The following is a 56293-nucleotide window of genomic DNA, read 5'->3' on the forward strand; positions in this document are numbered from 1 at the left end:
GATACTCAGCGCATCGCGCGCAGCGATGCGGTGGCGGTCCTGCAGCCGGAAGCGGCGCAGGCAAGCCTTTCCAGCCTCGGCTTCCCTTCTGAACAGATAAGGCAAGTGCTCAGCAACATGGTTGAGCTGGAGGCGACAACGCTGGCGCTTATTCATACCTTCTGGGCGACCACAGCCGTTCTGCTTTTTGCCGCCGCCCTGATCTGGCTTGCCCCACGACCGTCGAAATCAGGCGGCATTACGATGGGCCACTAAAGAAGACTGACCGGCAACCAGGAGGCAGATCTGGCTCTGTCGGCTCCAGAACTTCATTGGCCTTATGTCTTGACCCGACGCGACAACAGGATTGATGCAACCACCAACAGCGAACCGATCAGGTGGTATTTTGCGAACCGTTCTCCAAGCAGTGGTACGGCCATCAGGACCCCGAACACTGATGGCAGGTTCATGTAGACCCCCGCACGGCCCGAGCCGACCAAGGCGACCGCGCGATTGAACAGCGCGTAGGACAGCAGCGAAGGAAATATCCCGACATAGAGCAGGGATGCGAGCGCCGCGGGTGAAGCCACGGTCAGGCCAGCCCACCAGAGGTGCCAGGCATAGGGCACACTCAAAGCCGCGATCCCTACCCCGAACAGGACAACCAGCAAACTGAGGTGGTGCATCGCCGGTGCGCGGCGCAGGAAGGTAGCATAGGCGGAATAGAGAAAAACCGCAATGATGGCGAGCAGATCGCCTCGGTTCAGCGCATCCCAGCGCAGATAGTCGGGATGCCCCTTGGTCATGATCCACGCGATTCCGGTGATCGAAAGGAGTGCGCAAACGAGAAGGATCGGGTGCACCCTCTCCCGAAACAGCACAACTGGCATGAGCAGGGTCATCACCGGCATGGTCGATTGCAATAGAAGATTGTTGGTCGCGGTGGTGAACTGCAAGCTTTGATAGACGAGAAAGGAAAACAGCCCCACTCCTAAGGCCCCGAGGAGCCCAAGGAACCGCCAGCCGCCGACAATGGCGGACAGGTCGTCGCGGAGGTGTCGCCAAGCGAACGGGAGCACGAAGACCAGCGCCACCACCCACCGCCAGAACGCCAGCGTCACGGGTGAGAGCAAGTCCTTGGCCGCCCGCCCGACGATCGGATTCAGGGCCCAAAAGAACGAGGCCAGACACAGCAACAGGGCTGGTGATTGCCAGAGCCTGGACACAAGACCCAGGATGCTGGACGTGTTGCGGTCGGCATCTTGCAACCTAAAATTCTCCCCAGAAACGCGGCTTGAGAATCGTCCTTGCGCCAACGGTAGGTTTTGCATATGGTGCATCGCGTTGCATGTATAGCACGAATCGACTATGCAGCACTCGGAACAAAAAGCATGGGAGCGATGCGATGAATGGATCGGCGGCACTCGTCGATAATGCCAACGCGAGCCAGTCTCGCCGGGTGTTCTGGGATCAGGACGTCTATCAGCTGGAGCTGGAGCGGATATTCTCGCGATGCTGGCTCATGCTCGGACATGATTCGCTAGTTCCCAAACCGGGCGACTTCATTACGACGTACATGGCAGAAGACCGTGTCATCTTGTCGCGGCAGCCGGACGGTTCGCTGAAGGCGTTCATCAATTCCTGCACTCACCGCGGCAACCAGATCTGTCATGCCGACAGCGGCAGCGCCAAGGCGTTCGTGTGCAATTATCATGGTTGGGTTTTCGGTCAGGATGGTTCGCTCGTCGATGTTCCGATGGAAGAGCGGTGCTATCACAGCGATCTCGACAAATCCAAGCTGGGGCTCGCGCCGATCCGGGTCGAAACTTACAAGGGCTTCATCTTCGGCTGCCATGATCCCGAAGCGCCCTCGCTTGAGGACTATTTGGGGGACTTCTGCTGGTACCTCGATACGATCTGGGACGGTCCGGACGGTGGTCTGGAACTGCTCGGGCCGCCGTTGAAGAGCACCCTCGCCTGCAATTGGAAAGTCCCGACCGAGAACTTCGTCGGCGATGGGTATCACGTGGGCTGGACGCATGCCGCCGCTCTCCAGATGATCGGGGGCGAGCTGGCTGGCCTGTCGGGCAATCGCGCCGACATGCCGTTTGACGACCTTGGTCTGCAATTCACCATGCGGCATGGCCACGGGTTTGGCCTGATCGATAACGCGGCGACTGCGATCCACGTCAAGCGCGACGGGTACGTCAAATATCTCGAGGAGACGCGGGGCGGAATTCGCGAAAAATTCGGGCCGGAGCGCGAACGGCTCTATGTCGGTCACTGGAATACGTCGATCTTCCCAAACTGTTCGTTCCTCTACGGAACCAACACCTTCAAGATCTGGCATCCGCGCGGGCCGCATGAAATCGAGGTCTGGACCTATACCATGGTACCGAAGAATGCCGACACCGAAACTAAGCGGTCGATCCAGCGCGAAGCGATCCGTTCATTTGGTACGGCGGGAACGCTCGAAAGCGACGATGGCGAAAACATGTCGTCGGCCACCTACAACAACAACGGTATCATCACCCGCAAGGGGCGGATGAATTCGAGCATGGGCAAGGACCGCGAAGGGCCGCACCCCGTCTATCCAGGAATTGTCGGGGTCAGCTTCATCGGCGAAACCTCGTATCGAGGCTTTTATCGTTTCTGGCAAGAAATGCTCGATGCGCCAGATTGGGCCGCCATCCGGGCCAATGACGATACCTGGGATGCAATGTGGACCAACCGTAATTTCTGGCCTGAACGTCTGTCGGCGAAGCAAGCCGAGCCGCAAGACTGATCCCGACAGCAATCTGGACCGCAAGATGACCGAAACACGCAAGCCCGTAGGCATGGAACTGCATCATGCCATCGTCAGTCACTATTCCGCCGAGGTGCGGATGTTGCAAAACCAGCAATATCGCGAATGGTTCGATACTGTAATCGCCGAAGATATCCATTACTGGATGCCAGTTTACGAACAGCGGTTCGCACGTGACCGCCGCCCGGATCCAACCCCGGGGGATGCCGCAATCTACAACGATGACTATGCCGAGCTGCAGCAGCGGGTCGACCGGTTGCTGACGGGTCAGGTATGGATGGAAGATCCGCCATCACGTATCCGCTATTTCGTCACCAATGTCGAAGCATTCGAAATTGCACCGTTTGAATTCGAGGTCTTCTCTAATGTTCTGGTGCACCGCAATCGCCGACAGAGCGAAGTTTACGTGCACACGCTGGGACGCGAAGACAAGCTGCGGAAAACAGGCAGCGGCTTCAAGGTATTCAGCAGGAAGCTGAATATCGACGCGCGCGTCGTGCAGGACAAGAATCTCTATTTCTTTGTATAAGCAAATTCAATCAACTGGAAATCAGGAAAGGGGAGAGCAAAAATGGACGCATACGCGGCAATTATCGAGCGTCAAGGCGGCGAATTCGTTCTGGATAACGTCTCTATCGAGGATCCGCGCGACGGCGAAGTGCTGGTCAAGGTTGCCGCAGCTGGCATGTGTCATACCGACCTGACGGTTCGCGATCAATATTACCCGACGCCGCTGCCGGCGGTGCTGGGCCATGAAGGTTCGGGCGTTGTCGAAAAGGTCGGACGTGGCGTCACCACTGTCAAGCCAGGCGACAAGGTCGTGCTCTCCTTCAGCTATTGCGGCACCTGTCCATCGTGCCTCAAGGGGCATCAGGCCTATTGTCCGAGCCTGTTCCCGCTCAATTTCATGGGCCGCCGCCTGGATGGTTCGACGCCGATTACCCGCAACGGCCAAGAGGTCAACGCCTGCTTCTTCGGGCAATCCTCGTTCGCGACCTATTCGATCGCGTCGGAAAACAACTGCGTCAAGGTTGCCGACGACGCACAGATCGAACTTTTGGGCCCACTGGGCTGCGGCATCCAGACCGGGGCGGGCAGCATCCTCAATGCGCTTTGTCCCGAACCTGGCTCCTCGATCGCGATCTTCGGGGTCGGGTCGGTCGGCCTCAGCGCCGTGATGGCCGCCAAGGCCTCGGGCTGCCTCAAGATCATCGCGGTTGACCGCAACGCAGGCCGCTTGGAACTGGCGCGTGAACTGGGCGCCACCGATGTGATCGACGCCAACACGGTCAACGCTCAGGAAGCGATCGTCGCGATGACCGGTGGCGGCGCCGACTATGCCATGGATACCACCGCCATTCCAGCGGTGCTGCGCTCGGCGGTGGACAGCACGCACAACATGGGTGAAACCGCAGTGGTCGGCGGGGCGAAGCTGGGCACCGAGTTTTCGCTAGACATGAACAACATGCTGTTTGGCCGCAAGTTGCGCGGCGTAGTCGAAGGATCGAGCACCCCGCAGGTCTTCATCCCGCAACTGATTGCGATGCAGAAGGCCGGGCTGTTCCCGTTCGAGAAGCTCTGCACCTTCTATGATCTCGACCAGATCAACCAGGCCGTCGAGGATACCGAAAAGACCGGCAAGGCGATCAAGGCCATTCTCAAAATGTAGATCGCTTCTGGGGCGGCGCACCAATCGAATTGCGCCGCCTTGGACCTGCACTTGGACCTCAGGAATTTAACAATGTCGAGTGTGTTTTCCTTCGGTTCCGGCGTTCTGGTCGCAGGTCAGATTGGTCTCGACAAGCGCGTCTTGGGCGGGAAAGGGGCCAACCTCGCCGAGATGGCGCGGATCGGGCTGCCCGTCCCGCCTGGATTCACGATTTCCGCCGGCGAATGCCTCGCTTATCTTGACCACGGCAGAGCTTCACTTGATCGCATCCGCGATGAGGTTTCGGCTGCTTTGGGGCTGGTCGAACGGGCGACGGGCAAGACGTTCGGCAATCCTCGCGATCCCCTGCTGGTCTCGGTGCGTTCGGGCGCGCGGGTATCCATGCCGGGGATGATGGACACGATCCTCAACCTTGGCATCAATGATGCTACCGTCACCGGCCTGGGCCAGTCCTCCGGGGATGAGCGGTTCGCGCTCGACAGTTATCGCCGCTTCATCCAGATGTATTCCAGTGTCGTGCTCGAAATCGAGCATGGCGTATTCGAGGCAGCCCTTGACCGCATCAAGGAAGATCGCGGCGTCGATGAGGATATCGATCTTCGAGTGGAGGATCTGCGCGGCGTGATCGCGACCTTCAAGGATCTCGTGCTTGCCCATCACGGCGCGGCCTTTCCTCAGGATGTACAGGAACAACTCTGGACGGCAATCGAGGCGGTGTTCCGCTCATGGGACTCACCGCGAGCCAAGGTCTACCGGCGCCTGAACGATATCCCCGGAGATTGGGGCACGGCGGTTAACGTCCAAGCCATGGTGTTCGGAAATCTTGGCGAGACCAGCGCTACCGGCGTCGCCTTTACCCGCAACCCTGCAACCGGCGAGAAGGCCTACTACGGCGAATGGCTGGCCAACGCCCAGGGTGAGGATGTTGTCGCCGGCATCCGCACGCCCCAGTATCTGACCAGGGCTGCCCGCGAAGCCGCAGGTGCGCGGCTTCCCTCAATGCAGGAAGCGATGCCGAAGGCCTATGCCCAACTTGCTGAGGTGTTCGAACTGCTGGAGCGCCACTATCGCGACATGCAGGACATCGAATTCACAGTCGAACGCGGCAGGCTCTACCTCCTTCAGACCCGTTCGGGCAAGCGCACCGCCAAGGCCGCGCTCAAGATTGCCGTCGACATGGTCGAAGAGAGCCTGGTCGACGAAGTGACCGCGCTGCTCCGCCTCGACCCGGCCTCGCTCGACCAGTTGCTTCACCCCTCGCTCGATCCGAATGCCCCACGGGTGCTGCTCGGAAAGGGTTTGCCTGCCTCGCCCGGGGCAGCCTCGGGAGGTGTGGTATTCGATGCGGAAACAGCGGCACGGTGGGCCGAATTGGGAGAGAAGGTCATCCTCGTCAGGCATGAGACGTCGCCTGACGACATCCATGGCATGCACGTCGCAACCGGCATCCTGACGGCGCGCGGCGGCATGACCAGCCACGCGGCCGTGGTCGCGCGGGGTATGGGCCGGCCATGCGTGGCGGGCACCGCGAGTCTCAAGATCGACCCGGTCGCGCGGGTCGCCGAGATCGGCGGCCAGCGGCTCGAAGAGGGCGCATTCATCACGATCGACGGTTCGACCGGCGAAGTGTTCCTGGGCGAACTGCCGACGATCCTGCCCAAACTTTCGGGCGATTTCGCAACGGTGATGGCATGGGCTGACAAGCATCGCCGCCTGAAGATTCGGACCAACGCGGAAACCCCGCTCGATTGCGAAATGGCCCGCCGGTTCGGGGCCGAAGGGGTCGGGCTTTGCCGAACCGAGCACATGTTCTTCGATGAAAGCCGGATCCTCGCCATGCGGCAGATGATCCTGGCCGACAGCGAAAAGGAACGACGCTCCGCGCTCGACCAGCTATTGCCCGAACAGCGCACCGACTTCCGCCGGATCTTCGAAATCATGGAAGGCTTGCCAGTCACCATCCGCCTCCTCGATCCGCCGCTGCACGAGTTTCTGCCGCATACGGATAGCGAGTTCACCGAGCTTTCGCGGGCGATGGGTATTGACGTGGAGCAGGTTCGGCATCGCGCAATCGAATTGGCGGAAACCAACCCCATGCTGGGGCATCGAGGCTGCCGACTGGGCGTGGTCTATCCCGAAATATACGAAATGCAGGCTCGCGCGATTTTCGAGGCGGCGCTCGAAGTCGCGGGCGAGGCGGGCATGGCGGTCTGTCCCGAAATCATGATTCCGCTGGTCGGATTGCCGCGTGAACTGGAATCACTGAAGGATACCCTGTACAGGGTCGCTGAAGTCGTGTTCGCCGAAAAAGGCGAGCGGATCGCCTTTAGCGTTGGCACCATGATCGAGCTGCCGCGGGCAGCCCTGGTTGCCGACGAAATCGCTGCAAGCGGGGAATTCTTCTCGTTCGGAACCAATGATCTGACCCAGACTACGCTGGGGATCAGCCGCGACGATGCGGCGCGTTTCCTGGGTGCTTATGTGGAAAAAGGCATTATCGCCAAGGACCCGTTCGTCACCCTCGATATCGAAGGGGTCGGCAAGCTGATCGAAATGGCATCGCGCAAAGGGCGCGAAACCCGGCCCGACCTAAAACTGGGGATCTGCGGCGAGCACGGCGGCGATCCGGCCACGATCGCCTTCTGTGAGGAGATCGGGTTGGACTATGTCAGCGCATCGCCTTTCCGGGTGCCGATTGCCCGACTGGCTGCGGCCCAGGCGGCGCTGGCGCCTTCATGAACGGACGATGCAAGCTGAAATTCTGAACCAAATCGAGATGAGGTGCACCTCAAATGGAATATGATCGTAAGGACGCCAAGGCCTGGGCAACGAAGACCGTCAGGGGCTTCTATCAGTGTCCGATCACCCCGATGACCGCCGATTACAAGTTCGATGTGGACGGTATCCGCTACAACATCGATAAATATGTCGAAATGGGCGTAGATGGCTTGGCCGTCGGCGGGTTCATCGCCGAATGCTGGAACGTCTCAGCGTCAGACTGGTTTCGCTATCACGAGATCGTTGCCGAGGCGAATGCCGGGCGGCTCGATCTGTGGACCATCGTGCTCGATCCCAGCGTCTATACCGCGATCGAGAAGATGCAGTTCGTCGAGAAGCTCGGGTATAACGGGGCTGAGGTGATCAACCCGGTTGTGCAGCTCAAGCGCGACGACGAAATCTATTCCTGGTTCAAGTTCCTGACCGACCACACCGATCTGGCCGTCTGCCTCTACCGGACCCCGGTTTCGGGCACCGTGCTGAGCTGGGACCTGATGCGCCGCCTGGCCGATATCGATACCGTGATCGGCGTCAAACAAGGTGCCATGAGCCGTGCCGAGACAATCAAGATCCGCCAGCTAATGCCCGAAGGCTTCAACACGATGGAGCCATTTGAATACTTCTTCCTCGACGATCTGCGTCTTGGCGGCACCGTTTGCTGGGGTGAATTGTCCTACATGCTGTACGGCAAGAAGCGCCATTTCGCCAAGGAATACATCCGCCTGGCGCATGAAGGAAAATGGGAGGAAGCGCGGGCCGCTTCCGATCAGCTCAGCGAAGTCCGCGAATTCTATCACGACAACTTCCTGTGGGATATCGCCCGCACCGCGACCTATGCCAGCGCACTTGCCAATGTGAAGGCCTGGTACGAAGCGATTGGCCTCAAGGCTGGCCCGATCCTGCCGCCGGTGGCTGATGTGACGCCGGAAAAGAAAGAGCAGATCAGGGCCAAGCTGGTCGAACTGGGCATTGCCTGAGCCGAACCAACGGGAATCCCAAAGCATGTCCAAGCAATTGCATTTCTGTTTCCACGGCGCCGGCGGGCTAGGCTCGGTCATCGGCGGATTCCTGGCGCGCGGCGGCCACAAGGTCACGCTGATTGCGCGCAAGCCCCATGTCGAGGCGATCCGCCGGGATGGCCTGAGTATTTCTGGTGTGCGGGCGCAATTCGTCCAGCGCGAAAACCTCTTCGCGGTCGAAACGCCCGAGGAGGTTGAAGGCGACATCGACTATTACATCCTGCTGACCAAGGCCAAGGGTACCGATCAGGCGCTGGCCGATGCGCAGGTGTTGGTCGATCGCACCGCTTGCGCGCTGACTTTGCAGAACGGCGTGGGCAAGGAAGGCAAACTCCAGGCCGCGTTTGGCAAGGACAAGGTGATCGGCGGCTCGATCATGGACGGGGCGACCCTGCTCGAACCGGGCAAGGCGCTCAATCACATGGCGGTTCCCGTCACCGCCTATTTCGGCGAGCTGGAAGGCGGGGAGAGCGAGCGCACGCGGATCATGGCCGAAGCGCTCGACGCTGCGGGCATGGGTTCGCGCTCAACTCCCGATATCGTCCATGTCCATTGGGAAAAAGTGGTTCAGGTCGGTGGAGCATCGTCGTGGAGCGCCAGTACGCTGGGCGCGCTTCCAAAGCTCGATTTTGTGGATGGTGTGGCGGTTCGCGAAGGCGCCGAACACTATGTCCACGTCGTCAAGGATCTGCTGGCGATCTACAAGGCGCTTGGCTACGAACCACAGAACTATTTCGCGCCGGTATCCAGATTGGTCGAGATTGACCGTGAAGGCTTTGAAGAGGCAGTGTCCGGTGTCATGGCGATGGGCACCAGGTTCAAGCCGGAAAACCGTCCTGTCCGCACCTCGATGCATGACGATCTCGTGGCGGGCCGGCGGATGGAAGTTGACGAGGTCCTGGGGCCGCTCGCGGCGGCAGCGGAGCAACTGCAGGTTCCTGCGCCAGCCTTTCTCAGCGCCTATCGGGTGCTCAAGACTTTGAACAGCTATCTGTAGTGAAAGATTGACCATGAGGCGTTATTCCATCGCCAGCATTCCGGGAGATGGAATAGGCCGCGAGGTGGTGCCTGCCGCAATCGAGGTGCTGACGGCGGCAGCGGCCAAGTGCGGTTTCGTGCTCGAATTCCGGCACTTCGACTGGAGCTGCCAGACCTACCTCGAAACCGGCAAGATGATGCCCGATGATGGGCTAGACCGGTTGCGCGATCATGATGCGGTGTTCCTCGGCGCGGTCGGCTTTCCCGGGGTACCCGATCATATCTCGCTGTGGGGGCTGCTGCTGCCGATCCGGCGCGAGTTCGAGCAGTACGTCAATCTGCGTCCGGTGCGGCTGCTGCCGGGCATCGCTTCGCCCCTGCGCGACAAGGCTCCCGGCGACATCGATTTCTGGGTGGTGCGCGAAAACTCGGAAGGCGAATATTCCCAGATCGGCGGTCGGACCGGGACCGGCGAGAACGAAATCGTCGTCCAGCAGGCGATCTTCAGCCGCCGGGGCACCGACCGCATCTTGCGCTATGCCTTCGACTTCGCTCGGCGGAGCGGGCGCAGGCATGTGACCAGCGCGACGAAGTCCAATGGACTCTATCATTCGATGCCGTTCTGGGACGAGCGCTTTGCCGCGATCGGCGCCGAATACCCCGATGTTGCCGCCGATCAGTATCATGTCGATATTCTCGCCGCACGCTTTGTGATGTCGCCCGAACGGTTCAATGTTGTGGTTGGTTCGAACCTGTTTGGTGATATCCTTTCCGATCTGGGGCCGGGAATCACTGGCACCATCGCTGTGGCGCCTTCTGCTAACCTCAACCCCGAACGGCGGTTCCCTTCGATGTTCGAGCCGGTCCACGGGTCTGCCCCGGACATCGCCGGGCAGGGCATCGCCAATCCGATCGGCCAGATTTGGTCGGGTGCAATGATGCTGGAACATCTCGGCGAAGCCGAGCCCGCCGCGCTGGTGATGCGCGCACTCGAAACGGCGCTCATTGCGCCCGATATTGCGAGGACCCCCGATCTTGGCGGAAACGGGACAACCGCGGGATTTGCGCAAGCTGTTCGCAGCACCTTGCTGGGGCTCTAGCCGGAAAGCTGGCGGTCCCGGCGCTGACCAAAGGAAACGGAGTGATGGCTGCCTATTTCATCGGATCGATCAAATCGCACGACGAAACCTGGGTGGCAGGCTATATGGCCGCAGTTCCGGCGCTGGTCGGACGCCACGGCGGGGAAATGGTCTGCCGTTCGCACGAGTTCGTCCGTTATGAGGGCGAGGGAGCCGCACCTGACTATGTCGTGGTGATCCGGTTTCCTTCGATGGAGGCGATCGACGCCTTCATGAACGATCCGGACTATGCGCCGCACAAGGATGCGCGCATCGCCTGCGCCACATCGGATATCTTCGCGATCGCCTGAGGAGGCCGCCATGAAGGTTCTGCGCACTTACCTGATCGCCGTGGGGATCTGGTATCTCTGCAATCTCGTGCTGCTCTGGCCGCCGGTCTATGCGGGGGCCCTGCGGCTGATCTACCCCGGTATTGCGCTGGGGCAGGGGACGCCGTCTTTCGGCCTGCTGCTTGATGCCTGGTTGATCGTTGGCATCCAACTGGCGGCAATCGGCCTTGTGGCGTTGTGGGGCGCGCGCGATCCGTTGCGCTACTGGGCGCTGGTTCCGGTGATCGTGCTGACCGAACTCGTCGGCTCCGCCTGGGACATCTATAGCGTCGTTTGGAGCGGAGAAGCCTTGTGGGTCGGCTTGACGACCTTGGCCGCGCATGCTGTGATCATGGCGGGTGCATGGTTTGCCAGGCGCGCGATGGAGCGGGATATCGTCTGATCAATCAGGTTGAAGCCCGCGGGCGCGCAGCCGCGCGAGGATTTCGTCTGTCGCCGGGCAGGGCAGGTCGGCCTGTCGCGCGAAGCGGGGTATGGCCCCACTGAGGTGGACGAATTCCGACGGTCTGCCCGCTTCGAGATTGCGCTGCAGCGAACTGGTGACGTCGGGTGGAAAGCGGCCGATGAAGTCCAGCTTCTCGTCTATGCAATCGGGCGGCAATTCGATGCCCAACGCCGTTGCGATCCGTTCGACCTCGGCCATGGCCTCGCGCAAAAGCGCGCTGGCCTGGGGATGGCTCAGCACCTGACCGACCTTCAGGCCGAACGCCGGGGCCACCGCGCCGATCGTCGCGGCCATCAGGAACTTGTCCCACAATGCTGGGCGCATGTCGCCTGTCAGAGTGGTGGGGACCCCAGCGGCAATAAGGTCGCCCGCAAGGTTTGCCGAGGCCTGTCCGGCAGCCGGGTCGGTTGCGTGATCGGCGACCGGGCCGGCCAGCAGCGTGGCGGGGACGCCGGTGTGGCGCACGATCCCGTCTTCCAGCTCGAAGAAGCCGTGCATGCGTGCGCCAAGCACGACAGCGCGGGGCAGGGCGGCCTGGGCGATGCCGGGTGCTTCGACCCCATTCTGCACCGTCAGCAGCGTGAAGCGGCTTCCGCGCAGTGGTTCGAGCAGGGCGAGCGCGGATTCGATCTGAAACGTCTTGGTTGCCAGGATGGCATGATCCGGAGGCGTTGCGGGATCGCATGCTGCGGACACCGGCACACGCACTTGCCGCTCGGCCCCGCCTTCGGACAGCAGCACGCCCATGTTTCGCAAGGCCTCGAGACGCGCTCCTCTGGCGATCAGCAGAACTTCATGCCCGGCGTCGTGCAACCGCGTGCTCAGGAAACTGCCGATTGCCCCGGCGCCGATGATGACAAACCGGCTCACCGCATCAGGCGAAGAAGCGGTTGTCCGGGCGCGGCAGGCCAAGATGGTCGCGCAGCGTTTCGCCTTCGTATTCGGTGCGGAACAGGCCGCGCGCCTGCAGTTCGGGTACAACCTTGCCGGTAAAGTCTTCCAGGCCTTCGGGCAGGTAAGGGAACATGGTGGTAAAACCGTCGCAAGCGCCTTGCTCAAGCCAATGCTGCATCTCGTCGGCGATGGTCTTGGCGGTGCCGACAAAGGCCAAACCGCCATAGCTGCCAGCCTTCGCGGCGAGCTGGCGGATCGTCAGGTTCTCAGCTCTGGCCAATTCGATCATGAACCGCCGCGAACTTTTGCTGGCGTTGGATTCGGGGATGTCGGGCAGGGGGCCGTCGGGATCGAAGCCCGATACGTCGTGACCCAGCATGCCAGACAGTGAATGGATGCCGCTGTCGTAGTGGACCAGGCTGTCCAGTTTCGCGCGCTTCGCGTGGGCTTCCTCGACGGTGTCTCCAACAACCAGGAATACGGCCGGCATGATCTTGATGTGATCGGGATTGCGTCCGACCGTCGCCGCCCGCCCTTTGACGTCGTCGTAATAGGCTTTGCTGCCTTCCAGCGTCGATTCCGCAGCAAATACGGCTTCGGCAGTTTCGGCAGCGAGCTGGCGGCCCGGGTCAGAGGCACCGGCCTGGAAGATGACCGGCCAGCCCTGAACCGGACGCGCGATGTTAAGCGGCCCGGTGACCGAGAAATGCTCGCCCTTGTGGTTCAGCGCATGCATTCGGTCGGGGTCGAAATAGATGCCCTTTGCTGCGTCCATAACGAAGGCATCGTCAGCGAAACTGTCCCACAGCCCGGTCACAACGTCATGAAACTCGCGGGCGCGGTGATAGCGCGCGGCGTGATCTGGCTGGGTCTCCAGGCCGAAGTTGCGGCTGCTGTCCGGATTCGAAGTGGTCACCACGTTCCAGCCGGTCCGCCCGCCGCTGATGTGATCGAGAGAGGCAAAGCGGCGCGCGACATGGAACGGCTCGTCGTAAGTGGTCGAGGCCGTTGCGACGAGGCCGATTCGCTCAGTCACCCCGGCCAGTGCGGAAAGCAACGTGAATGGCTCGAACGAGGTCACCGTGTGGCTGCGCATCAGCGCCTGGCGTGGCAGGTTGAGCACGCCGAGGTGATCGGCCATGAAGAAATAATCGAACTTGGCAGCTTCAAGGCTGCGGATGAAGCGCTGGATCGCTGCCAGGCTGAAGTTCGCGTCGGGTAAGGCACCTGGATACCGCCAAGCTCCGGTGTGGATGCTGACCGGGCGCATGAACGCGCCAAGGTGAAGTTGCTTGGCCATCAGTGCGTTTTCCGATCTGGAGGTACGGCCGGACCATACCGAACGGTCCGGCCGTTATTTCGTTAGGCAGGCATGGCCTTGCCTTGCGCCTGGTCGAGTTCCCGGCGAACCGCAAAGTGGTCGTCATAGTTCTCGGGCTTCAGGGCGAAGGCTTTCTGGCGCGGGATGCGGTTGGCGTTGATTTCATCGTACTTGAGGTAATAGGCCTTGTGCATCCGGTAGAACGGGATTTCCGGCCAGAGGTGGTGGATCAGGTGGTAGTTCTGATAAACCAGTAGCGGGTTGAGCAACCATTCCCAGCCGAACCGCATGGTTGTCGCCATGTAAGGGTCTTCGTCTTGCGCGATGATCGCGGGATGATGTGGCAGGATGACGAAGACGATGGCGATGATGAACAGCGTGATCCGTGACGGCACGAACCACAGCATAAACAGTTCCCAGCCGAAGCCGAAGTAAATTGCCGCAACGAACAGCAGCACGAGGAGCGAATAGAAGACAAGCAGTTCGGTGCCATGTTTCTTGCGCACGTTCTGACCATATTTGACGAAATACCAGATGTAGGCACCATCGAAGAAGGTCCAGCGGAATGGAACCTGCCACCAGGGCGATTCATGCTCGAACCGGTCGGGATCTTTGGGTCCATTGGTATGCGTGTGGTGCTTGTTGTGGACCCAGCGGAGCAGGACCATCGGGGCATAGGGAAAGAGGAAGAACAAGCCGATCGCGCCGATCGATTCGTTGATCCAGCCAACGCTCGACAACGACTTGTGCGAGGCGTCGTGGATCACGCTGAAAAGGAGATATGTCACGAGGCCGTTTGAGATTGCACCGACCCAAAGCGGAAGCATTGAGTTCAGCGCCAAGTACCAGGTCGTTGCGATCCCTGCCATGGAAACGACAAACAAGAGAGCTGTCGGCAGGGCGAGAACGGGCGCCTTTCGCAACTGTTCGAAATGCTCTTCGGACGATCTGGGAAACGCAATTGCAGCCATTACCCGACTTCCTTTCCTCTCACTGGTTTCTAAGCGCCTAGTTGGGTTGACGCTCGGCCTCTTTGTCGCAATTGACTCAGATCATGCTCTTGCACGCGTTTGGGCCTTACACTATTCGTTGGACAATATGCAATGCTTTCCCATCATGCAAGGGGCTTTTGGGCCGGGGAGTGGCTGGTGAAGGGGAATACCGATGAACGCACGCAAGGCTAGCCAGCTGGCAGCTAAAGGTGATGAAATGGAACATCAGGCTACCGAGCGCTTGCCTCCCGAAGATTTGAGCGCGAATGATTCGCCGCGCAAGGCTATCCAGTCCGTGGAAATTGGTGTTCGCGTCCTCAGGGCCTTGATGGATTGCCCAAGGGATGGCGCACATCTGCGTGAAGTTGCCGAGAAATCGGGTCTGTCACGCAGCCAGGCACACCGTTACCTGCTGGCTTTTGTCAATACAGGCGTGGTCGAGCAGAATGTCCAGAATGGCCGCTATGCACTAGGTGAGTTTTCAGTTCGTATTGGCATGGCCGCGCTGGCGCGGGTGGAGCCGGTACGGATCGCTGGCGATAATCTGGCGAGCGTGCTGGAAGAACTGCAAACGACAGGGTTGCTGTCGGTCTGGGGCGATTATGGGCCAACGGTGATTCGCTGGATCGATGGCGGTCTGCCCCTGTTTACCAGTTTGCACGTCGGCTCTGTTTTGCCCTTGCAGGCTTCGTCCACCGGCATCCTGTATTTGACCCATTGTTCACGAGCTTTGACTCGGCCCGTCATCGCTCAGGAGCGCGCCAGCGGGCTGGTGGTTTCCGACGACGAACTGGAAAGGCAGATAGTCCAAGCGCGCGAGATGGGATACGCGACCACACAGGGTACGGTTGTGCCTGGTCTCTCTGCCTTGAGTGTACCTGTGCTTGATTCCGGGAACAGGCTTGTTGCAACGATGAGCGTTCTCTCGCGAGTTCAGGACAAGCATTTTTATTCGAAGCCGAAGATCGAAAAGATCCGTTCGGCGGCCATGGCAGCGAGTCGTGCGATCGGCTGGCAAGGATAGCTCCTGCGGTTTTCCATCAGAAGTGGACTGGCCTCCATATTGGTGGACCGGCTTCATGGCGGGGGCGCTGCCAGGCCCGACCATCCGGAAGGTATGAACGTTGTCGCTGACCCATAAAGAGCCAATCGGCAAACGGGAGTTCATCGCCATGATGGCGATGATCCAGGCATTGCAGTCACTTGGGTTTACAACTTTGCTTCCGGCCTTGGGTGTCATGGCAAACGATCTGGGGGCAAGCGGTTCAAACCAGCGGCAATGGGTCATCGGCACCTTCCTGATCTGCTCCGGCCTGTTTTCGCTCGTCCCGGGGACGATCTCCGACCGGCTTGGGAGGAAGCCGGTCCTGCTGGTTTGCATGGGCCTGTTCGCCCTGATCAATCTGCTTTGTGCTTTCGTGGCTGACTTTTCCGTCCTGCTGGCGGCCCGCGCGCTGCTTGGCTGTGCCTCGTCCGCCCTGACCGTCCTTCCTCTGGCGATCATTCGCGACCGCTATCAAGGCGAAGACATGGCCAAGCTGCAAGCCTTTGTCGCGATGCTGTTTATGGCAGTCCCGACCCTTGCCCCAAGTTTGGGTTATGTGATCTTTACTACGCTCGGCTGGCGTGCCGTCTTCATTGTCATCGGGGTGCTGTCGATGGGAGTGTCAGCATGGTATTTCTACCGCATGGAAGAAACGCTGCCGCTTTCCCGGCGGCAGTCCCATGGTGCCAGTGAATTGTTCGGCAACATCCGCCTCGTTCTGACAAACCGCCGGTCGATCGGTTACGTCATTGGCATGGCCCTGATTTTCGGCGCTCACTTCGGCTTTATCAACAGCTCGCAGCAATTGATCGGCGAACATTTCGGGGCCGGCGGGGCCTATTCGGTAATCTTTGGCTTGATGGCGGGCTCGATGATGCTGGCCAGCATTGCCAATTCTGCGATCGTACACCGTTTCGGCATCCGGGGGATCGGCCATGCCGCCATCCTGTGCCATTTCCTTGTGTCGATCGGCCAGATCTATTTGGCATCCCGACCGGGCGAAACCCTGCTTCAGTTTGTGCTTCTGACATCCGCGAACATGTGCTTGCTGATCACGGTCTTCATCAATTTCACCGCGATTTCCCTGCAGCCATTCGGCAAGGTGGCCGGGGCCGCGGCCTCTGTTCAGACGTTCTTCCGTTTGGTGCTTGGCGCGGGGCTGGGCGCACTGATCGGGCAGGCCTACAATGGTTCCCCGCTGCCTCTGGCCTATTCGTTCTTCGGGGTGGCGAGCGTGACCATCGTGCTTGTACTGTTCAGCGAAGGCTGGCGATTGTTCGGGGGACCTATACCGGTTCAGGCTGCGAACTGACTGTGCCGCCTATTCATCTTCGACCGGCTCGGGACTTCCCGGCGCGGCCAGATTCGAAACCATTCGCACCCCGTCGATCACGATCGGGCTCGCGACGCCTTTGCGCCCTCCGGCCATTGCGGCGAGGCCTCTGGCGACGACCTGCGGATCGGCGAACACTTCGTCGAGTTCGTTGATCGGTCCGGCTGGCACGCCAACCTCTTCAAGCGCGTCGAACAGCGCTTGTCGGTTCCACTGGGCCGTGCGCCCCTCGACCGTTGTGACCAGTTCCGCCCGGTTCGAGAGACGGGCAGGATTTGTGGCGAAGCGTGGGTCTTCATGCAGTGAACACCGCAAAACGCGGCACAAGCTGGCGAACTGGCCGTCGTTGCCGGCCGCAATCACCAAGGGTCCGTCAAGCGTGGGGAAGGCTTGATAGGGTGCCAGATTGGCATGACCGTTGCCGAACCGGCGCGGGACTTTGCCCGAAGTCATCCAGTTCATCGCCTGATTGGCCATGACCGCCACCTGGGTATCGAGCAGCGCCATGTCGATATGGGCGCCGCTGCCGGTGCGGTCCCGGCGGTTGAGCGCGGCGAGAATCGCCACAGTGCTGTACATGCCCGTGAACAGGTCGGCCACCGCGATGCCCGCCTTCTGCGGCTCGCGATCGGGTTCGCCGGTCATCGACATCATGCCGCCCATGGCCTGGGCGATGAAATCGTAGCCCGCGCGGTGGGCATAAGGCCCGGTCTGCCCGAACCCGGTGATCGAGCAAGTAATCAGGCGCGGGTTCAGTTCGGACAGCGCGGCATGGTCAAGCCCGTATTTCGCCAGCCCGCCGACCTTGTAGTTTTCGATCACGATGTCGGCCCCGTTCGCCAGCTCGCGGATGATGGCCTGGCCTTCCGCGCTGGCGATGTCGATCGCGAAGGAGCGCTTGCCGCGATTGGTCGAATGGAAATAGGCCGCGCCCAGACTCGTACCGTCTTCTGCGGTCACGAACGGCGGCCCCCAATGCCGCGTGTCGTCGCCCGCACCGGGCCGCTCGATCTTGATCACTTCGGCGCCCAGGTCCGCCAGCAATTGCCCGCACCAAGGTCCGGCCAGAATGCGGGCGAGCTCAAGCACCCGTACCCCATCGAGCGGTTTGGACGGATCGCCGGTTACTGCGGCCCGCCAGGCCGGTTTCGCCATGGTCAGACTCCGCCCTGCGCGGCGATGCGTTCGCGCCAGCGGCGAAGCCCGTCGCCTGCACCTTTTGCAAAGGTGAAGCTGTCGATGCCGTTGGCGATGAAGCGGGCGCCGCCATCGAGGAACTGCTGGACGAGCCGCTCGTCGCGCGAAAGGATCCCGGCCGGTTTGCCGGTTGCCACGATACGCGCCAGCGCCTCGCCGGTCAGCTTGAACAGGGCATCGAAGCTGCTTGCGCCCAGCAAACCTTCGGTCGCGGCCAGGTCCGCAGGTCCAAGAAACAGCGCGTCGATCCCATCCACCGCAGCGATCGCCTCAATGTTGTCGACGGCAGTCGCGGTCTCGATCTGGGCGATGATGCAAACCTGCGCATTGGCCTCTGCGACATAGGCAGGATAGCCACCCCAGCGTGAGGCGCGGGCACCGCCGAGGCCGCGTTCCCCAGCTGGCGGATAGCGCGATGCGGTCACGATCGCTTTGGCTTGTTCGGCGGTTTCGACCATCGGAACCATCAGGGTCTGCGCACCAAGATCCAGAACCTGTTTGATCGTCACCGAATCATGGCCGGGAACCCGTACAATCGCAGAACAAGGTGGAGTGGCTTCCACCGCACGCAGCTGCGCGACGATGCCGGGCAAGGTCTGCGGGCCGTGTTCACCGTCGATCAACAGCCAGTCATAACCCTGGCCCGCACAGATTTCGGCAATGTCTGGATGGGCCAGCGCCAGCCAGAAACCAAGCTGGACCGGACCTTCGCGCAAGGCCGCCTTGAAGCTGTTGACGGGTGTTTGCATTGTCGCCCTCTATACGAACCGGAACCCGATTGAACCAAACTCGCCGAAATCGGCGTTGAAGACATCGCCCGGCGCCGCTTCGACCGGACGCGTGAACGATCCGCCGAGCACGACTTCTCCGGCTTCGAGCGCTTGCCCCCAGGGCGCGAGCCGCCGTACCAGCCAGGCGACGCCGTTGGCGGGATGGTTGAGCACCCCTGCCGCAAGGCCGGTTTCCTCGATCACCCCGTTGCGGCTGAGCAGGGCGCCGATGCGGCGCAGGTCGAGCCCGTCGGGTTTCGCCGGCAGACCGCCGACGATGATTCCGGCATTGGCGGCATTGTCGCTGATCGTGTCCAGGACCTTGCGCGCGGCCCCGGTTTCGGCATCCTTGGGATGCACCCGTGTGTCGATGATTTCGATTGCCGGAACCACATAGTCGGTGGCGCTCAGGACATCGAAAATCGTCGTCTGTGCTCCTTCCAGGCGGCGCCCGAGCACAAAGGCCAGCTCGACCTCGACCTTGGGCGTGATGAACCGCGCGGCTGGAACGTCGCTGCCCTGTTCGAACACCATGTCATCCAGCAAGGTGCCGTAATCGGGTTCGGTGATCCCGGCTGCCTGTTGCATCGCGCGCGAGGTCAGGCCGATCTTGTGGCCACAAACGGTGCGCCCTCGCGCCAATTTGAGATCGACCCAGGCCTGGTTGATGCGGTAGGCATCCTCGATCCGCATGGCGGGATAGCGCGCCGAGAACGGCCGGACCCGTTCGCGGGTCTGCTCGGCGCCGTCGAGTTCAAGCGCCAGCTCGTTGACCAGTATGTCGCTGAATGCCTCCACTGCCATCTTGCAATCTCCCGTGGCATATCGTTTGGGAAAACTCATTGCACAATGTCAAACGATATCTTAGGCTCCGGTAAAAATGACCGTGAACTCCGGCAAAGAGTCTCGCGGATATTTCGTCAAGATCGCATGGGAGAATGTCATGGCTGCTGAAGGGGTTATCAGGGAAGAAAAGATCACGGGCCGGGGCTTGACCTCGCACACCCTCTTGGCGGGCGATCCGTCCAAGCCGGCAATTCTGCTGCTTCACGGTGCGGGTCCGGGCGCACATGCCGCATCCAACTGGTATCACCTGATGCCGGACCTCGCCGAAAACTTCTTCGTGATCGCGCCCGACCTGATCGGTTTCGGCCAGTCAGTGATTCCCGATCCGTGGCCTGACAGCGTGATGGGCTGGATCGGCACCCGGGTCGACCAGTGCTTTGGCCTGCTTGAGGCGCTCGGTGTGAAGAAGGCCCACGTTGTCGGTAATTCGATGGGCGGCGCGCTGACCCTGCAGATGATGAGCGAGGAGCCCGACGCGATCGACAAGGTGGTGCTGATGGGTTCGATCGGAGCCCCCGGCCCGCGCACCCCGGAACTGATCCGCCTGCTCTCGTTCTATTCCGATCCACGATATGCCCGCTATCGCCAGGTGATGCACAGCTTCGCCTACGATGCCGAGAAGTTCGAAGGCATGGAGGAAATCGTCGAGAACCGTTACAAGATCGCCACCGATCCGGGAATCATGAAGACCGCGGTCAAGATGATCGATTCGATGAAGAACGGCATTGAGACGCTCAACATGCCGCCCGAACTGCTGGGCAAAATGCCGCACGAAGTGCTGATCTTCCATGGCCGCCAGGACCGGGTGGTGCCGCTCGACACCAGCCTCTACCTGATCCAGCATCTCAAGCATGCCGAACTGTACGTTCTCGACCGTTCGGGCCACTGGTCGCAGCTGGAACGGTGGGATGTCATGCGTCCGATGATGGAAATCCATTTCGGCGCCCGCAGGTTCTAGGCGGTTGACCACGTTGCATGTCTGGTCAGCATTTTCACCAAGGTCCGCGATTGGGTACTTCGGCACGGTCGGACCAAGGCCCGGCCGTGCCGCCAGTGGGTGATGGAGCTTCAGTTCAGGTGGAGCAGCACGCGGCGGCGTTATGGGACTATTCCTTACACATTTATGCCAAGCCGGGTGTGGCAGCTTCCTGCCTTGCCTTGCAGGACCAGCATGGTTGTGACGTCAACACGGTGTTGCTTTGCCTTTGGTTGGCAGGGGCGCGTAGCGCCATTCTCGCTGTTTCGGACATCGAGGCCGCGCAGCACTCGGCAGCAACTGCGAATGAACGCTTCGTGCAACCGGTCCGTGCGGTGCGGCGCTGGATGAAGCAGTGGTGCCAAGGTACGCCTGAGTCGGAAATTAACGCCGCGGCTTATGCGGCGCTGAAGACGGCAGAGTTGCATGGTGAACGTCTGGTCCAGTCCCAAATGCTCGCTGGGCTGGACCTGGACCAGTTGACCCGTGCCGAGTCGTCCGAAGCTGCAGTCCAGGCAAGCTTTGCCAACTATTGTACCTTGGCGAGCACATCTGGCGGAGTGGCAGAGGAACTGGGTGAGCTTGTTGCCAGGGCCTGGCATTGAGCCAGTCCTGCCTGTCGGGCTAATTGCATTTGAGGAACGGGATATGGATCGGTGCCTGGATGGATCAGTTGTCGCGATCACTGGTGCCGGGCGCGGAATAGGTCGCCAACTGGCGTTGTATTGCGCCGCGCAGGGGGCGGCAATTATCGTCAACGATCTTGGCGTGGCGCAGGCGGGCAACGGCGGCGACACCGCATTCGCTCAGAACACCGCCAACGACATCATCGCTGCCGGGGGCAAAGCGGCGGCCAACTTCGGTAATGTTGCAGATCCGGCGGAGGCGCAGAGCATTATCGAGGATGCGGTACGGAAATTTGGCCGAATCGATGCGGTCGTGAACAATGCAGGCATCCTGCGAGACAGCATCTGGCACAAGATGAGTCACGCGGACTGGACCAGCGTTATCGCGGTGAATCTTACTGGTGTCTTCAACGTTTCCAAGGCCGCCACGCCCTATTTTCGTGAACAGAAGGCGGGCAGTTTCGATCATTTCACTTCGACGAGCGGTCTGATCGGCAACATCGGGCAGGCGAACTATTCGGCGGCAAAGTTGCCGTCGTCGCGCTTTCGCAGTCTATCGCGCTCGACATGGCGCGGGTTGGCGTCCGCTCGAATTGCATCGCGCCTTTTGCGTGGAGCCGCATGACCTCGTCAATTCCCGCGACAACTCCTGCCGAACACGAACGTGTCCAACGGTTGCAATCCATGTCGGCAGACAAGATCGCGCCGTTGGTTGCCTATCTGGCATCCGACCTGTCTAAGGACGTGACGAACCAGATTTTCGCGGTTCGCAAGAATGAAATCGCCCTGTTTTGCAAGCCCCGGCCGATCCGGTCGATGACCAAGGTCGAAGGCTGGACGCCGGAGGCAATTGCCCACGAGCTTGTACCTTCGTTTCGCAGCAGCTTCGCGCGCGCCGATGAAGTCTCGGCGCATGTCTTTCCTTATGATGCAATCTGACAGGTAACCGATGAGCAATGCCGGCATAGATGCAGAAGTCTTGATACAGCTTGAACGCTTCGTGCGCGACCGGCTCAGTCCTGTCGAGTGCAAAATTATTGAAACCGACCTCATCCCCGAAAGCGTCCTCGAGCGATGCGCGACCTGGGTCTGTTTGGATTGACCATACCGGAAGAGCATGGCGGCGCCGGCATGAACATCAGCCAGTATATCCTCACCAGGCACACGCTAAGTTATGCGATGCCGGCATTCCGCTCGTTCATTTCGATCAATGTCGGCATGTTCGCATCAGCCTTCAAGAATGGTGGAACAGAAGCGCAGAAGTCTGCATGGCTGCCGCGCATGAAATCGCCGCTTTCGGCCTGACCGAACCCGGTTCGGGATCAGATGCGGCGGGTCTGCAGACGACTGCGGTGCCAACCGGAGATGGCTGACTTCTCAATGGCACCAAGCCTGCGTGCTCACCAAAGCAACCAGCTATCCGCATACTCCGTTGGCACCCTAGCAATTTCAGCCTTACAAACCCTGTTGACCTTTTCCGCCCAGCTTGATTTGACCTCAAAGTGCCTTGTTTTTGGCGGGTTCGGCCTTTGTGGGGGGAAGCTTCTGCGCCACGATGTGATCGTAGATCTGCTTGATCTCCGCGTCCGACAATTCGGTCGGTCGGAACGGCGGCATTTCGATCAGGCCCTGGCGAACGACCGAATGTAGGTAATCGTAATCTAAGTCCTTGCGACCGATGAGCGAAGGCACCGGAGCACCTTTTTCGGCCAGCAGCATGGTGCCACCGTGGCCCGGGCCGGGGTTGTGGCAACCTGCGCAGTAACGCTCATAATTCTCCGCACCGTCCACCACTGATTCGCCTTGTGCGGACGAACAGGCAGCAAGTGCAGCGAAAAGCGAAAGGGCGAGGAACTTATTCATTTTACCTCCGCAGGCATGGCGACGCATCGGCTCAGACCGAGGCAAAGATCGAGTTGGGATCAAGCGCCTGCTTGACCCGCGCATGCAGGGCCGAGCGGCCACCCTTTTCATAGGTCTTGGCAACCGCCGCCCCCAGCCCGGGGTCGGTCATGATCTGGCCGAAGCCGGCCTCGGCCTGCGCGGCGATCAGGGCTTCGGCGCAAGTCTTGGCCCGTACCGCATCCTCGCCCTTCCCGGCGGCATGGGGCAGCACCTGGCGATGGTTGGCCGAACGCCAGATCGCGGTGGTTTCGCCAACGAAGTCGAAGCCGTTTTTGGCACAGATATCGCGCGACAGTTCATAGAGCTTGACGGCTTCCTCGCCATCCACAGGGCTGACCGGGTTGACCGTAAGCGCCAAGTCGCCGCTCCAGCCTGCTGTCCTGGCCGGGGGATCGGCCACCACACCGGTCATCGTGCCCATCCGCCAGGCCCACAGCTTGGGATCGATGCCCTTGCCATCGGTAATCACCCTTGCGCCGCTGATCGACGAGAACGCGCCCTTGACCATGTCCCACAGGATCGCGACGTTGCCGGGCAGGCCATAGAGCGAGCCGTAAAGGTTCCAGTAGCCTAGTCCGAGCACCTCACCAGCGGCCTTGACCGCGCTTGCCGCCATCGGCCCCTGGCCCTCAAAATCGGCGCGGCGCTTGCCGAGCAGGGCCGCTTCGTGGAGCGCATTGCCCACCGCGACGCCATTGGCCACCACCATGTTGAGCTTGAGCGGCCCGAGCACGTCCAACAACGCGCCCAGATCGTCCTCCTTGGGGACCGAGACCATGAAGGTCTGGTGCGCCGGGGGCTGCGGCATCATCCACATGCCGACCTTGGTCACCACCCCGAAATCGGACTGGGTGAACAGGCCATCGACCCAAGGGCCATAGCCGAACTTGAACAGCTGCCAGCAGGTGCTCTTGGGCATGGCGCCCATGCCGGTGCGCACCATCTTGCCATCAGCCAGCATGACCTCGAGCCCGCACTGCATCAGGAAATGATCGGAATAGGGGGTGTAGCCGGGGCGGCGGTTGATGAAACTGGCGGCCACGCTTTCATCGGGATTGCCGGGAAAGTCGACCCACAGCTTTATTCCTTTTTCCTTGATGTGGGCATCGAGCTGGCGGAAGGTGACGCCCGGTTCGACTAGGCAGGTGGCCAGTTCGTCATTGACCTCGAGGACCTTGTTCATCTTCTGCAGGTCAAGCACGATCACCTTGTCCTGTACGGCTTTTTCAAGTCCGTAGGCGCCGTTGCAGACCGTCTGGACCACACCGCCGCTGGTGCGCGCAGCTTCCAGCACCTTGGCGAGCTGGGCTTCATCGGCCGGAAGCACCACGCCTGCCGGTGCCATCCCTGGGACAGCATAGCGGGCCAGGGTCTGCGGGCTGGTATCGACGGCGGCCTTGCCCAGTGCCTGGGCGAGGGTGCCGAGCGTGGCCGTCTGGCGGGCTTGATCGATCATGGCGTTGGGAGCCTTATTGCTGGAGAATCTTGGGATAACGCTGGAGATCGCCGACATCGACGGCGAAATCGGCCGAGCGCACAGCCGGGTCGATAGCGCGGGCCGGTTCGCTGTCGCGCCAGGAAAAGTTGCAGGTCGGGCAGCGCAGGATCGTCCACACGACCGCGCCGTCCTGCCTGCCCTGATGATCGGTGACAGCGCCGCTCGATTTGCAGCGCCCGCAGACGGTGGTGGTCATGACAGGGCTCCCAGCTGCATTTCGCGGATCCGCTTGCTCAGGGCGTCGATCTCGTCCCCGGTCGGCGGGGTGACAAGGTGCGCTTCACCCACCGGATCGGGCGGGAGATAGCTGGTCGCGTCGATGATCAGGCGGTGCCCCTTGCCCGGGACCACTGCCGAAGGATCGATCGGCACGGCAGGCATGTTGGGCAGCACGATGATATCGTCCGCACGGGTGCGGGTCGAAAGCGCCCACATCACTTGGTTGAGATCGAACGGATCGACATCGGCATCGACCATAATCAGGTTCTTGAGGTACATCACGCCGTGCGGCGTGCTCAGCGCGCGCAGCGCGACCGTCTTGGCAAAGCCGGCCATGCGGTTTTTGACCGAGATGATCCCGGTCAGTCCGTGCTGGTAAAGCGCGTTGACCGCGGTGACTTCGGGGAAGCTCTGGCGCAGCTGGGCATAGATCGGGGCGGAGGTGTGCAGGCCGATCAGCGTATCGTGCTCGGTCCAGCCGCGCCCGATGTAAATGTTCTCGAAGATCGGATCGCGCCGGTGCGACACCGCCGTGACCTTGAAGATCGGCGCCTTGCGCACGCCGCTGTAGGAACCGGGGAATTCGCCGAACGGCCCTTCCAGCTCGCGTCCACCCGGTTGCAGTTCGGCCTCTATCACGATTTCGCTGTCGGCCAGGATGTCGATCCCGTTGCCCGATTTGGTCAGCCGGATTGGCGCGCCCATCATCGCCGAGGCATAGGAATATTCCGATTCCTCGTAGCCGATCGGGGTGGCAGCAAACACCGCAAGGCCGGGATGATTACCCAGCATGACCGCAATCTTTAGCGGAACGCCTTCCCGTTCGGCCGCCATGATCTGACGTCCCATGTCGTGGGAGGGGATCGTCATCAGGGTGAAGGTGTCCGGCCCCTGGATCTGCAGGCGATAGATGCCGACATTCTGCTTGCCGAAATTGTCTGGATCGAGCGGATCGCGCGAGGCGACCGAGGCCTTGCCGATGTAGAACCCGCCATCGTATTCGTTGATCCGATAGACCGGCAGGACATCGTAAAGGTTGATGTCCTGTTCGATCCGGCATTCGTGCACCGGGGCCTGGGCTTCTGGGACAAAGCTGATTTGCGCTTCCTGATCGCCCCAGCGGCCGGCGATCTCGAAGAAAAGCTCGCGGATGGTCGTGCCTTTAGGTCGGCCCAGCAGCAGGGCGATGTTGTCCCACGAACCATGGACGCCCACCGCCAAGCGCTTGCCGGGGTAACCGGTGATATTGTCGAATACGATCGCCGGCGCGCCGTTGGCATCGCGCGATGCGGCGACGGCTATGTTGCGCACGCCGGGTTCGGGCATCACCGCATCGCTCCAGGTGATCGCCTGGCCGGCATCCTCGAGCAGTTCGAGGAAGTCGCGCAGCGACGAGATCGAGCGGGCGCGGTTAGGGAGATCGTTCATGGTCATTCGTTCCCGCCTGTCAGTGTCCGCCCTCAGTCGCCGACTGGATCGTGACCCATTTCCATTCGGTCATGATCTCGAGATCGGCTTCGGTGCCTTCGCGCCCGAACCCAGAGGCCTTCGTTCCGCCGAACGGAACGTGCGGCTCGTCGTGCAGGGTCGGCGCGTTGATGTGGACCATCCCCGCTTCGGCCCGCTGGGCAAAGGCCAGCGCCTTGTCGAGATCGCGGGTGAAGATAGAGGCGCTGAGGCCGTATTCGGTGTTGTTGGCGAGTTCGAGGGCTTCCTCAAGTGTGTCGAACGGAAAGAGCGAGGTGACCGGGCCGAAGGTCTCTTCCTCGAACACGGTCATTTCCGCGGTAACGCCACTCAGGATGGTGGCCGCGCAGCTGTTTCCGCTCCACTCGCCGCCGGCCAGCACCGCGGCGCCCTTGGACCGGGCATCGTCGATGTGGCGGCGGACGCGGTCGCGCTGGCGTTCGGAAATTATCGGGCCCAGCATGGTGGTAGGATCGCGCAGGTCGCCGCTGTTGGCGCGGCCTGTCGCGGCGGCGAAGGCCTTGGTGAACTGGTCGAAGATCGACCGTTCCACATAGATCCGCGAAGCCCCCATGCAGACCTGGCCCTGGTACATGAAGATGCTGAACAGCGCGGCGTTGACCGCCTTGTCCAGATCGGCATCGGCGCAGATCACCAGCGGGCTCTTGCCGCCCAGCTCCAGCGTGTACTTCTTGAGGTTGCGGGCCGCGATTTCGGCGATGTGCTTGCCGACGCGCGAGGACCCGGTGAAGGTTATCGATGCGACCTTGGGATGGCCGGTCAGCACGTCGCCGATCTCCGCGCCATTGCCGTAGACCACGTTGAACAAGCCGTCGGGAACGCCGGCCTCCTTCCACAATTTAGCGAGCAGATCGGCGATCATTGGCGCGGCTTCCGAGGGTAGCAGCACGAAGGCGTTGCCTGTGGCCAGGGCCATGGCCGACTGTTTGATCCCCTTGATCAGCGGCACGTTGAACGGGGTAATCCCGGCGACCACACCGACCGGCTGGCGCAGGCTCATGCTGAACCGCCCAGGGGTGTCCGAAGGGATCGTTTCCCCCCGAATCCGGCGCGGCACGCCGATCGCCGCGCGCAGGAAGCTGACCGCGAAGCGGGTTTCGAACCCGGCCTTGGCGATCGGCGAACCGATTTCGTCGACCAGCACGTCGGCGAATTTGGCGGTATCGCGCTCCATGATTTCGGCGGCTTTCGCGATCCACCCTTCGCGCACTGCGGCGGGCAGATCGCGATGCTGGAGATAGGCCTGATGCGCGTTCTCCACGGCGCGGTTCACGTCTTCCGCGGTGCCGGCGGGAACCCGGGAATAGACCGAATCATCGACCGGGTTAAGATCGTCGAAATAGGCCCCGCCCGTTGCAGCCACGGCGGTGCCGCCAATCCAGTGCTCAATTTGCGTCATGGTCGTCAATCCTTGAAGTCTTTGTTCAGCCGGCCGTGTGATTACGCTTGGTTGCGCATCGCCTGGGGCCATATCCCCTGCTTGCCGGGGGAGAGGATGCCGTTGGGGTCGAGCACGTCCTTGAGACGGTGGTGCAGGTCCCACAGCGCCCCATCGTTGTGCTTATAGGTCTTGGCAATCTGGTCCATGAAGGCGAGGTGGGTGCGGTATTCGCCGAAGCCCGCACCGGCTGCCTCGTCGACCAGCTTGCCGAACAGGTCATAGGCGCTCTTGCGCATGCCGTCGTCGGCGCGATCGTACATGATCATCAGGATGTGGTGCATGTCGCGCCAGCCGACCAGGAACTCGCCGATATAGTCGAACCCGAAATCGTGGCAGCGCTGTTTGATCAGGTTATACTGGCTCAGCGCTTCCTTGCCGTCGGGTGCCGAGATTGGCGAGAAGTTGATATGCCCGCCGCCGCCGATCCAGTTCATGATGCTGAATTCGGTCATGTTCGGCTCGCCGCGCATCAGCCGCACGCGATAATCCCAGGCGGGATCGTTTTCGCGGTTGAGGTGCAGCTTGGCACCCGAAATGCTCATCATCGCTTCCTCGACGAGCTTCCAGTTGTTCTCGATGATCGGCGGCGGACCATAGAGCGCGGCGTAGAAGTTCCACATGCCCAGGCCATGATCCGACGCGATCTTCTTGCGGATCGAATCCGGGATAGGGCCCTTGCCATCGAAGTAATGGCGGCGCGTGGTCTTGGCGGACACTTCCCACAAGAGATCGACCGCCACCGCGGCGTTGGGAATCACCTGGTTAACCTTGAGCGGTTTGACCGCGTCGAAGATTGCGGCAAGGTCTTCCTCGCGCTCGTAAGTGATCATGAACGGCTTGTAGCCCGGCGGTTCGGGCATCAACCAGATACCCATCTTGGTAACAATGCCGAAATTGGACTGAGTGAACATGCCATCAAAATGCGGGCCGGCTGCATGCTTGGTGGATTGCCAATGCTGCGACCCCTCGATCGCGCCCTGACCGGTGCGGACGACCTGACCGTCGGCAAGGACCACTTCCATGCCGCACTGCATAACGAAGTGATCGCCGTAGGGGGTGTAACCCGCGCCATGTTCAAGCGCGTTGCCCATGACGCCGCCCCAACCTGGTGCCGCAGGATCGACCCAAAGCTTGCTGCCGATCTTGCGCAGATGGCGGTGAAGCTGAAAATAGGAAACGCCCGGTTCGACCAGCGCATAGCCGTATTTCTCGTTGACTTCGAGAATGCGGTTCATCCGCTTGAGGTCGAACATGACATAACCGGACTGGCGCGGGGCCGGGCCGCCATAGGCGAAATTGCGGCCGTTGCCGAATGTCCAGATCGGCAGCTTGTAAGCGTTGAATACCTTCAGCGCCTGCTGAATCTGTTCCATGTTGGCCGGTGCCACAGCAGCCGAGGGCAGCATCTCGCCATCGGCCAGCGGTGAATAGGCGTCGCGATAGGCCGACAGCGGCAGTTCATCGACGAAGACCCATTCCTTGCCGACGATAGCCGCTAATTCGTCCAGAGCCTTGGTAAAGGTTGCGGCGTCGACGCCTTGTGGCATGCGCGTACTCACGACTGCTGTACTCCCACTTCGAATGCCCATGAAACCAGCATGCCGGGGCTCTTGCCATCGAGGCCGCAATGTCCTCCTGACTGGCACCGCAGTTCGGCATCCTGGCGATCGCCGACGAGCGCATCCTGCATGTGGTAGGCAAGAACGCTGGGCCAGCCGACGCTAGCCCGCGCAAGCAGCGTTGGCGCGCCAACAGTCTTGTGTTCCCAGCGCAGCTTGCGGTATTGATGGGTCCACTGTAGTAGCGGGCGGGCGCCGCCGGCCACCAGGATCTGCTCGGCGATCATCGCCGCGGGATCGGAAGTAAGGCCGACCAGCACGCCTTCAACCGCTTCAAGTTCATGCAGCAGGCCGTTGAAGCTCCGGTCGATCCGGACAACCTGCGCTGCGCACCCCAAATTGGTAAAGGTTTCGGCAAATAGTCGACTTTCGGGAACGTGCGTCTCCTCGATGACGATGATCTTGCGCGGCCGCTGCGCCAAGGCGCTGCGGCCGATCCCCAGACCGGCAACGGCAGCACCCACGGCGCCACCGCTCATGACCGTGCGACGGCTGACATCCCACGCCATTCTCAATTCCCTTCCATTTGCCCAGCACCCGGAACAAGGCTTGCCGCCTCTTTGCTAAGGCCTTGCCAGCGTTTCTCCGACTTCGCATGAAGCCCGAACAGATCCAGTACCCGCATGCAGGTGTGATCGACCACGTCGGCCAGCGAGGTCGGCCGCGCATAGAAGGCCGGCACCGGGGGGAAGATCACCGCCCCCATTTCGGTGCAGGCCGTCATGTTGCGCAGGTGCGCCAGGTTGAGCGGCGCTTCGCGGGTGATCATCACCAGGCGGCGCCGTTCCTTCAGCATCACGTCGGCCGCGCGGGTGATAAGGTTGTCGGACAGGGCGTGCGCCACCGCGCCCAGCGTGCGCATCGAACAGGGCGCAATCGCCATGCCTTCGCATACGAACGAACCGCTGGCGATCGAGGCGCCGACGTTGCGGACGTTGTGCACCACATCGGCCAGCGCTTCGAGCCGGGCTTTGCCTTCGGGCAGTTCCTCGCGAATGTTGAGCAGCGCAGCCGGAGACATTACCAGATGGGTTTCCCAACCGCCCGTCTCGCGCAGCAGCTCAAGCAGGCGAAGACCATAGACCGAGCCGGTTGCGCCGGTAATCCCCACGACCATGCGCTTCACGGCAGGAGACTTTCCTGCGCGTTTTGGGCGGTCAAGGTCGCGTAAGGCCTAACCTTGAAGGGCATGCTGAATTCCATCTCCCGCTCTTTTATCGACATCATACAATGCATTCCGCATTGGGCAACGAAAATCTTGACTCCTTGGGACCGCATTCCGCTTACACCGGACTCTCGGGCCGGACCCCAACACTGATGGTCTTCATCTCCAGGAATTCTTCAATACCGTGTCGCGAACCTTCTCGGCCCAGTCCCGATTCCTTGATGCCGCCAAACGGGGCGGTCTCGGTCGAGACGATGCCGCTGTTCAAGCCGACCATCCCGGTCTCAAGGCCTTCGGAAACCCGCCAGGCGCGGTCAATGTCGCGGGTGAAGGCATAGGCCGCCAGCCCCGAGTGCGTGGCGTTGGCAAGCGCCAGCGCTTCGGCCTCGGTTTCGAAACGGAACACCGGGGCCACCGGCCCGAAGGTCTCCTCGTCCGCCAGCCGCATCGCCGGTCTCGCTCCAGTCAGCACAGTTGGTTGGAAGAACAGTTCTCCGGCCTCGTGTCTCTTGCCGCCGGTGACCAGCTGGGCACCTTGCGCCACGGCATCGGCGACATGTCCCTGAACCTTGGCCAAGGCTGATGCGGTGATTAACGGTCCCTGGTCGGTTGCACCTTCAAGGCCGTTTCCGACCCGGAACGCGGAGACCCTGGCGGCCAGCGCCTCGACGAAGCGGTCATGAATGCCGCTTTGCACGAGGATCCGGTTGGCGCAAACGCAGGTCTGTCCGGTGTTACGGAATTTCGAGGCGATCGCCCCCTCGACAGCCTGATCGAGATCGGCATCGTCGAACACCAGCAGCGGGGCATTGCCGCCCAGTTCCATCGAAACCCGCTTGAGCGTGGCAGCGCATTGAGCGGTCAACAGCTTGCCAATCGCGGTCGAACCGGTGAAGGTGAACTTCGTAACATCGGGATGGCTGGTCAGGACCGATCCGATTTCGGGCGCATCCCCGCAGACCACGTTGAACACGCCGGGCGGAACGCCCGCTTCGCGAGCGAGCTTCGCCAGAGCGAAAGCGGTCATGGGGGTGAGTTCGGACGGTTTGAGGGTCACGGTGCAGCCCGCCGCCAGTGCAGGCGCGACCTTGCGGGTGATCATCGCGGCGGGAAAGTTCCACGGCGTAATGGCGCCCGCCACGCCGACCGGCTGACGGATCACGACGATCCGCCGGTCAGCGCTGGCCGGAATGACCTCGCCATAGACACGGCGCGCCTCTTCAGCGAACCACTGGATGAAACTTGCGGCGTAATCGACCTCGCCCAGCGCTTCGGCCAGCGGTTTGCCCTGTTCGGCGGTCATCAGCAAACCAAGATCGTGGCGATGGAGCCGGACCAGCGCCAGCCAGTCATGCAGCAGGCGCGCGCGTTCCTGAGCGGGCCGCTTGCGCCAATCGATCAAGGCGCGGGAATTGCTTTCAATTGCCCGACGCGTCTGGGCAGCGCCCAGCTTGACGACATTCGCCAGCGTTTTGCCGGTTGCCGGGTTAGTGACCGCGTAGGTAGAGCCGGCACAGATCTCGGTGCCGTCGACAAGTGGTTGGCCGGTCAGGAAATCGCTGCGCTCGAGCGGGGGGATCGTAACGCCCAAGACATTGCTCCTTTGGCCGCAAGACAAGTTGCCAATACCAAATTGGGCGGCGAGGTGTCTGGCAGGCTCTTGGTCGGTGCCACCAGAAGGGTGAGGGCGGCGGCGGACCGCCGCCCTCGGGGGTGGTAAGTGTCAGTACTTATAGGCGAGCTTGAGGAACCATTCACGCGGGCGCGAATAGGTTGCCAACGCTGTCCCGGCGACGAACGGATCTACGTAACCGCCCTGGATATAGCGTTCGTCGGTCAGGTTGGTCACACCAGCGGTCACGGTGAAGTGCTCGCTCTTCTCGGTGAACGAAGCACTGGCGCCGAAGACGCTGTAGCCAGGCTGGCGCAGTTGCGGGCTGTTGACCGCATCCTTGAAGGTTTCGCTCTGGTACGACCAGTCTCCGCGCAGCGTCAGCTTGCCCATGTCACCTTCATAGACGTCGGCGTTGAACGAGGCCGATCCGGTCCATTCCGGCACGAAGGCGAACTTCGAGTTCAGGTTCACGGGGAACGCGAGCGGATCAATGGAGCGGTAATAGGCATCAAGATAGCCAACGCCGAAGGTCAGGCGCAGCCAATCGGTCGGAGCCGCCTCGCCTTCGACTTCAAAGCCTTTGATCCGGCCGGAACCGGCGTTTCGTGCCCGGGGGGCGATGCCTTCGCTGACGACGACCTGGATGTCATCGTAGTTTGACATGAACGCGGCGAGGTTCAGCCGCAGGCGGCGATCCAGCAGCTCGGTCTTGAGGCCGAGTTCGTATGATTCCACGAATTCGGGCCTGAACGACGGCGCAACCTGTTCAGCCGGGAAGATTCGCTGCGTGAAGCCGCCGTTCTTGAAACCCTTGGAATAGGAGGCATAGACCAGGATATCGTCGGTGATCTTGTAGTCAGCCGAAATTGCCGGCGTCCATTCCTTGGCCTTGGCGGCAACCTGGACCGCCGGCATCGTGTGGTTTCCACCAGGGTTAGTGGCGGCTGGTGCGCAGCCTCCAGGCAGCGGGAAGCCGAACAGCGGGCTCGCCGGATCGGTCACCAGCAAGGGCACTGGCTGGCCGGTCACGCACTGGCTGAAGGCGATGAACACGCCCTGGGGGTAAGGGATGATGCCGGCCTGCCCAAGCGGAGCAGTGTAATCAACATTGATGGTCTGGAACGAAGGATCGAACCGCTTGGTCTCGTCGGTATAGCGGATGCCCGGCGTGATCGAAAGACGATCGGTCACCTTGATCGTTGCCTGCAGATAGGCAGCATAGCTGTCGTTGTCGATCTTGCCGCCGCTGAAGAAGTCAGCGAAGCCGAACAGCAGGTTGTTCTTGTCTTGGCCCTTTTCCTTCAGGTAATAGCCGCCCAGAACGAACTTCACCCGATCATTCAGGACACTGCCGGTCAACTGGAATTCCTGCGAAGCCTGCCACAGATCGATATTGTTTGTCAGGTTGAGGTAGGGATGTGGCGTTCCGTCGAAGTCGAACTGGATCGTGGCCTTCTGATCGCGATAGGAGCTGATCGACTTCAGGTTGATGTCACCAAAATCATAATCCAGCGTCAGGTTCGTGCCCCACAGGTCGAAATCCGACTGGTTCTTGGCACCGGACCAGGTTGAATCGATATCGCCGGTGATCCACTGCGTGGTGGCGCAGCGCGGGTCGTTGACCGGTGCCAGTTGCCCGTCCGCACCGCAGAAACCTGCGCCGCCCTGCAACTTGTTCCAAGCATAAGTCGAACTGGGGAAAACCACGGTTCGGCCATTCAAGTCGACAACCTGCAGCAGGTTGGGCGATTCGAAAAGGTTGACCAGCGTCGAAGCAGCCATTTCTTCGCGCCTGATATTGATATCGCCGCTCAGGTTGACGGTCAGCTTGTCGGTCGGCTCCCACTTGAACGCAATGCGTCCGCCGAAGCTGTCCTTATTGCCCTGGCGGCCTCCGTCGAACAAACGCTTCTGGTAGCCGTCGCGGGTTTCATAGGAAGCAACCGCGCGCATTGCGAGAGTGTCGCTCAGCGGTACGTTGATCATGCCCTTGAAATCGGCGCGGTTGAACCGTCCGGTCGCCGCTTCGAGCTTCATGTCGAAATCGTTCTGCGGTTCGACGGAATTGACGACGATCGCGCCGCCGATAGTGTTCTTGCCGAACAGTGTGCCCTGCGGCCCGCGCAGGACCTGGACGCTCGAAACGTCGGCCATGTCGAGCAGCGCGCCAACCGAGCGGGCAACATAGACGCCATCGACATAGACGCCCACGCCCGGGTCGACGGTGATATTGAAATCGGTCTGGCCCACGCCGCGGATGAACGCGGTGATCGAGGCGCTCGAACCCGAAATGTTGGCGACCGGCGAGATGTTCACGTTCGGCGCGAATTTTGCGACTTCTGCTACGTTGGTGACCTGGCGTTCCTCGAGCATTCCGCCGGTCATCGCGGTGATCGCGACTGGTGTTTCCTGCAGGTTCTCGGCCCGCTTGCGCGCTGTCACGGTGATCTCTTCGAGGCCGCCGGTCTGTTGCTCCTCGGCCTGGGGCTCGCTTGCTGCGGCATCCTGTGCATGCGCCGAAATCGGCACAAGCCCGATGTATCCGACCATAGCCGAGGCGCTGGCACGCAGGAAGGCCTTCCTGAAATACATTAGTCGGTTTGGCATTTTGCATTCTCCCTCATGTTATGCTGATTAGGCGCCCGATCCGAAACTTCGTTTCGGATCGTTCGGTGCCGGCCTGAAAATGGCTCTTTCGCGAGTTTCGGATCAGGTTCTCAGAATTTGGTCTCGATCGTCATCCCGATCTTGCGCGGTTGTTCGTAGAACCCGTCGGTGCCCAACGTTCCGGGACGTATGGTCTGAAAGACCTTTTCGTTGGTCAAGTTGGTCACCCACAGCCCAACCTTGAAGGCTTCGCTTTCGGGCTGCCAATTGATCGAAAGGTTGGACAGGGTGTAGGGCCGCTGCGAGAACCTGTTGGCAAAGTCGTAATAGACCCGGGAACTCCACAGGAGATTGCCTGCCAGGGTGACGCGGCCATTGCCGACGTCATGGCCCCAATCAAACCCGATATTACCCGACCATTCCGGCGCCCGGGTCATGACCTTGCCGGATGCATCGAACGGCGCCGCCACGTTGCCGGCAAAGTCGCCATTGCCGCTGACGATCGGCGTAAATCCCTGGGCGTTGGGGAAATCCTTGTAGCGGGCATGGGTATAGGCAACCGCCGCGCGCAGCCTCAGGTCGCGGACCGGGCTGATGGTGGTCTCGAACTCGCCGCCATAGATTTCGGCATTGGCGGCGTTTTGCAGGATGTATCCGGGGCCGGTCGGGGCCTTCGACTGAAGCTGCAGATCCTTGTAGTCGTAATAATAGACGGCAAGGTTGGTGCGCAGCCAGTCCAGCGGATCGGACTTGATCCCGAATTCAGCCGCCTTGATGTTTTCCGGGTTGACCGGGGTGCCGCCGGTTGCCGCCATGTTGTACACCCCGCTTTTGAACGCGGTGCTGTAGGTGGCGTAGACGTTGGTCTTGTCGGTCACCTCATAACGGACACCGACTTTGTAGTTGAACTTGTTGAACGTTTTTGAAACGTCATCGACCAGCAATACGCCATTGTTACTTTGGCTAAACCAGCGCGTCTCGGTAGTGTAACGCCCGCCAAGAGTGAGGAACAGCTTCGGCTGAACCTCATAGGTGCCTTCGGCAAAGCCCGCGAATGAGCGCCCATCAAGCTTCGGCGTGAGCGACGGACCCGCCAGGGGCGAGGCCGGGTTGGTCGTGGACCAAGGCTGAAGCACCGGCGCGCCGCCGCCGAACTGGTAGAAATAGCCGCCGACCAGCCACTGGAAGCGACCGGGGTTGGCCGAACTCAGCTTGATTTCCTGGCTGCCCGACTCCGATTCAAACACTGCCGGGAAGTTCGAAAGCTTGATGTTCGAGGCATCGCCATCGGTGGTCTGCTGCCAGCGCAGGTTGAGGAAACCAGAGGTGGTCTCAAGCATCACACTGCCCAGATCGAGCCGGGTGTGCAGCGCAAAGCTCCACCTTGTGAGATTGAGCAGCGGAACCTCGGTCAACGACGCCTGCCAGGCATCGGTCGGTACGATCACGCCCGGCCAGTTGCGGCCCGCGGTGTTGCCGTCCAGCGGTTGCGGCGAATTGGTGGTGCTTTCCTGATTGAAGTATTCCCCGGTCAGGACCACCTTGAAATTGTCGGTCGGCTTGAACAGCAACTTGCTACGCAGGTCGATGACGCGCTGGTTGCCAAGTGTGCCGCCGCGGACCAGATCGTCGATATAGCCATCGTTCTTGCGGAAAAGCGCGGCAAAATCAGCCGCGACCTTGTCACTCATTGGGCCGGTGAAATAGAGCCGGGCATCGTAATCGCCGGCATCGCGCCTCATCCGCCCCACGCGCAGCGAAGCCTTGCCGCGGAAGTCGAAGCTGGGATCGGGGGTGATTACGTTGATCAGTCCGCCGGTGGCATTGCGGCCAAAGGTCGTTCCCTGCGGGCCACGCAGCACCTCGACCCGTTCGACCTCGACCAGGTCGATCCAGTTGGCGGCCGATTCCGGTTGATAGACGCCGTCGACGTAGGTTGCGATATTGGGTTCATCACCAACCGAAATGCCGGTTGAGCCGACCCCGCGGACCACCGGCTGGAAGACGCCCATATTACGGCTGCCGATGAAGCCCGGCACAACCTGAGTGAGGGAGCGGACCGTCGAAACATCGGCGGAAGCCAGAGCGTCGCCGGTAACCGCAGTAACTGCAACCGGCACGGTTTGCAGCCTGGCCTCGCGCCGAGTGGCCGTGACGATAATGTCACCTAGGCCCGTGTCGGTAGCGTGGGATTCGTCCGATTCGCTTGTGATGTCTTGTGCCAAGGCCATCTGCGGCGTCAGCGCGGTCGCTCCCATCAAGGCAACGAAATAGCAGCCATACTTTTTCATGCAAACCTCCCCTATGTAACCGAATTGCTTATTTTGAATTGTTCAAATACTCGGCAAGAAAATCCAATCGGTCATTTCCCCAGAAAATCTGGTCGTCGACGAACATCAGCGGCGCACCGTACACGCCGCGCTGGATCGCCTGGCTCCGGGCCTTGCGATATTCGTTCTGGCCGGCGGGCGATTCGACGAAAGCGATCAGCGCCGCGGGATCAAGCCCCGCTGCTATCGCGCATGCGGCCAGTTCGTTGCGGTCGCCGGGATCGATCCCCTGGCCCCAGATCCGGCGGTAGGCATCGGTCACAAATGCCTCGGCCTTACCGTGCTCGCGGGCGAACAGCACCGCGCAATTCCAGTCTGCGCAAGCGAAGCTGGCTGGAAAGGTGAGGGGCACTCCATAGCGCTCGGCCCAGCGCTCAAGGTCTGCCTTCATGACCTTGATCTTGGGCAATACCTCGCGATTGGACGGGCCATAGTTGCCGGCGGCAATTTTGGCTTCGGGAATGTCGATCGGCCAGTAATCGACCGTGCATCCCGCTGCCCGCGCGATCTCCGGCAGCTTGAGCTGCGCAAGGTAGCTGAACGGGCTGATGAAATCGAAGTAGAAGTCGATCGTGCGGGTCATGTCGGCTCCACCTCAAAGCCGACCATTTCGCGATAATTGTCCCAGAAGCCGATGATCGCGCCCTCGGTGACGAGATGGTCGGCATCCTCGGCCCGGCCGCCACCCATCGCGATGTAGGACGTCGCGCTTGCCTCGCCGACGATGGCGTTCTGGACGATTTCCACCGCTTCGCCGTCTTCCATCGAAATGAGCCCGGCGGGGCCGATCAGGTTGGCTTGCTTGAGCCGGATGGCCTGCATTTCCGCATCGTCGTCCTGGTAGCCGAAATGGGTCCAGACGAGCTCGAATTCATCCGGCCCGTAGGTCACCGTCTGGCGCACCGCGAGAGTGTTCTGGATCTGCTGGAGGACCAGGTTGGGGTAGACCGCGAGGATCACCAGCGTAACATTGTCCGCGAATTCCTGCCGACCTTTCAGCAGCGACATGTCCTGCAGCTTGAATTCGGTGTCGAAGGTGCGGGAATCGCCATAGGCCTGCTTGTCGGCGGCATCGTCGTTGCTGGCCGCGATCGAATAGAGCAGCGAGTGGCGTTTGTTGGCATCCATCAATGCCTTACCTGTCTGGGTCGAGCGATAGAGACCGAACGTGTTGTGAAACAGGTGCAGCAGGCTCGCGTGGTAGGGATCGCGGGTGTTCTCGGCGTAGAGCTTCCAGTTCCCGCGGATCCGCTGGCGCTGGTCGCCCAGCACGGTGATCGGCTTGCACATGATCCGCTCGATCTGCTCGACCACGATCGGGCCGAGGAAATCGCGGCAGGATTCGACAGTTTCGGAGAATGAGGCAAACACCAGACCGCCAACGGATTCGGTGCGCAGCTGGCGAAGATTGTGCTGGGACATGTCGAAATCGCCCGGCATCCCGCCCTGTCCCTTGAGGCCGCGGCGGAAGGGTACCCCGATCAGGTTCCCCTTCAGATCGTAGGCCCATTGGTGGTAGACGCATTCCAGGCTTGCGCGGTTGCCGCGCATTTCGCGGCAGACCAGGGCGCCGCGATGGGCGCAGCGATTGACCACGACATGCAACGAGCCGTCGCTGTCGCGCGTGAGGATCACCGGTGTTTCGCCCACGAAGGTCGATTTGAAATCACCCGCCTGCGGAACTTCAGCCTCAAGTCCGACGAAGGACCAGCAGTTACCCTTGAAAATGTTCTCCTGTTCGCGATCGTAGTACTGGCGATCGGTGAAAACGCGGTACGGAACCCGGCATCCTGCAGTGGACGGGGCTTGATCCAAGGCGTCTGTTTGCTGGGGAATGGACATAATTGGGTGCTTTCAACTTTGCAGCTAGATCGGGCGGACCATCATCGTATCGATGAGGTGGGTGTCGAAGATCGCGGTCTTGGAAAGGAAGCGCGGGGCAGCCCCGGAAACGTCGATTTGATCGACATATTTTCCGGAATTGTAGATCGACGTCTGACCGTCGTTGCGCGTCATCAGGACCACATAGTTGGTCTGTGTGGTGACGATCTGCCCGCTGGTCGACTTCACGCGGGTCGGACCGAGAATATGCCGGTAGCTGTGCGCGGGAAAAATATTGGCGCGGCGCAAAGAGACGATGCGATCGACCAGCATGCCGCGGCTGTCGCAGAACACCGCAGCCAGGTTCAGTGAACGATTGTGGTTCTCCGCTGAGATCACACTGTACTGGCACTTTTCTTCAAACAGGTCAGGCCATTCTTCCAACCGGTCGTCATCGATCAGTTCCGCATGAAGCGCATTAAGTTGCGCAGCGGCATGCTGAAACTGCATCTGCTCAAGGGTGGGAAGGCCCATCATGCTGCTCCTTCGGGCTTCGTGATGCAGACCCAGCCATCCTCGATTTCGACCGGATAGGACGCGATCGCCACCTGGCAGGGAAAGGCCTTGGCTGCGCCGGTCTTGATGTCGAACGAGCCGCCATGGAACGGACACTCGATGATGTCGCCATCCTGATATCCGTCGGTCAGCATGGCATTGCCGTGGGTGCAAAGATTGTCGGTAACGAAAATCTCGCCATCGACATTGTAGACGGCAAGGGCGGGCATTCCCTCTGCGAATGCCGCAACCGGCTCGCCGTCCTTCACGCTGGCAGCTTCACAGAGTCGCAATTTGTTTGACATGGTTGACCTGTTGTCCTGTCAAGAATCGAGCAAAATGGGCGATTGTCAGAGCAGCGGAATGTCCATCCCGTAGCCAGCCGCCTCGTTGCCATGGCCGAAGATGTCGCGGGTGTAGTATTCCTGCTGGCCGGTCGAGTGGCGGGCGCCCCAGCCGAACTCCCACAACCAACCCGACGGATTGGCGCAATAGAAGGTCAGGGCCTGATCGTTGGCGTGCTTGCCAAGCTGCAGCGCTACATCGATCTTCTTCCCGCGCACAATGTCGTGAGCCATGCCGAGATCGTCGAGATCGGTGTATTCGAACATCAGGTGGTTGATGCGCTTTTCCATCGGTCCGAGGCCGAAGGCGACCGAGTGCTGGCGCTCGTTGCAATGCATGAAATAGGGCTGGGCGACCATGCCGTTGGGCAGGTGGAGATGGTATTCAACCGACCCGCGCAGGCCGAGCAGTTCATAGAACCGGGCCGCCGCCTCGACATCGTCCTGGCGCAGGATGCAGTGCCCGATCCCTTGCGAGCCGGTCAGGAACTTGCCGAACATCGGACGGCCAGGATGAAACGGCTTGTGCGTATCGACCTGGGGGCCGAAGAAGATCTCGGTCGGGTTGCCGCCCGGATCGGCCAGCTTGAGCAGCCCGAGAACCCGGCGTTCGCGCGCCTCGGCTTCGGTGCCCACGGTGAAGGGGATTCCCGCCGCGCTCAGCTTTTCCTGCATCGCGGCGAATTCCTGCGGCCCGGCCACGCGCCAGCCCATGTAAGCCAGGTCATCGCTGCCATCAGCGTGCAGAACGATGCGGTGATGCCAAAGGTCCATTCGCAGATAGAGCCGATCCCCTTCGCCTTCATCGACGACTTCCATGCCGGCGACTTCGGCGGCGTAAGCGCGCCAGGCAGCGAGATCGGAAACGGAAAGACCAAGATAGCCGAGTTCGGTGACGACCGACATAGTTCAAACTCTCCCAATTCACCCCAAAACGGGGTCATTTTGCGATTTGCTGGCCGCCTTGCTTCGATTCAAGCCGCCGGTTTCAGCCATTTCTGACTCATTACCTACCAGAACGTTTTTCATTGTGCAATACGTTGCACGAAATGATGGGATGAGGTAATAGCCGTGTGCGATCTGCGGTTGATTCGCGGAGGTATTGGGTGCCCGACGCACAGAACGGGAGAGGATCGATGGAACTCACTGAGAAAATCGGCGGCAGGATTGCCGACTTGCAGGGCTTGAAAGAGCGCATGCGCGCTTGGCTCAAGAAGGATCACGAGCGCGGGATCTTCCAGCTGGACCGCGCCGCTTTCACCGAAGCTGCGCTGTTTGAGCTCGAGATGAAGTACATCTTCGAGCGGAACTGGGTCTACCTCGCGCACGAGAGCCAGGTTTCCAAGCCGAACGATTTCATCACCACGAAAATCGGCCGCGTCCCCATCCTTGTGACCCGCGACAAGTCCGGCGATGTCGGCGCCTTCGTGAATGCCTGTTCGCACCGTGGCGCGCGCCTGTGCCGCGAGCGGGCCGGCAACAAGCGCAACCACATGTGCCCGTTCCATGGTTGGACGTTCTCGTCCGGGGGCGACCTGCTGGACGTCACCGATGAGAGCATCGGGGGCTATCCGGAGGCATTCAATCGCGCTGATTTCGGGCTTCAACCGGTCGCCCGGGTGGAAAGCTACCGCGGCTTCATTTTTGCCAGCCTCTCCGCCGATGTCGTCCCGCTGGTCGATCACCTCGCCGGCGCGCGGGATTTCATCGATATCCTGGTGGACCAGTCGAAGTCCGGCGCAATGGAAGTTTTGCCCGGAACCAACCGCTACCGCTATCACGGCAACTGGAAGATGCAGGTCGAGAACGGGCTCGACGGCTATCACGTTATGACCACGCACGCCAACTACTTCATGACGGTTCAGCGCCGCGTCGAAGGCATTTCGAAGAACGAAACCAAGGCGATTAGCTTCAATGGCTTCACCGCGCGCGATGGCGGGTCGTTCTCGTTCCACAACGGACACACGGTGTTGTGGGCCGACTATGCCAACTTCATGGATCGCCCCAATTTCGAGATCATCGACTGGCTCGAAGAGTCCTACGGCGCCGAAAAGGCCAAGTGGATGAACAAGCGCATCCGCAACCTGCAGCTGTTTCCCAACGTCTTCCTGATGGACCAGACCAGCACTCAGATCCGCATCATCCAGCCGCTGGCGGTGGATGAGACCGAAGTCAGCACGGTGTGCATCGCCCCGGTCGGCGAAAGCGCCGAGGCGCGTGCCCTGCGGCTGCGTCAGTATGAGGATTTCTTCAATTCGACCGGCATGGCGACCCCGGACGACCTGACCGAATTCAACAACTGCCAGACCGGCTATGGCGCCGGCGAAGGCCGCTACAACGAGATGTCGCGCGGTTCGACGCGCTGGGACACCGGCCCGGGCAAGTTCGGCGAGCCGCTCGATTTCAATGTGGTGCTGAGCAGCCCGGCGGTTGCCGACGAAGGCCTCTATGTGGCGATCCATGACGAGTGGCTCACGCTCATGGAAAAGGCCATCGACAGCGAGTGCAGCGAGCTTGCCGCCTTCCTTGAGCGTTCGCTGGAGAAGGCATGATGACCGCATTCCATTCGCGCTGGCTGGCGGTTTCCCGCTTCATCGGTCAGGAAGCCATGGCGCTTGACGACAAGGACTGGGATGCCTGGCTGGCGCTCTATCACGAAGAGGCGGAATACTGGGTTCCAGCCTGGGACGATCACGAACGGCCGACTGCGGATCCGCAGAACGAAGTCTCGCTGATCTACTATCCCAACCGGGGCGGGCTTGAGGATCGGGTGTTCCGGATCAGGACCCGGCGCTCGGCGGCGAGCACGCCGCAGCCACGCACGGTTCACCAGTTCTCCCTGCTGTCTGCTGAGGAGAGCGATGGCCAGGTGCATGCGCGGACGTCTTGGACCACGGTTTCGGTGCTGGAAGGCAAAGTCGCCACTCTCAGCGGGTGGGCCTTCTATGATCTCGAACCTCGGGATGATTCGTTCGTGATCCGCCGCAAGAAGACGATTGTCGTCACCGATCTGTTCCAAGAAGTAGCCGATGTCTACAGCCTCTGAGCGGGTGCGCCCCGTCGTGGGGACGATGATCGGTGATCCCGCCGGGATCGGACCCGAAGTGGCTGTCAGGGCGCTGGCCGACGGTGCCGTACACACGGATTCGATCCCCGTGCTGGTCGGGTCTGCTGCGGCGGTAGAGCGGGCGCTCGATTTCACTGGCACCAAGGCACGGCTGCGGGTGATGCGCGGCTTCGAAAAACCCAGCGACGATCCCGCGATCATCGACGTCATCGATACCGGCGCGCTGCCCGATGGCGTTCTGCCCCTGGGCGAGGACACCGAGGCCGCCGGGCACGCCACCGCGCAATGGCTGGATGAGCTCGACGCGTTGGCCCGCGACGGTTCTTTCGCCGCCACGATCATGGGGCCGATCAGCACTGGTTCGCTTAAACTGGCCAAGAAGCTCGACAGGGTCATCAGCCCGACCCCGGGCGAAAGCTATCTGGTGCTGCTGACCGGGCCGCTCAGGGTTGCGCATCTCACCGACCACATGTCGCTGCGGCAAGTGATCGACGTTATTTCAGCCGATCTCGTCGCCACGGCGGTGGGGCAACTGCACGAGGCCATGCAATCGTGGGGCATCGCCCAACCGCGGATCGCGGTTGCCGGTCTCAACCCACATGCCATGGGCGACGAGGATCGCCTTGAAATTGCGCCTGGGATTGAAGCGGCGCGGGCAAGGGGCATCGATGTCGAAGGGCCTATCGCGCCTGACTCGGTCTTCCGCCACTGCATCGAGGGTCGCTACGACATGGTCCTGGCGATGTTCCACGATCAGGGCCACATCGCGGTCAAGACCTGGGGCTTTTCGGGCAACAGCGTGATCATCATGGGGCCGCCGTACCTGCACATGTCGGTGGCCCATGGCACCGCCTACGACATCGTCGGTACCGGCAAGGCCGATGCCGCGATGATGCTGAGCGCGATGCGCACTTGCGGACGACTCGCTTCGGGCCGCGGTTTCGAACAAGCTTAGGGAGAAGACCATGAACGCCGAAACCATGCCCGTCGCCGCGGGGTCGGAGCCGACTGCGGTCGATTACGCAGTCTATCACAGCCAAGCGATCTTCACTGCCGAACAGGAAAACATCTTTCGCGGACAGACCTGGTGCTACCTCGGCCTCGAAGCCGAGCTGGCCAACAGCGGCGATTTCCGTTCGACCCATGTCGGCAATACTCCGGTGGTGGTGACGCGGGCAACCGATGGCACCATCCATGCCTGGGTAAATCGCTGCGCCCACAAGGGCGCAACCGTGTGCCGCTCGCTGCGTGGCAACCAGGCCGACGGGGCGTTCGTCTGCGTCTATCACCAGTGGGCCTACGACGCGACCGGTGCGCTTGTCGGCGTGCCGTTCCGGCGGGGGCTGAAAGGCGTGGGCGGCTATTCGAAGGAATTCAATATGGCCGAGCATTCGCTGGAGCGGTTGCGGGTCGAGACATTCGGCGGCCTCGTGTTCGGCACCTTCAACTCGACCATCGCCCCGCTCGACGACTTTCTGGGTCCAGTGATGCGCAAATACATTCAGCGCGTCTTCCAGCGCCCGGTCAAGGTTCTGGGCTATGCGCGGCAGTTCATGGCCGGCAACTGGAAGCTCTATTCGGAAAACAGTCGTGACAGCTACCACGGCGGTCTGTTGCACCTGTTCTATCCGACTTTCGGCATCTACCGCCAGAGCCAGGAAAGCGCGGGTCTGGTTTCGGACGAGGGCTACCACACCGTCTTTACCGTGTCTAAGCCCAAGGGCGATGTCGACTACGGCTCGTTCGGTGACGAGGCCAACCGCGAGATGCAGGGTGAGGCCAAGTTGCAGGACGAGCGCCTGCTGGCATTCCGCCCGGAGATCGCTGATGATGTCGGACTGCACATCCAGTCGATCTTCCCGTCTGTCGTTGTCCAGCAGATCCAGAACACCCTCGCCACCAGGCAGATCGTGCCCCACGGGACCGACAAGACCGAGCTGGTCTGGACCTATTTCGGCTATGCCGACGATGACGATGAAACGACTCGCCACCGCCTTCGCAACCTCAACCTGGTTGGACCGTCTGGGTTGATTTCGATGGAAGACGGCGAAGCGGTCGAACTGTGCCAGCAGGGCACGATCGGTGCCGAAGGCAAGCGCAGCTTCGTCGAGATGGGCGGGGACGATGTCCGACCGTCATACGCCCCGATGGGTATGGATGAAAATTCCGTGCGCGGGTTCTGGAAGGGCTATCTCGGGCTGATGGGCAATGCCTTGGCCGATCTCGCAGCGGAGGGCCGGGCATGAGCGTTGCAGCCGAAGTAGCGCAAGTCGCGCAAAGTGCGATCGACGATTTCAACGCGGCTTACGGGCTTTGCCTTGATGATGACCGGCTCGAGCAATGGCCCACGCTGTTCGTTGACGATTGCCTGTACCAGGTGATCGCGCGCGAGAATGTCGATAACGGCTTGCCCGCAGCTGTGATGTATTGCGACAGCAAAGGGATGCTGGCGGATCGGGTTGTCGCGCTGCGCAAGGCAAACGTCTTCCCCGAACATTTCAACCGGCACCTGATCGGGCGTGCGGTGATCACCGGCGTGGAAGGCGACCAGGTTTCTGCTGAAGCCAGCTATGTCGTCTTCCAGACCCGTAACGATGGTGAAACGCGCATCTACAATGCCGGCAAATATGTCGATCGGTTTGATCTTAGCGGTGGAACCGTTCGACTGAAAAGCCGGACCTGCATCTATGACACGCTGCGCATCGCCACGCTGTTGGCGACCCCGATCTGAGCCAATCCCCAATTTCCTGTTTTCCCAGAAGGAGACTATCCATGAAGCTGTTCATTAGCCCTGGTGCCTGTTCGCTCGCTCCGCATATCGCCCTGCGCGAAACCGGCGCCACTTTCGATGCGGTGAAGGTCGATCTGGCGACCCGCAAGGTCGAGACCGGAGACGATTTCCTGACGGTCAACCCGTCGGGCAAGGTTCCGGCGCTGACCCTCGACAGCGGCGAAACCCTGACCGAAAATCCCGCGATCCTGCTTTACATCGCCGACCAGAAGCCGGAAGCCGGCCTGGCGCCGCGCGACGGCACCATGGACCGGTACCGCCTGCTCAGCCGGCTGAGCTTCCTGGGTTCGGAGTTTCACAAGGCCTTCGTGCCCCTGTTTACGCCCGGCACCAGCGATGAAGCCAAGGCAGCCGCTACGACCGCAGTCAAGAATCACTTGACCGCGGTCGATAAGGATCTCGCCGGCAAAGAGCACTATGTGGGCGCCGATTTTAGCGTGGCCGACATCTATCTGTTCGTGATGCTGGGCTGGCCTGCCCATGTCGGGATCGACATGAGCGCCTATCCCGCGCTGGGCGCCTATTGCGGTCGGATTGCTCAGCGGCCTGCGGTTGGGGCGGCCTTGCAGGCCGAAGGTCTCATCTGATCGAAGAGCGCGGGGCGCCGGCGATTGCCGTCGCCCACGTCGTTCTTCATTTGCAAATGCGTTTCAAATAGTGCAATGGATGAGGCTGCTGGCGACAGAGACGGCGATTCGGCGTCCAGGTCCAGCCGAATGCAAAATCATCGAGGCGGGAAAGGATCGGAGGGCTACCATGGCACGCTCGACTTTGGACACGGCACGTCCGGAAATCGGTAGGTCGCTGGTTGTCGGCGGAAGCTCGACCAATTACCACGACGTCGGCGAAGGCGACCCGGTGCTGCTGGTCCACGGATCGGGCCCCGGTGTGACAGCCTGGGCCAACTGGCGGCTGAATATGCCGATCCTCGCCGAGGATTTCCGGGTCATCGCGCCCGACATGTTCGGCTTCGGCTATTCGGACAGCAAGGGCCGGATCGAGGACAAGCAGGTCTGGGTCGATCAGCTCGCCGGCTTTCTCGACGGTCTGGGCATCGACAAGGTTTCGATCGTCGGCAATTCTTTCGGCGGCGGGATCACGCTGGCGTTCATGATCGCCCACCCCGATCGGGTGGAGCGCGCCGTTCTGATGGGACCTGCAGGGCTCAACTTTCCGATTACCCCTGCGCTCGACAAGGTCTGGGGCTATGAACCCTCGGTCGAGGCGATGCGCGAATCGCTCAAGTACCTTGCCTGGGATCACAGCCGCCTGACCGAGGATCTGATTCAGTCGCGCTATGTCGCCAGCGCCCGGCCCGAAGCACATGAACCCTATCATGCAACGTTCGGCGGCGCCGACCGCCAGGCCAACGTGGCGATGCTCGCCAGCCGTGAGGAGGACATCGCCGCAATCGCGCACGAAACCCTGATCCTGCACGGGATTGCCGATCAGGTGATCCCGCTCGATTCTACCGTACGCCTCGCCACGCTGATGAAGCGGGCCGATCTGCATCTGTTCGCCGAATGCGGACACTGGGTGCAGATCGAGCGGATGGCAAGTTTCAACCGGATGGTTGCCGAGTTCTTTAGGAATGGTCTCAAAGGCTGAACGGAAAGGAGTGTCGACATGGCTCTAACTGGTGTAATTCGTCCTGGCTACGTGCAGCTCAGGGTTCTCGACCTCGATGAGGCTATTGGCCATTACCGCGACCGGATTGGTTTGAATTTCGTCAATCGCGACGGCGACCGCGCCTTTTTCCAGGCGTTTGACGAATTCGATCGGCACAGCATTATCCTGCGCGAGGCCGACCAAGCCGGGATGGACGTGATGGGCTTTAAGGTCGTCAAGGATGCCGACCTCGACCATTTCGCGGAGCGCCTGCTCGATATCGGCGTCCATGTCGATGTGATCCCGGCCGGATCGGACCCCGGTGTGGGTCGCAAGATCCGCTTCAACACGCCAACCCAGCACGTGTTCGAACTCTACGCCGAAATGGAACTGTCGGCCACCGGCCCGGCGGTCAAGAACCCCGATGTCTGGGTGGTCGAACCGCGCGGCATGCGTGCCACCCGATTCGATCACTGCGCACTGAATGGCGTGGACATCTCCGCATCCGCAAAAATCTTCGTCGATGCGCTGGATTTCTCGGTTACCGAGGAGCTGGTCGATGAAGGCAGTGGGACGCGCCTCGGCATCTTCCTGAGCTGCAGCAACAAGGCGCATGATGTTGCCTTCCTCGGTTATCCCGAAGACGGCAAGATCCACCACACCTCTTTCAACCTCGAATCCTGGCACGACGTCGGCCATGCAGCCGACATCATCAGCCGCTACGATATTTCGCTCGATATCGGGCCGACGCGTCACGGGATCACCCGCGGCCAGACGATCTACTTCTTCGATCCCTCGGGTAACCGCAACGAAACCTTCAGCGGCGGTTACATCTATTATCCCGACAATCCGCAGCGCATGTGGCAGGCAGAGAGCGCCGGCAAGGCGATCTTCTACTACGAAAAGGCGCTGAACGACCGCTTCATGACGGTGAACACCTGATCATGGACGGGGTGGTTTCGGTCCGGACGGTAGGCCACGAACTGGCGCTCAAGGCAGCGGCTGCCGCCGTTGCCACGGGTGCGGCGGCGGGCTGTCCGGTCGTTGCCGCGGTGGTCGGCGCCGGGGGAGATCTGGTCGCGTTCGTCCGCGCCAGCGGCTCCCCTTCGCCATCCGCAAAGATCGCGCAAGATAAGGCTTACAGCGCCGCCAGCTTCCGCGTCCCGACGCCGGATCTCTATGCGATGGTTTCCGGCAATCCGGCCCTGCGCGACGGAATCGTCGCGCAGCCGGGATTAGCAATGTTCGGCGGCGGCCTGCCGATCGAAATCGCCGGTGTATTCGTCGGTGCGATCGGTGTTTCCGGCGGGAGCGAAGCGATGGACGTCGAATACGCCAACGCCGGTCTCGCTGCGATCGGCGCAAGGCAATTCTGACGCACCATGGCCTCCGGCCAACTTAGGTATTATGCACCAATGACCTCAACTTCCTCCTCTCCGGTCACCGAAACTATCCTGAACTTCATTGACGGTTCCTATCGCAAAGGTAGCGAGGGTAAGTCGTTTCCCAACGTCAATCCGGCCACCGGCACCGCGATCGGGGTTGTGCACGAAGCAAGCCAGGCCGACGTCGCAGACGCCGTGGCTGCGGCCAAGGCAGCGCTTACCGGGCCATGGGGCAAGATGACCACGGCCGAGCGGGTCAAGCTGATCGCCGCCGTGGCGACCGAGATCGAACGCCGAGCGGATGATTTCCTGGCTGCCGAAGTGGCCGACACCGGCAAGCCGCGCCATGTCGCGTCCCATATCGACATTCCGCGCGGGGCCGCCAACTTCCGCATGTTCGCGGATGTCGTCTCGACAATGCCGGGCGAAAGCTTCAACACATCGACCCCCGATGGCGGCCAGGCGCTCAACTATACCGTGCGCAAGCCCAAGGGTGTGGTCGCGGTGGTCTGCCCATGGAACTTCCCGCTGCTGCTGATGACCTGGAAGGTTGGCCCGGCGCTGGCCTGCGGCAATACCGTGGTGGTCAAGCCGTCCGAGGAAACGCCTCGGACTGCTGCCCTGCTGGGTGAAGTAATGAACGCGGTGGGCATGCCCAAGGGTGTCTACAACGTCGTCCACGGATTCGGTCCGGGTTCGGCCGGCGAATTCCTCACGTCCAACCCCGATGTCGATGCCATCACCTTCACCGGCGAGACCGGCACCGGACAGGCGATCATGCAGAAGGCCGCGATCGGCGTTCGCGACATTTCGTTCGAACTCGGTGGCAAGAACCCGGCGATTGTGTTCGCCGATGCCGACCTCGACAAGGCGGTCGAGGGTCTGTCGCGCTCGGTCTTCCTGAACACCGGGCAGGTCTGCCTCGGAACCGAGCGGGTCTATGTCGAACGACCGATCTTCGACGCCTTCGTGGCGCGGATGGCGGCGGCGGCGCAGGGCTTCAAGCCGGGCGTGACCGGTGATCGCGCCTATCTCGGCCCGCTGATCAGCGCCGAGCACCGCGAGAAAGTGCTGGGTTACTATCGCCGTGCGGTCGAGGACGGGGCCACCGTGGTCACCGGCGGCGGCGTTCCCGAAATCTCGGGTGCGGAAGCCGGTGGCTTCTTCGTGGAACCGACGCTGTGGATCGACGTCGCCCACGGCGATACCGTGATGCGCGAGGAAATCTTCGGACCGTGCTGCGGTATCGTGCCGTTCGACAGCGAGGACGAGGTGATCGCACTTGCAAACGATACGGTTTACGGCCTGTGCGCCTCGATCTGGACCGAAAACATGTCCCGCGGACACCGCGTGGCGGCGGCGATGGACGTGGGGGTGTGCTGGGTCAATTCCTGGTTCCTGCGCGATCTGCGCACGGCTTTCGGCGGGTCCGGCCATTCCGGCATCGGCCGGGAAGGCGGGGTGCACAGCCTCGAATTCTACACCGAGATCACCAACATTTGCGTGAAGCTGTAAGACGATGACAATCGACTCCAAGACTATCGAACAAGCGGCCTTGGCCCTGCGCGGCGCGGCCGAAACGGGGAAGCCTGTCAGCCCGATCCGCGACCTGATTTCGGCTGGTGGCGTCGAAGCCGCCTATGCCGTGCAGGAAGCCAACACCAAGCACTACCTCGCCAATGGACGGCGCCTGGTCGGCCGCAAGATCGGGTTGACCTCGATCGCGGTCCAGCGCCAGCTTGGGGTGGATCAGCCCGACTATGGGATGCTGTTCGCTGACATGGACGTGCCGGAAGGCATCCCGGTGTCGCTCGACCAGGTGATCCAGCCCAAGGTTGAGGCCGAGATTGCGATCGTCGTTGGGCGGGATTTGCCCCACCCCGACATGACGACCGCCGAAATGATTCGCGCGGTCGAATATGTCGTTCCGGCAATCGAGATCGTCGACAGCCGCGTCGCAAACTGGGACATCAAGATCTGGGACACGATCGCCGATAATGCCTCGAGCGGGTTGTTCGTGCTCGGCGCGGTGCCGCGCAAGCTCGACGGGCTCGATCTGCGCAGCTGCGGCATGGTCATGGAAGCCAAGGGTGAGCCGATTTCGGTCGGTGCCGGGATCGCCTGTCTGGGCAGCCCGATCACCGCCTCGCTGTGGCTGGCGCGGGTGATGGCCAAAGCGGGGCGTCCGTTACTCGAAGGCGATGTAATCCTGTCGGGCGCGCTCGGGCCGATGGCCGGGGTTGCGCGCGGCGATGTTGTCGAAGCCCGGATCAACGGACTCGGAACGGTCCGCGCCGCGTTCGCCGCTGACTGAATTCAAATTGGAGGCTGGTCAAATGGCCAAGATGAAGTGCGCAATTATCGGCTCCGGCAATATCGGGACCGACCTGATGATCAAGCTGCTCAAGGGTTCGGATACACTGGAGCTAGCGGCGGTTGTCGGGATCGATCCGGCCTCCGAGGGGCTGGCGATGGCCAGCGAACGCGGCGTCCCGACGACTCACGAAGGAATCGAGGGCCTGTGCCGGATGCCGCAATATGCCGATATCGGCATCGCCTTCGATGCGACCTCGGCCTATGCGCACAAGGCGCACGACGAAATCCTCGCCCGTGACGGCAAGCTGATGGTCGACCTTACCCCGGCCGCGATCGGCCCGGCGACCATTCCCCCGGTCAACCCGGCGGTCGATGCCGCGGTGCGCAACATCAACATGGTGACCTGTGGCGGGCAGGCGACGATCCCGATCGTCGCGGCGGTCTCGCAGGTCGCCAAGGTGCACTACGCCGAAATCGTCGCGTCGGTTTCGTCGCGCTCCGCCGGTCCCGGCACCCGTGCCAACATTGATGAGTTCACCCGCACAACGGCGCGGGCGATCGAAACTGTCGGCGGCGCGGCCAAGGGCCGGGCTGTGATCATCCTTAATCCCGCCGAACCGCCGATGATCATGCGTGATACGATCTTCACGCTGTCGGAAATGGTCGATGAGGACAAGGTGCGCGATTCGGTCCTGGCTATGATTGCAAGGGTGCAGTCGTACGTGCCGGGCTACCGGCTCAAGCAGGAAGTACAGTTCGAACGCTTTGGCTCGAACCGGCCGCTCAAGATCCCCGGCTACGGTGAATTCGAAGGACTCAAGACCAGCGTGTTCCTCGAGGTCGAGGGCGCGGGCGATTATCTGCCCAACTATTCCGGCAACCTCGACATCATGACCGCTGCCGCCAAGGCGGCAGGCGAGAGCCTGGCCAAGACTCATATGGAAAAGACCGCAGCATGACCTTTGATCCAACATCTGATCGGCTCTACATCCAGGACGTGACCTTGCGCGACGGGATGCACGCCATCCTGCATATGTATGGCACCGACAGCGTCCGCACGATCGCTAAGGCGCTTGACGAGGCAGGGGTGGATGCGATCGAGGTCTCGCACGGCGATGGCCTGAACGGTTCGACCTTCAATTACGGATTTGGCGCCCATACCGACTGGGACTGGATCGAGGCTGCCGCCGACGTAATCAAGAACGCGGTGCTGACAACGCTTCTGGTGCCCGGTATCGGCACCGCCGAAGAACTCAAGCGGGCCTATTCGATGGGAGTGCGCTCGGTCAGGGTCGCGACCCACTGCACCGAGGCCGACGTCGGCAAGCAGCACATCGGCATCGCGCGCGATCTAGGCATGGACGTATCGGGCTTCCTGATGATGAGCCACATGATCGAGCCCGAGGCGCTCGCCCAGCAGGCGCTGCTGATGGAAAGCTATGGCGCGCATTGCGTCTATGTCACCGACAGCGGCGGGGCGCTCGACATGGATGGCGTGATTGCACGTCTCCAAGCCTATGACCGGGTGCTCAAACCTGAAACCCAACGCGGCATCCATGCGCACCACAATCTGTCCCTGGGCGTGGCCAATTCGATCGTCGCCGCGCAAGCCGGCGCGGTGCGGATCGACGCGAGCCTTGCCGGGATGGGTGCGGGAGCCGGTAACGCACCGCTCGAGGTGTTCATCGCCGCCGCCAACCGCAAGGGCTGGAAGCACGGCTGCGACGTGATGGCGCTGATGGACGCGGCGGACGACATCATACGCCCGCTTCAGGACCGTCCGGTGAGGGTCGATCGCGAGACGCTCAGCCTGGGCTATGCAGGCGTCTATTCAAGCTTCCTGCGCCATGCGGAAAAGGCAGCGGAACAGTACGGAATCGATACCCGCGAGATCCTCGTCGAATTGGGCAACCGCCGGATGGTCGGAGGCCAGGAAGACATGATCATCGACGTTGCACTTGATCTGATCAAAGCCAAGGCGAACTGAGATGGACAGGCTGGCGAAATACGCGGAAATGCTCGACTCTGCACAGCGTAAAGCAACAGCTACCCCGCAAATCACCCCTGTGGACACCGCTTTCACGGTGGAAGAGGCCTATCAGGTGCAGAAGCTCTCGGTCGATCGGCGCCTGTCGCGCGGCGAACGGCGCATCGGCGTCAAGATGGGGCTGACCAGCCGGGCCAAGATGTTGCAGGTCGGCGTCGACGAAGTGGCTTGGGGCAGGCTGACTGATGCGATGCTGGTCGAGGAAGGATCCGCCCTTTCGCGCGCGCGCTACGTCCACCCCCGGGTCGAACCGGAAGTCGCCTTTCTGATGAAGGCCCCGCTGGTCGGTAAGGTGACTGCTGCCGCTGCGCTGGCAGCAGTCGAAGCGATCGCCCCGGCGATGGAGATCATCGACAGCCGTTACGAGAACTTCAAGTTCGCGCTCGAGGACGTGATCGCCGACAACACTTCCTCGTCGGGGCTGGTGATCGGATCCTGGCACGATCCCCGGATCGATTTTTCGAATCTGGGCGTGATCCTCGAAATCGATGGCGAAGTGGTACAGGTCGGGTCGACCGCGGCGATCCTTGGCCACCCCATCCGTTCGCTGGTTGCTGCGGCCCGGCTGGTTGCCGAAGCGGGCGAACAGATCAACGCCGGTGACATCGTCATGGCTGGCGGCATCACCGCCGCGCCCAACCTGGCTCCCGGCCAGACCGTGCGGACGACCGTGCAGAACCTTGGCGCGGTCATGTTCCAGGTGGAGGCCTGATATGCCGATCATCGAGGTCAACCTGTTCGAAGGGCGCCCGCCAGAAGCCAAAGAGCGGCTGATCAAGGCTCTGACCGATGCTGCCATCGATGCGATCGGGGCCCCGCGTGAGTCGGTTCGCGTCATCCTTCGCGAGATGGCCCCGGCGCATTTCGCGGTAGGGGGGCTAAGTTTTGCTGCGAAGGCCGCCGCCGCCGCCGCCGCGCAACCCCGGGTCGAAGAAGATTGGTCGAATGAGAACTGAGACCCACCAGATCCGAATCGTCGGAGGGGGGCAGTTCGCGTGCCCCGAGGGTGAACGCGTGCTGATCGCGATGGAGCGGAGTGGTGGCAACGATATCGGAGTGGGCTGCCGCGGCGGTGGTTGCGGGTTTTGCGTGGTTCGAGTCGTCGAGGGCGAATACCGGACCGGCAAAATGAGCACGGCCAAGGTTTCTGTCGCCGATCAGGCAAAGGGATACGTCCTGGCCTGTCGGCTCTATCCTTTGAATGACCTGGTCATCGAAATTGGATGAAAACTAAGGGAGAATTGTGATGGCTACGCAGTTGAGAAGTGCAGAAAACGAATACGGGATCAAGTCCGAGTACGGCCACTATATCGGCGGCGAGTGGATCGCCGGGGACAGCGGCAAGACCATCGATCTGCTCAATCCCTCGACCGGCAAGGTGCTGACCAAGATTCAGGCCGGCAACGCCAAGGATATCGAACGCGCGATTGCCGCCGCCAAGGCGGCGTTTCCCAAGTGGTCGCAGAGCCTGCCCGGCGAGCGCCAAGAAATCCTGATCGAGGTTGCGCGTCGTCTGAAGGCACGCCATTCGCACTATGCCACCCTCGAAACGCTCAACAACGGCAAGCCGATGCGCGAATCGATGTATTTCGATATGCCGCAGACGATCGGGCAGTTTGAGCTGTTCGCCGGTGCCGCCTATGGCCTGCACGGCCAGACGCTCGATTATCCCGACGCGATCGGCATCGTCCACCGCGAACCGCTCGGCGTCTGCGCGCAGATTATCCCATGGAACGTGCCGATGTTGATGATGGCGTGCAAGATCGCGCCCGCGCTGGCCTCGGGCAACACTGTCGTTCTGAAGCCGGCCGAAACGGTCTGCCTTTCGGTGATTGAATTCTTCGTGGAAATGGCTGATCTGTTGCCGCCGGGTGTGATCAACGTCGTCACCGGCTATGGCGCGGACGTGGGCGAGGCGCTGGTCACCAGCCCCGATGTCGCCAAGGTGGCCTTCACCGGTTCGATCGCCACCGCGCGCCGGATCATCCAGTATGCCTCGGCCAACATCATCCCCCAGACGCTCGAGTTGGGCGGCAAGTCGGCGCACATCGTGTGTGGCGATGCCGACATCGACGCGGCGGTGGAAAGCGCGACTATGTCGACCGTGCTCAACAAGGGCGAAGTCTGTCTGGCCGGTTCGCGCCTGTTCCTGCACCAGTCGATCCAGGACGAGTTCCTGGCCAAGTTCAAGACCGCGCTTGAAGGCATCCGCCAGGGCGACCCGCTCGACATGGCGACCCAGCTTGGCGCCCAGGCATCGAAGATGCAGTTTGACAAGGTGCAAAGCTACCTGCGCCTGGCCACCGAGGAAGGGGCCGAGGTCCTGACCGGCGGCAGCCGCTCGGATGCCGCAGATCTGGCCGATGGCAATTTTATCAAGCCGACCGTGTTCACCAACGTCAACAACTCCATGCGGATCGCGCAGGAAGAGATCTTCGGACCGGTTACCAGCGTCATCACCTGGAGCGACGAAGACGACATGATGAAGCAGGCCAACAATACAACTTACGGCCTCGCTGGCGGCGTCTGGACCAAGGACATCGCCCGAGCCCACCGGATTGCGCGCAAGCTCGAAACTGGCACGGTCTGGATCAATCGCTACTACAACCTGAAGGCCAACATGCCGCTGGGCGGTTACAAGCAAAGCGGCTTCGGGCGTGAATTCAGCCATGAAGTGCTGAATCACTACACCCAGACCAAGTCGGTGGTGGTCAACCTCCAGGAAGGTCGCACCGGAATGTTCGATCAGTGATCGGCAAGCAACGATCATTGGGAGAAACGATGTGACTGCAAGACTCGAAGGACAGGTGGCGCTGCTGACCGGCGGCGCCACCGGGATCGGCGCGGCGGTCGTCGCCCGCTATCTCGAAGAAGGTGCAAAGGTAGGCGTCCTGGTCAGGGACGCCGACCAAGCTGACATGGTGCGCATGCGGCATGGCAAAGGAATAGTCGTGGTTGAGGGCGATGTCCGCAACTATTCCGACAACCAGAACGCGGTTGCGGCGACCGTGGCTACCTTCGGCAAGCTCGACGTGTTTGTCGGCAATGTCGGCATCTGGGATTACATGACCCCGCTGGCGGACATGGATCCGGACAAGCTCTCCGAAACGTTGGACGAGATTTTTGGGGTCAACGTCAAGGGCTACTTCTTCGGTGCCCGCGCCGCAATCCCGGAACTCAGGAAGACCAAGGGCAGCATCATCTTCACGGCCTCGACCTCGAGCTTCTATACCGGCGGCGGTGGCACGCCCTATGTGGCATCGAAGCACGCGGTCCTTGGTCTGATCCGCCAGCTGGCATGGGAACTTACCCCCGATGTCAGGGTCAACG

55 protein-coding genes and 2 pseudogenes (2 of these 57 only partly in view) are annotated in these 56293 nt (G+C 61.3%); 34 read left to right on the top strand and 23 right to left on the bottom strand.

The window, feature by feature from the left end; genetic code table 11:
- Nucleotides 1-255: the end of a DHA2 family efflux MFS transporter permease subunit gene (locus tag ACZ1JX_RS21410; RefSeq protein ID WP_010890882.1), read on the top strand. The gene continues 1275 nt to the left of window position 1, outside the view; only the last 255 of its 1530 coding nucleotides appear in the window; its start codon lies beyond the left edge, outside the window; its stop codon occupies nucleotides 253-255.
- Nucleotides 256-317: 62 nt separating this feature from the next.
- On the opposite strand, the gene ACZ1JX_RS21415 is transcribed toward ACZ1JX_RS21410, so the two are convergent.
- On the bottom strand, nucleotides 318-1247 hold the full coding sequence (locus ACZ1JX_RS21415) for a DMT family transporter (protein ID WP_010890881.1): 930 nt from the start codon (nucleotides 1245-1247) through the stop codon (nucleotides 318-320).
- A gap of 137 nt (nucleotides 1248-1384) precedes the next feature.
- Here ACZ1JX_RS21415 and ACZ1JX_RS21420 point away from each other — a divergent pair, with 137 nt between their 5' ends.
- The 9 genes from ACZ1JX_RS21420 to ACZ1JX_RS21460 all read left to right on the top strand — a co-directional run bounded on the left by ACZ1JX_RS21420 (nucleotide 1385) and on the right by ACZ1JX_RS21460 (nucleotide 11079).
- Nucleotides 1385-2764 (top strand): aromatic ring-hydroxylating oxygenase subunit alpha, encoded by a 1380-nt coding sequence (locus ACZ1JX_RS21420; RefSeq protein ID WP_011906634.1) that lies wholly within the window; start codon nucleotides 1385-1387, stop codon nucleotides 2762-2764.
- Nucleotides 2765-2789: 25 nt separating this feature from the next.
- Complete coding sequence (locus tag ACZ1JX_RS21425; RefSeq protein WP_010890879.1) at nucleotides 2790-3314, top strand: aromatic-ring-hydroxylating dioxygenase subunit beta; 525 nt, start codon at nucleotides 2790-2792, stop codon at nucleotides 3312-3314.
- 42 nt (nucleotides 3315-3356) lie between these two features.
- Nucleotides 3357-4454 (top strand): NAD(P)-dependent alcohol dehydrogenase, encoded by a 1098-nt coding sequence (locus ACZ1JX_RS21430; protein ID WP_011906635.1) that lies wholly within the window; start codon nucleotides 3357-3359, stop codon nucleotides 4452-4454.
- Nucleotides 4455-4526: 72 nt separating this feature from the next.
- Nucleotides 4527-7193 carry a pyruvate, phosphate dikinase gene (gene ppdK, locus ACZ1JX_RS21435; RefSeq protein WP_010890877.1) on the top strand — a complete coding sequence of 889 codons (2667 nt, stop codon included), beginning with the start codon at nucleotides 4527-4529 and terminating at the stop codon, nucleotides 7191-7193.
- Nucleotides 7194-7246: 53 nt separating this feature from the next.
- A complete protein-coding gene (locus tag ACZ1JX_RS21440; RefSeq protein WP_010890876.1) occupies nucleotides 7247-8209 on the top strand; it encodes a dihydrodipicolinate synthase family protein in 963 nt (320 codons plus the stop codon).
- Between the two features lie 25 nt (nucleotides 8210-8234).
- The gene (locus ACZ1JX_RS21445) at nucleotides 8235-9248 is read left to right on the top strand and encodes a ketopantoate reductase family protein (RefSeq protein WP_010890875.1); all 1014 of its coding nucleotides are present in this window, start codon (nucleotides 8235-8237) and stop codon (nucleotides 9246-9248) included.
- A gap of 13 nt (nucleotides 9249-9261) precedes the next feature.
- Nucleotides 9262-10329: a tartrate dehydrogenase gene (locus tag ACZ1JX_RS21450; protein WP_010890874.1), complete on the top strand. Its 1068-nt coding sequence runs from the start codon at nucleotides 9262-9264 to the stop codon at nucleotides 10327-10329.
- Nucleotides 10330-10373: 44 nt separating this feature from the next.
- Entirely contained in the window at nucleotides 10374-10658 is a 285-nt protein-coding gene (locus ACZ1JX_RS21455; protein WP_008828092.1) for a DUF1330 domain-containing protein, read from the top strand.
- Between the two features lie 10 nt (nucleotides 10659-10668).
- Nucleotides 10669-11079 carry a BphX family protein gene (locus ACZ1JX_RS21460; RefSeq protein WP_008828093.1) on the top strand — a complete coding sequence of 137 codons (411 nt, stop codon included), beginning with the start codon at nucleotides 10669-10671 and terminating at the stop codon, nucleotides 11077-11079.
- On the opposite strand, the gene ACZ1JX_RS21465 is transcribed toward ACZ1JX_RS21460, so the two are convergent.
- From ACZ1JX_RS21465 to ACZ1JX_RS21475, 3 genes are all read right to left on the bottom strand, one after another.
- Nucleotides 11080-12012, bottom strand: a complete 933-nt coding sequence (locus ACZ1JX_RS21465; protein ID WP_010890873.1) for a 2-dehydropantoate 2-reductase — start codon at nucleotides 12010-12012, stop codon at nucleotides 11080-11082.
- 4 nt (nucleotides 12013-12016) lie between these two features.
- Nucleotides 12017-13336: an LLM class flavin-dependent oxidoreductase gene (locus ACZ1JX_RS21470; protein ID WP_010890872.1), complete on the bottom strand. Its 1320-nt coding sequence runs from the start codon at nucleotides 13334-13336 to the stop codon at nucleotides 12017-12019.
- Nucleotides 13337-13398: 62 nt separating this feature from the next.
- Complete coding sequence (locus tag ACZ1JX_RS21475; RefSeq protein WP_234007478.1) at nucleotides 13399-14145, bottom strand: fatty acid desaturase; 747 nt, start codon at nucleotides 14143-14145, stop codon at nucleotides 13399-13401.
- A gap of 376 nt (nucleotides 14146-14521) precedes the next feature.
- Between ACZ1JX_RS21475 and ACZ1JX_RS21480 the strand changes: the two genes are divergently transcribed.
- Together ACZ1JX_RS21480 and ACZ1JX_RS21485 are read left to right on the top strand one after the other, a co-directional pair.
- A complete protein-coding gene (locus ACZ1JX_RS21480) occupies nucleotides 14522-15373 on the top strand; it encodes an IclR family transcriptional regulator (protein ID WP_240959863.1) in 852 nt (283 codons plus the stop codon).
- Between the two features lie 100 nt (nucleotides 15374-15473).
- Entirely contained in the window at nucleotides 15474-16706 is a 1233-nt protein-coding gene (locus tag ACZ1JX_RS21485) for a multidrug effflux MFS transporter (RefSeq protein WP_230487997.1), read from the top strand.
- A 9-nt stretch (nucleotides 16707-16715) separates the two neighbouring features.
- Here the strand turns inward: ACZ1JX_RS21485 and ACZ1JX_RS21490 are convergent, their stop codons facing one another.
- The 3 genes from ACZ1JX_RS21490 to hpaH are packed head-to-tail and all read right to left on the bottom strand — an operon-like array spanning nucleotide 16716 to nucleotide 19498.
- Nucleotides 16716-17882 (bottom strand): CaiB/BaiF CoA transferase family protein, encoded by a 1167-nt coding sequence (locus tag ACZ1JX_RS21490; protein WP_011906637.1) that lies wholly within the window; start codon nucleotides 17880-17882, stop codon nucleotides 16716-16718.
- A 2-nt stretch (nucleotides 17883-17884) separates the two neighbouring features.
- Complete coding sequence (locus ACZ1JX_RS21495) at nucleotides 17885-18673, bottom strand: HpcH/HpaI aldolase family protein (protein ID WP_010891051.1); 789 nt, start codon at nucleotides 18671-18673, stop codon at nucleotides 17885-17887.
- Nucleotides 18674-18682: 9 nt separating this feature from the next.
- Nucleotides 18683-19498 (bottom strand): 2-oxo-hept-4-ene-1,7-dioate hydratase, encoded by an 816-nt coding sequence (gene hpaH / locus ACZ1JX_RS21500; protein WP_010891050.1) that lies wholly within the window; start codon nucleotides 19496-19498, stop codon nucleotides 18683-18685.
- A 139-nt stretch (nucleotides 19499-19637) separates the two neighbouring features.
- Between hpaH and ACZ1JX_RS21505 the strand changes: the two genes are divergently transcribed.
- The 4 genes and pseudogenes from ACZ1JX_RS21505 to ACZ1JX_RS21520 all read left to right on the top strand — a co-directional run.
- Complete coding sequence (locus ACZ1JX_RS21505) at nucleotides 19638-20498, top strand: alpha/beta fold hydrolase (protein WP_010891049.1); 861 nt, start codon at nucleotides 19638-19640, stop codon at nucleotides 20496-20498.
- A gap of 119 nt (nucleotides 20499-20617) precedes the next feature.
- The gene (locus ACZ1JX_RS21510; RefSeq protein ID WP_011906638.1) at nucleotides 20618-21121 is read left to right on the top strand and encodes a TIGR02444 family protein; all 504 of its coding nucleotides are present in this window, start codon (nucleotides 20618-20620) and stop codon (nucleotides 21119-21121) included.
- Between the two features lie 43 nt (nucleotides 21122-21164).
- Nucleotides 21165-22081: pseudogene (locus ACZ1JX_RS21515) on the top strand (SDR family NAD(P)-dependent oxidoreductase).
- 10 nt (nucleotides 22082-22091) lie between these two features.
- Nucleotides 22092-22512, top strand: a pseudogene (locus ACZ1JX_RS21520) (acyl-CoA dehydrogenase family protein); the annotation flags it as partial.
- A gap of 127 nt (nucleotides 22513-22639) precedes the next feature.
- Here ACZ1JX_RS21520 and ACZ1JX_RS21525 read toward each other — a convergent pair.
- The 16 genes from ACZ1JX_RS21525 to bphC form a co-directional block, all read right to left on the bottom strand.
- Entirely contained in the window at nucleotides 22640-23032 is a 393-nt protein-coding gene (locus tag ACZ1JX_RS21525; protein WP_011906639.1) for a c-type cytochrome, read from the bottom strand.
- Between the two features lie 4 nt (nucleotides 23033-23036).
- A complete protein-coding gene (locus ACZ1JX_RS21530) occupies nucleotides 23037-24503 on the bottom strand; it encodes an FAD-binding oxidoreductase (RefSeq protein ID WP_010891042.1) in 1467 nt (488 codons plus the stop codon).
- 13 nt (nucleotides 24504-24516) lie between these two features.
- Nucleotides 24517-24741 carry a non-oxidative hydroxyarylic acid decarboxylases subunit D gene (locus tag ACZ1JX_RS21535; protein ID WP_010891041.1) on the bottom strand — a complete coding sequence of 75 codons (225 nt, stop codon included), beginning with the start codon at nucleotides 24739-24741 and terminating at the stop codon, nucleotides 24517-24519.
- Entirely contained in the window at nucleotides 24738-26192 is a 1455-nt protein-coding gene (locus tag ACZ1JX_RS21540; RefSeq protein WP_234007477.1) for a non-oxidative hydroxyarylic acid decarboxylases subunit C, read from the bottom strand. The genes ACZ1JX_RS21535 and ACZ1JX_RS21540 overlap by 4 nt, the downstream gene beginning before the upstream one ends.
- A 19-nt stretch (nucleotides 26193-26211) precedes the next feature.
- Complete coding sequence (locus ACZ1JX_RS21545) at nucleotides 26212-27651, bottom strand: aldehyde dehydrogenase family protein (protein ID WP_010891039.1); 1440 nt, start codon at nucleotides 27649-27651, stop codon at nucleotides 26212-26214.
- Nucleotides 27652-27692: 41 nt separating this feature from the next.
- Nucleotides 27693-29252 carry an FAD-binding protein gene (locus ACZ1JX_RS21550; RefSeq protein ID WP_010891038.1) on the bottom strand — a complete coding sequence of 520 codons (1560 nt, stop codon included), beginning with the start codon at nucleotides 29250-29252 and terminating at the stop codon, nucleotides 27693-27695.
- Nucleotides 29249-29821, bottom strand: a complete 573-nt coding sequence (locus tag ACZ1JX_RS21555; RefSeq protein ID WP_010891037.1) for a hypothetical protein — start codon at nucleotides 29819-29821, stop codon at nucleotides 29249-29251. The genes ACZ1JX_RS21550 and ACZ1JX_RS21555 overlap by 4 nt, the downstream gene beginning before the upstream one ends.
- Before the next feature lie 2 nt (nucleotides 29822-29823).
- Nucleotides 29824-30438: a UbiX family flavin prenyltransferase gene (locus ACZ1JX_RS21560; RefSeq protein WP_010891036.1), complete on the bottom strand. Its 615-nt coding sequence runs from the start codon at nucleotides 30436-30438 to the stop codon at nucleotides 29824-29826.
- Between the two features lie 157 nt (nucleotides 30439-30595).
- Nucleotides 30596-32068 carry an NAD-dependent succinate-semialdehyde dehydrogenase gene (locus ACZ1JX_RS21565; protein ID WP_010891035.1) on the bottom strand — a complete coding sequence of 491 codons (1473 nt, stop codon included), beginning with the start codon at nucleotides 32066-32068 and terminating at the stop codon, nucleotides 30596-30598.
- A gap of 132 nt (nucleotides 32069-32200) precedes the next feature.
- Entirely contained in the window at nucleotides 32201-34699 is a 2499-nt protein-coding gene (locus tag ACZ1JX_RS21570; RefSeq protein ID WP_011906642.1) for a TonB-dependent receptor, read from the bottom strand.
- 110 nt (nucleotides 34700-34809) lie between these two features.
- Nucleotides 34810-36990 (bottom strand): TonB-dependent receptor, encoded by a 2181-nt coding sequence (locus ACZ1JX_RS21575; protein WP_011906643.1) that lies wholly within the window; start codon nucleotides 36988-36990, stop codon nucleotides 34810-34812.
- Nucleotides 36991-37018: 28 nt separating this feature from the next.
- On the bottom strand, nucleotides 37019-37612 hold the full coding sequence (locus ACZ1JX_RS21580; protein ID WP_010891032.1) for a 2-hydroxychromene-2-carboxylate isomerase: 594 nt from the start codon (nucleotides 37610-37612) through the stop codon (nucleotides 37019-37021).
- A complete protein-coding gene (locus ACZ1JX_RS21585; protein ID WP_010891031.1) occupies nucleotides 37609-38871 on the bottom strand; it encodes an aromatic ring-hydroxylating dioxygenase subunit alpha in 1263 nt (420 codons plus the stop codon). The genes ACZ1JX_RS21580 and ACZ1JX_RS21585 overlap by 4 nt, the downstream gene beginning before the upstream one ends.
- Before the next feature lie 24 nt (nucleotides 38872-38895).
- Nucleotides 38896-39387, bottom strand: a complete 492-nt coding sequence (locus ACZ1JX_RS21590) for an aromatic-ring-hydroxylating dioxygenase subunit beta (protein ID WP_011906644.1) — start codon at nucleotides 39385-39387, stop codon at nucleotides 38896-38898.
- Complete coding sequence (locus ACZ1JX_RS21595; RefSeq protein ID WP_010891029.1) at nucleotides 39384-39710, bottom strand: non-heme iron oxygenase ferredoxin subunit; 327 nt, start codon at nucleotides 39708-39710, stop codon at nucleotides 39384-39386. The genes ACZ1JX_RS21590 and ACZ1JX_RS21595 overlap by 4 nt, the downstream gene beginning before the upstream one ends.
- Before the next feature lie 45 nt (nucleotides 39711-39755).
- A complete protein-coding gene (gene bphC, locus ACZ1JX_RS21600) occupies nucleotides 39756-40655 on the bottom strand; it encodes a biphenyl-2,3-diol 1,2-dioxygenase (protein WP_010891028.1) in 900 nt (299 codons plus the stop codon).
- 230 nt (nucleotides 40656-40885) lie between these two features.
- On the opposite strand from bphC, the gene ACZ1JX_RS21605 reads away from it, so the two are divergent.
- The 18 genes from ACZ1JX_RS21605 to hcaB all read left to right on the top strand — a co-directional run.
- Nucleotides 40886-42301 (top strand): SRPBCC family protein, encoded by a 1416-nt coding sequence (locus ACZ1JX_RS21605; protein WP_010891027.1) that lies wholly within the window; start codon nucleotides 40886-40888, stop codon nucleotides 42299-42301.
- Nucleotides 42301-42795, top strand: a complete 495-nt coding sequence (locus tag ACZ1JX_RS21610; RefSeq protein ID WP_010891026.1) for an aromatic-ring-hydroxylating dioxygenase subunit beta — start codon at nucleotides 42301-42303, stop codon at nucleotides 42793-42795. The genes ACZ1JX_RS21605 and ACZ1JX_RS21610 overlap by 1 nt, the downstream gene beginning before the upstream one ends.
- Nucleotides 42779-43771: a PdxA family dehydrogenase gene (locus ACZ1JX_RS21615; RefSeq protein WP_010891025.1), complete on the top strand. Its 993-nt coding sequence runs from the start codon at nucleotides 42779-42781 to the stop codon at nucleotides 43769-43771. The genes ACZ1JX_RS21610 and ACZ1JX_RS21615 overlap by 17 nt, the downstream gene beginning before the upstream one ends.
- A gap of 10 nt (nucleotides 43772-43781) precedes the next feature.
- Nucleotides 43782-45062 (top strand): aromatic ring-hydroxylating dioxygenase subunit alpha, encoded by a 1281-nt coding sequence (locus ACZ1JX_RS21620; protein WP_010891024.1) that lies wholly within the window; start codon nucleotides 43782-43784, stop codon nucleotides 45060-45062.
- Nucleotides 45059-45547, top strand: a complete 489-nt coding sequence (locus ACZ1JX_RS21625) for an aromatic-ring-hydroxylating dioxygenase subunit beta (RefSeq protein WP_010891023.1) — start codon at nucleotides 45059-45061, stop codon at nucleotides 45545-45547. The genes ACZ1JX_RS21620 and ACZ1JX_RS21625 overlap by 4 nt, the downstream gene beginning before the upstream one ends.
- A 41-nt stretch (nucleotides 45548-45588) precedes the next feature.
- The gene (gstA, locus tag ACZ1JX_RS21630) at nucleotides 45589-46194 is read left to right on the top strand and encodes a glutathione transferase GstA (protein ID WP_010891022.1); all 606 of its coding nucleotides are present in this window, start codon (nucleotides 45589-45591) and stop codon (nucleotides 46192-46194) included.
- A gap of 169 nt (nucleotides 46195-46363) precedes the next feature.
- Nucleotides 46364-47215 carry an alpha/beta fold hydrolase gene (locus tag ACZ1JX_RS21635; protein WP_010891021.1) on the top strand — a complete coding sequence of 284 codons (852 nt, stop codon included), beginning with the start codon at nucleotides 46364-46366 and terminating at the stop codon, nucleotides 47213-47215.
- Nucleotides 47216-47233: 18 nt separating this feature from the next.
- Complete coding sequence (locus tag ACZ1JX_RS21640) at nucleotides 47234-48157, top strand: catechol 2,3-dioxygenase (protein ID WP_010891020.1); 924 nt, start codon at nucleotides 47234-47236, stop codon at nucleotides 48155-48157.
- A 2-nt stretch (nucleotides 48158-48159) separates the two neighbouring features.
- The gene (locus tag ACZ1JX_RS21645; RefSeq protein ID WP_010891019.1) at nucleotides 48160-48591 is read left to right on the top strand and encodes a GlcG/HbpS family heme-binding protein; all 432 of its coding nucleotides are present in this window, start codon (nucleotides 48160-48162) and stop codon (nucleotides 48589-48591) included.
- 39 nt (nucleotides 48592-48630) lie between these two features.
- On the top strand, nucleotides 48631-50115 hold the full coding sequence (locus tag ACZ1JX_RS21650) for a 2-hydroxymuconic semialdehyde dehydrogenase (RefSeq protein ID WP_011906647.1): 1485 nt from the start codon (nucleotides 48631-48633) through the stop codon (nucleotides 50113-50115).
- 4 nt (nucleotides 50116-50119) lie between these two features.
- A complete protein-coding gene (locus ACZ1JX_RS21655; RefSeq protein ID WP_010891017.1) occupies nucleotides 50120-50914 on the top strand; it encodes a fumarylacetoacetate hydrolase family protein in 795 nt (264 codons plus the stop codon).
- Nucleotides 50915-50936: 22 nt separating this feature from the next.
- Nucleotides 50937-51875 carry an acetaldehyde dehydrogenase (acetylating) gene (locus ACZ1JX_RS21660; protein WP_010891016.1) on the top strand — a complete coding sequence of 313 codons (939 nt, stop codon included), beginning with the start codon at nucleotides 50937-50939 and terminating at the stop codon, nucleotides 51873-51875.
- Nucleotides 51872-52903 (top strand): 4-hydroxy-2-oxovalerate aldolase, encoded by a 1032-nt coding sequence (gene dmpG / locus ACZ1JX_RS21665; RefSeq protein WP_010891015.1) that lies wholly within the window; start codon nucleotides 51872-51874, stop codon nucleotides 52901-52903. The genes ACZ1JX_RS21660 and dmpG overlap by 4 nt, the downstream gene beginning before the upstream one ends.
- Before the next feature lies 1 nt (nucleotide 52904).
- Complete coding sequence (locus ACZ1JX_RS21670; RefSeq protein ID WP_010891014.1) at nucleotides 52905-53675, top strand: 2-keto-4-pentenoate hydratase; 771 nt, start codon at nucleotides 52905-52907, stop codon at nucleotides 53673-53675.
- Nucleotide 53676: 1 nt separating this feature from the next.
- Nucleotides 53677-53919, top strand: coding sequence for a 2-hydroxymuconate tautomerase (locus ACZ1JX_RS21675; protein ID WP_010891013.1), 243 nt, complete (start codon nucleotides 53677-53679; stop codon nucleotides 53917-53919).
- 58 nt (nucleotides 53920-53977) lie between these two features.
- On the top strand, nucleotides 53978-54190 hold the full coding sequence (locus ACZ1JX_RS21680; protein ID WP_232730288.1) for a 2Fe-2S iron-sulfur cluster-binding protein: 213 nt from the start codon (nucleotides 53978-53980) through the stop codon (nucleotides 54188-54190).
- 19 nt (nucleotides 54191-54209) lie between these two features.
- Entirely contained in the window at nucleotides 54210-55715 is a 1506-nt protein-coding gene (locus tag ACZ1JX_RS21685) for an aldehyde dehydrogenase family protein (RefSeq protein ID WP_010891011.1), read from the top strand.
- Nucleotides 55716-55746: 31 nt separating this feature from the next.
- Nucleotides 55747-56293, top strand: the 5' portion of a protein-coding gene (gene hcaB / locus ACZ1JX_RS21690) for a 3-(cis-5,6-dihydroxycyclohexa-1,3-dien-1-yl)propanoate dehydrogenase (RefSeq protein WP_010891010.1). Its footprint extends 254 nt past the window's final position; 547 of the gene's 801 nt are visible here — the first part of the coding sequence; its start codon is at nucleotides 55747-55749; the stop codon falls past the right edge of the window.

This window comes from Novosphingobium sp. BL-A-41-Hi4A-0G (assembly GCF_055521735.1).

Excerpts from the sequence above, each read along its gene's own strand:
- ACZ1JX_RS21585 (WP_010891031.1), bottom strand. The coding sequence starts at position 38,871 with ATGTCCATTCCCCAGCAAACAGACGCCTTGGATCAAGCCCCGTCCACT.
- ACZ1JX_RS21480 (WP_240959863.1), top strand. The coding sequence starts at position 14,522 with ATGAACGCACGCAAGGCTAGCCAGCTGGCAGCTAAAGGTGATGAAATG.
- ACZ1JX_RS21670 (WP_010891014.1), top strand. The coding sequence starts at position 52,905 with ATGGACAGGCTGGCGAAATACGCGGAAATGCTCGACTCTGCACAGCGT.
- ACZ1JX_RS21650 (WP_011906647.1), top strand. The coding sequence starts at position 48,631 with ATGACCTCAACTTCCTCCTCTCCGGTCACCGAAACTATCCTGAACTTC.
- ACZ1JX_RS21470 (WP_010890872.1), bottom strand. The coding sequence starts at position 13,336 with ATGGCCAAGCAACTTCACCTTGGCGCGTTCATGCGCCCGGTCAGCATC.
- ACZ1JX_RS21675 (WP_010891013.1), top strand. The coding sequence starts at position 53,677 with ATGCCGATCATCGAGGTCAACCTGTTCGAAGGGCGCCCGCCAGAAGCC.
- ACZ1JX_RS21460 (WP_008828093.1), top strand. The coding sequence starts at position 10,669 with ATGAAGGTTCTGCGCACTTACCTGATCGCCGTGGGGATCTGGTATCTC.
- ACZ1JX_RS21555 (WP_010891037.1), bottom strand. The coding sequence starts at position 29,821 with ATGGCGTGGGATGTCAGCCGTCGCACGGTCATGAGCGGTGGCGCCGTG.
- ACZ1JX_RS21615 (WP_010891025.1), top strand. The coding sequence starts at position 42,779 with ATGTCTACAGCCTCTGAGCGGGTGCGCCCCGTCGTGGGGACGATGATC.
- ACZ1JX_RS21640 (WP_010891020.1), top strand. The coding sequence starts at position 47,234 with ATGGCTCTAACTGGTGTAATTCGTCCTGGCTACGTGCAGCTCAGGGTT.
- ACZ1JX_RS21440 (WP_010890876.1), top strand. The coding sequence starts at position 7,247 with ATGGAATATGATCGTAAGGACGCCAAGGCCTGGGCAACGAAGACCGTC.
- ACZ1JX_RS21635 (WP_010891021.1), top strand. The coding sequence starts at position 46,364 with ATGGCACGCTCGACTTTGGACACGGCACGTCCGGAAATCGGTAGGTCG.
- ACZ1JX_RS21655 (WP_010891017.1), top strand. The coding sequence starts at position 50,120 with ATGACAATCGACTCCAAGACTATCGAACAAGCGGCCTTGGCCCTGCGC.
- ACZ1JX_RS21545 (WP_010891039.1), bottom strand. The coding sequence starts at position 27,651 with ATGACGCAAATTGAGCACTGGATTGGCGGCACCGCCGTGGCTGCAACG.
- ACZ1JX_RS21495 (WP_010891051.1), bottom strand. The coding sequence starts at position 18,673 with ATGCAAACACCCGTCAACAGCTTCAAGGCGGCCTTGCGCGAAGGTCCG.
- ACZ1JX_RS21425 (WP_010890879.1), top strand. The coding sequence starts at position 2,790 with ATGACCGAAACACGCAAGCCCGTAGGCATGGAACTGCATCATGCCATC.
- ACZ1JX_RS21595 (WP_010891029.1), bottom strand. The coding sequence starts at position 39,710 with ATGTCAAACAAATTGCGACTCTGTGAAGCTGCCAGCGTGAAGGACGGC.
- bphC (WP_010891028.1), bottom strand. The coding sequence starts at position 40,655 with ATGTCGGTCGTCACCGAACTCGGCTATCTTGGTCTTTCCGTTTCCGAT.
- ACZ1JX_RS21490 (WP_011906637.1), bottom strand. The coding sequence starts at position 17,882 with ATGGCGAAACCGGCCTGGCGGGCCGCAGTAACCGGCGATCCGTCCAAA.
- gstA (WP_010891022.1), top strand. The coding sequence starts at position 45,589 with ATGAAGCTGTTCATTAGCCCTGGTGCCTGTTCGCTCGCTCCGCATATC.
- ACZ1JX_RS21620 (WP_010891024.1), top strand. The coding sequence starts at position 43,782 with ATGAACGCCGAAACCATGCCCGTCGCCGCGGGGTCGGAGCCGACTGCG.
- ACZ1JX_RS21580 (WP_010891032.1), bottom strand. The coding sequence starts at position 37,612 with ATGACCCGCACGATCGACTTCTACTTCGATTTCATCAGCCCGTTCAGC.
- ACZ1JX_RS21605 (WP_010891027.1), top strand. The coding sequence starts at position 40,886 with ATGGAACTCACTGAGAAAATCGGCGGCAGGATTGCCGACTTGCAGGGC.
- ACZ1JX_RS21525 (WP_011906639.1), bottom strand. The coding sequence starts at position 23,032 with ATGCGTCGCCATGCCTGCGGAGGTAAAATGAATAAGTTCCTCGCCCTT.
- ACZ1JX_RS21660 (WP_010891016.1), top strand. The coding sequence starts at position 50,937 with ATGGCCAAGATGAAGTGCGCAATTATCGGCTCCGGCAATATCGGGACC.
- hpaH (WP_010891050.1), bottom strand. The coding sequence starts at position 19,498 with ATGGCAGTGGAGGCATTCAGCGACATACTGGTCAACGAGCTGGCGCTT.
- dmpG (WP_010891015.1), top strand. The coding sequence starts at position 51,872 with ATGACCTTTGATCCAACATCTGATCGGCTCTACATCCAGGACGTGACC.
- ACZ1JX_RS21430 (WP_011906635.1), top strand. The coding sequence starts at position 3,357 with ATGGACGCATACGCGGCAATTATCGAGCGTCAAGGCGGCGAATTCGTT.
- ACZ1JX_RS21625 (WP_010891023.1), top strand. The coding sequence starts at position 45,059 with ATGAGCGTTGCAGCCGAAGTAGCGCAAGTCGCGCAAAGTGCGATCGAC.
- ACZ1JX_RS21540 (WP_234007477.1), bottom strand. The coding sequence starts at position 26,192 with ATGAACGATCTCCCTAACCGCGCCCGCTCGATCTCGTCGCTGCGCGAC.
- ACZ1JX_RS21530 (WP_010891042.1), bottom strand. The coding sequence starts at position 24,503 with ATGATCGATCAAGCCCGCCAGACGGCCACGCTCGGCACCCTCGCCCAG.
- ACZ1JX_RS21420 (WP_011906634.1), top strand. The coding sequence starts at position 1,385 with ATGAATGGATCGGCGGCACTCGTCGATAATGCCAACGCGAGCCAGTCT.
- ACZ1JX_RS21450 (WP_010890874.1), top strand. The coding sequence starts at position 9,262 with ATGAGGCGTTATTCCATCGCCAGCATTCCGGGAGATGGAATAGGCCGC.
- ACZ1JX_RS21570 (WP_011906642.1), bottom strand. The coding sequence starts at position 34,699 with ATGCCAAACCGACTAATGTATTTCAGGAAGGCCTTCCTGCGTGCCAGC.
- ACZ1JX_RS21535 (WP_010891041.1), bottom strand. The coding sequence starts at position 24,741 with ATGACCACCACCGTCTGCGGGCGCTGCAAATCGAGCGGCGCTGTCACC.
- ACZ1JX_RS21575 (WP_011906643.1), bottom strand. The coding sequence starts at position 36,990 with ATGAAAAAGTATGGCTGCTATTTCGTTGCCTTGATGGGAGCGACCGCG.
- ACZ1JX_RS21645 (WP_010891019.1), top strand. The coding sequence starts at position 48,160 with ATGGACGGGGTGGTTTCGGTCCGGACGGTAGGCCACGAACTGGCGCTC.
- ppdK (WP_010890877.1), top strand. The coding sequence starts at position 4,527 with ATGTCGAGTGTGTTTTCCTTCGGTTCCGGCGTTCTGGTCGCAGGTCAG.
- ACZ1JX_RS21610 (WP_010891026.1), top strand. The coding sequence starts at position 42,301 with ATGACCGCATTCCATTCGCGCTGGCTGGCGGTTTCCCGCTTCATCGGT.
- ACZ1JX_RS21505 (WP_010891049.1), top strand. The coding sequence starts at position 19,638 with ATGGCTGCTGAAGGGGTTATCAGGGAAGAAAAGATCACGGGCCGGGGC.
- ACZ1JX_RS21685 (WP_010891011.1), top strand. The coding sequence starts at position 54,210 with ATGGCTACGCAGTTGAGAAGTGCAGAAAACGAATACGGGATCAAGTCC.
- ACZ1JX_RS21455 (WP_008828092.1), top strand. The coding sequence starts at position 10,374 with ATGGCTGCCTATTTCATCGGATCGATCAAATCGCACGACGAAACCTGG.
- ACZ1JX_RS21445 (WP_010890875.1), top strand. The coding sequence starts at position 8,235 with ATGTCCAAGCAATTGCATTTCTGTTTCCACGGCGCCGGCGGGCTAGGC.
- ACZ1JX_RS21590 (WP_011906644.1), bottom strand. The coding sequence starts at position 39,387 with ATGATGGGCCTTCCCACCCTTGAGCAGATGCAGTTTCAGCATGCCGCT.